General features: G+C 53.1%; 58 protein-coding genes and 4 pseudogenes (2 of these 62 cut by a window edge). 49 read left to right on the top strand and 13 right to left on the bottom strand.

The genetic code is table 11. From position 1 onward, the window contains the following. Positions 1–31, bottom strand: the 5' end (the start) of a protein-coding gene (locus AC3G3F_RS20390; protein ID WP_000120460.1) for a toxin-activating lysine-acyltransferase. Its footprint begins 443 nt before the window's first position; the window shows 31 of its 474 coding nt (coding positions 1–31); the start codon lies at positions 29–31; its stop codon lies off the left edge, out of view. A gap of 22 nt (positions 32–53) precedes the next feature. Then, a complete protein-coding gene (locus AC3G3F_RS20385) occupies positions 54–1,604 on the bottom strand; it encodes a hypothetical protein (protein ID WP_001068091.1) in 1,551 nt (516 codons plus the stop codon). 672 nt (positions 1,605–2,276) lie between these two features. Here AC3G3F_RS20385 and AC3G3F_RS20380 point away from each other — a divergent pair. Continuing rightward, positions 2,277–2,659, top strand: a pseudogene (locus tag AC3G3F_RS20380) (tyrosine-type recombinase/integrase); the annotation flags it as partial. Between the two features lie 233 nt (positions 2,660–2,892). Here the strand turns inward: AC3G3F_RS20380 and AC3G3F_RS20375 are convergent. After that, complete coding sequence (locus AC3G3F_RS20375) at positions 2,893–3,756, bottom strand: RepB family plasmid replication initiator protein (RefSeq protein ID WP_000074442.1); 864 nt, start codon at positions 3,754–3,756, stop codon at positions 2,893–2,895. Between the two features lie 537 nt (positions 3,757–4,293). Between AC3G3F_RS20375 and AC3G3F_RS20370 the strand changes: the two genes are divergently transcribed. Both AC3G3F_RS20370 and AC3G3F_RS20365 read left to right on the top strand, forming a co-directional pair. Then, positions 4,294–4,935 carry a ParA family protein gene (locus AC3G3F_RS20370; RefSeq protein WP_000511282.1) on the top strand — a complete coding sequence of 214 codons (642 nt, stop codon included), beginning with the start codon at positions 4,294–4,296 and terminating at the stop codon, positions 4,933–4,935. A 91-nt stretch (positions 4,936–5,026) separates the two neighbouring features. Further along, complete coding sequence (locus tag AC3G3F_RS20365) at positions 5,027–5,365, top strand: hypothetical protein (protein ID WP_001838487.1); 339 nt, start codon at positions 5,027–5,029, stop codon at positions 5,363–5,365. Between the two features lie 226 nt (positions 5,366–5,591). Here the strand turns inward: AC3G3F_RS20365 and AC3G3F_RS20360 are convergent, their stop codons facing one another. Both AC3G3F_RS20360 and umuD read right to left on the bottom strand, forming a co-directional pair. Then, positions 5,592–6,863 (bottom strand): Y-family DNA polymerase, encoded by a 1,272-nt coding sequence (locus AC3G3F_RS20360; protein ID WP_000271043.1) that lies wholly within the window; start codon positions 6,861–6,863, stop codon positions 5,592–5,594. Continuing rightward, positions 6,863–7,291 (bottom strand): translesion error-prone DNA polymerase V autoproteolytic subunit, encoded by a 429-nt coding sequence (umuD, locus tag AC3G3F_RS20355; RefSeq protein WP_000945337.1) that lies wholly within the window; start codon positions 7,289–7,291, stop codon positions 6,863–6,865. The genes AC3G3F_RS20360 and umuD overlap by 1 nt, the downstream gene beginning before the upstream one ends. A 302-nt stretch (positions 7,292–7,593) precedes the next feature. Between umuD and parM the strand changes: the two genes are divergently transcribed. The 17 genes and pseudogenes from parM to AC3G3F_RS20270 all read left to right on the top strand — a co-directional run. Further along, positions 7,594–8,562, top strand: a complete 969-nt coding sequence (parM, locus tag AC3G3F_RS20350; protein ID WP_024134920.1) for a plasmid segregation protein ParM domain-containing protein — start codon at positions 7,594–7,596, stop codon at positions 8,560–8,562. Between the two features lie 2 nt (positions 8,563–8,564). Further along, complete coding sequence (locus tag AC3G3F_RS20345) at positions 8,565–9,209, top strand: plasmid partitioning/stability family protein (RefSeq protein WP_001272524.1); 645 nt, start codon at positions 8,565–8,567, stop codon at positions 9,207–9,209. Between the two features lie 86 nt (positions 9,210–9,295). Next, positions 9,296–9,637, top strand: a complete 342-nt coding sequence (locus AC3G3F_RS20340) for a hypothetical protein (RefSeq protein ID WP_000131023.1) — start codon at positions 9,296–9,298, stop codon at positions 9,635–9,637. Positions 9,638–10,048: 411 nt separating this feature from the next. Next, positions 10,049–10,981: a DUF1281 domain-containing protein gene (locus AC3G3F_RS20335; RefSeq protein WP_001838486.1), complete on the top strand. Its 933-nt coding sequence runs from the start codon at positions 10,049–10,051 to the stop codon at positions 10,979–10,981. After that, on the top strand, positions 10,978–11,286 hold the full coding sequence (locus tag AC3G3F_RS20330; protein WP_372911877.1) for a hypothetical protein: 309 nt from the start codon (positions 10,978–10,980) through the stop codon (positions 11,284–11,286). The genes AC3G3F_RS20335 and AC3G3F_RS20330 overlap by 4 nt, the downstream gene beginning before the upstream one ends. A 38-nt stretch (positions 11,287–11,324) precedes the next feature. Next, positions 11,325–11,591, top strand: a pseudogene (locus tag AC3G3F_RS20325) (hypothetical protein). 75 nt (positions 11,592–11,666) lie between these two features. Beyond that, a complete protein-coding gene (locus AC3G3F_RS20320; protein WP_000088647.1) occupies positions 11,667–12,350 on the top strand; it encodes a DNA methylase in 684 nt (227 codons plus the stop codon). Further along, positions 12,350–12,571 (top strand): hypothetical protein, encoded by a 222-nt coding sequence (locus AC3G3F_RS20315; RefSeq protein WP_001110185.1) that lies wholly within the window; start codon positions 12,350–12,352, stop codon positions 12,569–12,571. Before AC3G3F_RS20320 ends, AC3G3F_RS20315 begins: the two co-directional genes overlap by 1 nt. Before the next feature lie 58 nt (positions 12,572–12,629). Then, complete coding sequence (locus AC3G3F_RS20310; RefSeq protein WP_000990113.1) at positions 12,630–13,040, top strand: DUF1380 family protein; 411 nt, start codon at positions 12,630–12,632, stop codon at positions 13,038–13,040. A gap of 74 nt (positions 13,041–13,114) precedes the next feature. After that, positions 13,115–13,888 (top strand): hypothetical protein, encoded by a 774-nt coding sequence (locus tag AC3G3F_RS20305; RefSeq protein ID WP_001245637.1) that lies wholly within the window; start codon positions 13,115–13,117, stop codon positions 13,886–13,888. A 420-nt stretch (positions 13,889–14,308) separates the two neighbouring features. Next, complete coding sequence (locus AC3G3F_RS20300) at positions 14,309–14,734, top strand: antirestriction protein (protein WP_001198816.1); 426 nt, start codon at positions 14,309–14,311, stop codon at positions 14,732–14,734. A 46-nt stretch (positions 14,735–14,780) separates the two neighbouring features. Beyond that, positions 14,781–15,191: a DUF1380 domain-containing protein gene (locus tag AC3G3F_RS20295; RefSeq protein ID WP_058112050.1), complete on the top strand. Its 411-nt coding sequence runs from the start codon at positions 14,781–14,783 to the stop codon at positions 15,189–15,191. Positions 15,192–15,204: 13 nt separating this feature from the next. Beyond that, positions 15,205–15,396 (top strand): hypothetical protein, encoded by a 192-nt coding sequence (locus AC3G3F_RS20290; RefSeq protein ID WP_058112051.1) that lies wholly within the window; start codon positions 15,205–15,207, stop codon positions 15,394–15,396. Between the two features lie 730 nt (positions 15,397–16,126). Beyond that, positions 16,127–16,561, top strand: coding sequence for a hypothetical protein (locus AC3G3F_RS20285; protein WP_000218869.1), 435 nt, complete (start codon positions 16,127–16,129; stop codon positions 16,559–16,561). A gap of 91 nt (positions 16,562–16,652) precedes the next feature. Further along, positions 16,653–16,919 carry a hypothetical protein gene (locus AC3G3F_RS20280; protein ID WP_023180568.1) on the top strand — a complete coding sequence of 89 codons (267 nt, stop codon included), beginning with the start codon at positions 16,653–16,655 and terminating at the stop codon, positions 16,917–16,919. A 64-nt stretch (positions 16,920–16,983) separates the two neighbouring features. Further along, complete coding sequence (locus tag AC3G3F_RS20275) at positions 16,984–17,940, top strand: Rpn family recombination-promoting nuclease/putative transposase (protein ID WP_058112054.1); 957 nt, start codon at positions 16,984–16,986, stop codon at positions 17,938–17,940. Positions 17,941–17,986: 46 nt separating this feature from the next. Then, a pseudogene (locus AC3G3F_RS20270) lies at positions 17,987–18,199 on the top strand (RpnC/YadD family protein); the annotation flags it as partial. Positions 18,200–18,240: 41 nt separating this feature from the next. Here the strand turns inward: AC3G3F_RS20270 and AC3G3F_RS20265 are convergent. Then, complete coding sequence (locus tag AC3G3F_RS20265; protein ID WP_023180571.1) at positions 18,241–18,492, bottom strand: helix-turn-helix domain-containing protein; 252 nt, start codon at positions 18,490–18,492, stop codon at positions 18,241–18,243. A gap of 623 nt (positions 18,493–19,115) precedes the next feature. Here AC3G3F_RS20265 and AC3G3F_RS20260 point away from each other — a divergent pair. The 13 genes from AC3G3F_RS20260 to AC3G3F_RS20200 all read left to right on the top strand — a co-directional run bounded on the left by AC3G3F_RS20260 (position 19,116) and on the right by AC3G3F_RS20200 (position 27,974). Next, positions 19,116–19,664 (top strand): single-stranded DNA-binding protein, encoded by a 549-nt coding sequence (locus tag AC3G3F_RS20260; RefSeq protein WP_001276133.1) that lies wholly within the window; start codon positions 19,116–19,118, stop codon positions 19,662–19,664. A 54-nt stretch (positions 19,665–19,718) separates the two neighbouring features. Next, positions 19,719–19,961: a DUF905 domain-containing protein gene (locus AC3G3F_RS20255; protein WP_000131765.1), complete on the top strand. Its 243-nt coding sequence runs from the start codon at positions 19,719–19,721 to the stop codon at positions 19,959–19,961. 76 nt (positions 19,962–20,037) lie between these two features. Beyond that, positions 20,038–22,083, top strand: coding sequence for a ParB/RepB/Spo0J family partition protein (locus AC3G3F_RS20250; RefSeq protein WP_058112052.1), 2,046 nt, complete (start codon positions 20,038–20,040; stop codon positions 22,081–22,083). Between the two features lie 40 nt (positions 22,084–22,123). Beyond that, positions 22,124–22,558, top strand: a complete 435-nt coding sequence (gene psiB / locus AC3G3F_RS20245) for a conjugation system SOS inhibitor PsiB (protein WP_077910314.1) — start codon at positions 22,124–22,126, stop codon at positions 22,556–22,558. After that, on the top strand, positions 22,555–23,295 hold the full coding sequence (locus tag AC3G3F_RS20240) for a plasmid SOS inhibition protein A (protein ID WP_058112053.1): 741 nt from the start codon (positions 22,555–22,557) through the stop codon (positions 23,293–23,295). The genes psiB and AC3G3F_RS20240 overlap by 4 nt, the downstream gene beginning before the upstream one ends. Further along, positions 23,292–23,609: a hypothetical protein gene (locus AC3G3F_RS20235; RefSeq protein ID WP_023180230.1), complete on the top strand. Its 318-nt coding sequence runs from the start codon at positions 23,292–23,294 to the stop codon at positions 23,607–23,609. The genes AC3G3F_RS20240 and AC3G3F_RS20235 overlap by 4 nt, the downstream gene beginning before the upstream one ends. 474 nt (positions 23,610–24,083) lie before the next feature. Beyond that, the gene (locus AC3G3F_RS20230; RefSeq protein WP_001198816.1) at positions 24,084–24,509 is read left to right on the top strand and encodes an antirestriction protein; all 426 of its coding nucleotides are present in this window, start codon (positions 24,084–24,086) and stop codon (positions 24,507–24,509) included. Positions 24,510–24,555: 46 nt separating this feature from the next. After that, entirely contained in the window at positions 24,556–24,966 is a 411-nt protein-coding gene (locus AC3G3F_RS20225; protein WP_058112050.1) for a DUF1380 domain-containing protein, read from the top strand. A 13-nt stretch (positions 24,967–24,979) separates the two neighbouring features. After that, positions 24,980–25,171 (top strand): hypothetical protein, encoded by a 192-nt coding sequence (locus AC3G3F_RS20220; RefSeq protein ID WP_058112051.1) that lies wholly within the window; start codon positions 24,980–24,982, stop codon positions 25,169–25,171. Positions 25,172–25,901: 730 nt separating this feature from the next. Beyond that, on the top strand, positions 25,902–26,336 hold the full coding sequence (locus AC3G3F_RS20215; protein WP_000218869.1) for a hypothetical protein: 435 nt from the start codon (positions 25,902–25,904) through the stop codon (positions 26,334–26,336). A gap of 91 nt (positions 26,337–26,427) precedes the next feature. Further along, positions 26,428–26,694: a hypothetical protein gene (locus AC3G3F_RS20210; RefSeq protein ID WP_023180568.1), complete on the top strand. Its 267-nt coding sequence runs from the start codon at positions 26,428–26,430 to the stop codon at positions 26,692–26,694. 64 nt (positions 26,695–26,758) lie between these two features. Then, a complete protein-coding gene (locus AC3G3F_RS20205) occupies positions 26,759–27,715 on the top strand; it encodes an Rpn family recombination-promoting nuclease/putative transposase (RefSeq protein ID WP_058112054.1) in 957 nt (318 codons plus the stop codon). Positions 27,716–27,773: 58 nt separating this feature from the next. Continuing rightward, the gene (locus AC3G3F_RS20200) at positions 27,774–27,974 is read left to right on the top strand and encodes an RpnC/YadD family protein (RefSeq protein WP_060629108.1); all 201 of its coding nucleotides are present in this window, start codon (positions 27,774–27,776) and stop codon (positions 27,972–27,974) included. Positions 27,975–28,015: 41 nt separating this feature from the next. On the opposite strand, the gene AC3G3F_RS20195 is transcribed toward AC3G3F_RS20200, so the two are convergent. Beyond that, on the bottom strand, positions 28,016–28,267 hold the full coding sequence (locus AC3G3F_RS20195; RefSeq protein ID WP_023180571.1) for a helix-turn-helix domain-containing protein: 252 nt from the start codon (positions 28,265–28,267) through the stop codon (positions 28,016–28,018). A 611-nt stretch (positions 28,268–28,878) separates the two neighbouring features. Here AC3G3F_RS20195 and AC3G3F_RS20190 point away from each other — a divergent pair. Further along, positions 28,879–29,727, top strand: a complete 849-nt coding sequence (locus AC3G3F_RS20190; protein ID WP_079811604.1) for a DUF4942 domain-containing protein — start codon at positions 28,879–28,881, stop codon at positions 29,725–29,727. A gap of 86 nt (positions 29,728–29,813) precedes the next feature. Here the strand turns inward: AC3G3F_RS20190 and AC3G3F_RS20185 are convergent, their stop codons facing one another. Further along, positions 29,814–30,149, bottom strand: coding sequence for a hypothetical protein (locus AC3G3F_RS20185; RefSeq protein WP_000729194.1), 336 nt, complete (start codon positions 30,147–30,149; stop codon positions 29,814–29,816). A gap of 231 nt (positions 30,150–30,380) precedes the next feature. On the opposite strand from AC3G3F_RS20185, the gene mobA reads away from it, so the two are divergent. The 3 genes and pseudogenes from mobA to AC3G3F_RS20170 all read left to right on the top strand — a co-directional run. Continuing rightward, positions 30,381–30,713 carry a plasmid mobilization protein MobA gene (mobA, locus tag AC3G3F_RS20180; RefSeq protein ID WP_023180573.1) on the top strand — a complete coding sequence of 111 codons (333 nt, stop codon included), beginning with the start codon at positions 30,381–30,383 and terminating at the stop codon, positions 30,711–30,713. A 9-nt stretch (positions 30,714–30,722) separates the two neighbouring features. Continuing rightward, positions 30,723–33,422, top strand: coding sequence for an IncI1-type relaxase NikB (nikB, locus tag AC3G3F_RS20175; RefSeq protein ID WP_058112057.1), 2,700 nt, complete (start codon positions 30,723–30,725; stop codon positions 33,420–33,422). A gap of 50 nt (positions 33,423–33,472) precedes the next feature. Continuing rightward, a pseudogene (locus AC3G3F_RS20170) lies at positions 33,473–33,732 on the top strand (SdiA-regulated domain-containing protein); the annotation flags it as partial. A 120-nt stretch (positions 33,733–33,852) separates the two neighbouring features. Here the strand turns inward: AC3G3F_RS20170 and AC3G3F_RS20165 are convergent. Continuing rightward, entirely contained in the window at positions 33,853–34,611 is a 759-nt protein-coding gene (locus AC3G3F_RS20165; RefSeq protein ID WP_058112058.1) for a non-specific acid phosphatase, read from the bottom strand. 714 nt (positions 34,612–35,325) lie between these two features. Between AC3G3F_RS20165 and AC3G3F_RS20160 the strand changes: the two genes are divergently transcribed. Then, a complete protein-coding gene (locus AC3G3F_RS20160) occupies positions 35,326–35,652 on the top strand; it encodes a GrlR family regulatory protein (RefSeq protein WP_058112059.1) in 327 nt (108 codons plus the stop codon). A 1,278-nt stretch (positions 35,653–36,930) separates the two neighbouring features. On the opposite strand, the gene AC3G3F_RS20155 is transcribed toward AC3G3F_RS20160, so the two are convergent. From AC3G3F_RS20155 to AC3G3F_RS20145, 3 genes are read right to left on the bottom strand one after another with little or no spacing between them, the layout of a single operon-like run. After that, on the bottom strand, positions 36,931–38,160 hold the full coding sequence (locus AC3G3F_RS20155) for an MFS transporter (RefSeq protein ID WP_058112061.1): 1,230 nt from the start codon (positions 38,158–38,160) through the stop codon (positions 36,931–36,933). Between the two features lie 13 nt (positions 38,161–38,173). After that, a complete protein-coding gene (locus AC3G3F_RS20150; protein ID WP_079898447.1) occupies positions 38,174–38,551 on the bottom strand; it encodes a RidA family protein in 378 nt (125 codons plus the stop codon). Between the two features lie 21 nt (positions 38,552–38,572). Beyond that, positions 38,573–39,526, bottom strand: coding sequence for a sugar phosphate isomerase/epimerase family protein (locus AC3G3F_RS20145; RefSeq protein WP_058112062.1), 954 nt, complete (start codon positions 39,524–39,526; stop codon positions 38,573–38,575). A gap of 186 nt (positions 39,527–39,712) precedes the next feature. On the opposite strand from AC3G3F_RS20145, the gene AC3G3F_RS20140 reads away from it, so the two are divergent. The 11 genes from AC3G3F_RS20140 (at position 39,713) to AC3G3F_RS20090 (ending at position 55,003) form a co-directional block, all read left to right on the top strand. Next, the gene (locus tag AC3G3F_RS20140) at positions 39,713–40,375 is read left to right on the top strand and encodes a helix-turn-helix transcriptional regulator (RefSeq protein ID WP_058112063.1); all 663 of its coding nucleotides are present in this window, start codon (positions 39,713–39,715) and stop codon (positions 40,373–40,375) included. 900 nt (positions 40,376–41,275) lie between these two features. After that, entirely contained in the window at positions 41,276–43,114 is a 1,839-nt protein-coding gene (locus AC3G3F_RS20135) for a ShlB/FhaC/HecB family hemolysin secretion/activation protein (protein ID WP_223164967.1), read from the top strand. 50 nt (positions 43,115–43,164) lie between these two features. Beyond that, a complete protein-coding gene (locus AC3G3F_RS20130; RefSeq protein WP_488395634.1) occupies positions 43,165–49,539 on the top strand; it encodes a two-partner secretion domain-containing protein in 6,375 nt (2,124 codons plus the stop codon). 110 nt (positions 49,540–49,649) lie between these two features. Then, positions 49,650–51,629, top strand: coding sequence for a cobalt ABC transporter permease (locus AC3G3F_RS20125; RefSeq protein WP_249263367.1), 1,980 nt, complete (start codon positions 49,650–49,652; stop codon positions 51,627–51,629). After that, positions 51,626–52,114, top strand: coding sequence for a DUF2919 family protein (locus tag AC3G3F_RS20120; protein ID WP_079898370.1), 489 nt, complete (start codon positions 51,626–51,628; stop codon positions 52,112–52,114). Before AC3G3F_RS20125 ends, AC3G3F_RS20120 begins: the two co-directional genes overlap by 4 nt. A 10-nt stretch (positions 52,115–52,124) precedes the next feature. Further along, complete coding sequence (locus tag AC3G3F_RS20115; RefSeq protein ID WP_079898369.1) at positions 52,125–52,547, top strand: hypothetical protein; 423 nt, start codon at positions 52,125–52,127, stop codon at positions 52,545–52,547. After that, positions 52,544–53,014 carry a CaiF/GrlA family transcriptional regulator gene (locus AC3G3F_RS20110; RefSeq protein ID WP_023180523.1) on the top strand — a complete coding sequence of 157 codons (471 nt, stop codon included), beginning with the start codon at positions 52,544–52,546 and terminating at the stop codon, positions 53,012–53,014. Before AC3G3F_RS20115 ends, AC3G3F_RS20110 begins: the two co-directional genes overlap by 4 nt. Further along, positions 53,011–53,829, top strand: coding sequence for a transcriptional activator SprB (locus tag AC3G3F_RS20105; RefSeq protein ID WP_023180524.1), 819 nt, complete (start codon positions 53,011–53,013; stop codon positions 53,827–53,829). Before AC3G3F_RS20110 ends, AC3G3F_RS20105 begins: the two co-directional genes overlap by 4 nt. Further along, complete coding sequence (locus AC3G3F_RS20100; protein WP_488395630.1) at positions 53,826–54,299, top strand: FkbM family methyltransferase; 474 nt, start codon at positions 53,826–53,828, stop codon at positions 54,297–54,299. Before AC3G3F_RS20105 ends, AC3G3F_RS20100 begins: the two co-directional genes overlap by 4 nt. Further along, positions 54,292–54,552, top strand: a complete 261-nt coding sequence (locus tag AC3G3F_RS20095; protein ID WP_058112069.1) for a class I SAM-dependent methyltransferase — start codon at positions 54,292–54,294, stop codon at positions 54,550–54,552. The genes AC3G3F_RS20100 and AC3G3F_RS20095 overlap by 8 nt, the downstream gene beginning before the upstream one ends. Positions 54,553–54,727: 175 nt before the next feature. Next, positions 54,728–55,003, top strand: a complete 276-nt coding sequence (locus AC3G3F_RS20090; protein ID WP_139761969.1) for a hypothetical protein — start codon at positions 54,728–54,730, stop codon at positions 55,001–55,003. Between the two features lie 274 nt (positions 55,004–55,277). On the opposite strand, the gene trbC is transcribed toward AC3G3F_RS20090, so the two are convergent. Further along, positions 55,278–56,927: the 3' portion of an F-type conjugative transfer protein TrbC gene (gene trbC, locus AC3G3F_RS20085; RefSeq protein ID WP_077945904.1), read on the bottom strand. It continues 642 nt past the right edge of the window; the window shows 1,650 of its 2,292 coding nt (coding positions 643–2,292); its start codon lies beyond the right edge, outside the window; the stop codon is at positions 55,278–55,280.

The raw sequence follows: 56,927 nt of genomic DNA, 5'->3' as shown, positions 1-56,927 counted from the left end.
TTCCACTGATGGTTTCTCGTATATACGACATCATTGTTCATTACCCTCGTATATTACACCGCAATTCTGACAGGACTAAAATGGCCGATTGCTTCTCTGCAAAACTCCAGCATTTGGACACCCATATCAGAAAATGCCTCCTGCAAAAAATGGTGATCATCACCGTGTTTATCCAGAAGGGAAGCAATTTTCTCGGACATAGTGACTTTCCCCAGGTCTTTTCTGGGTTGCAGTCGCTTCCTGGCATGGTTTTCCATTTCCTTAAGAAGAGATGAAACATTAGTCGGGTATCTGATACCGACCTGTATCAGCCATTGTATCGCGCAGGTAAAACACTGTTGCGCTTCTGTGAAATGAACATCATGCTGAGCGTCATTATCCACAGGTCTGATTGGGCCATGGCTCTGCCGAATCAGTTCCACCACGAGTCTTTGCAATGGTGAATCCTCTTTGCATCCGACATCTGGACAGTACAACCGATCGCTGCGTTTATTGACTAATACAACGAAACTGTTGACCTGTTTTTTCAACGTATCCGGGATACCCTCCTTTGGCATAAACTCTGTGGGGATACCCAGTTGTTCCAGATAACAGTAATAACATGCTTCATGGAAAGTTTTCTGAAAGGTCTCCTCAACCTTCTGGCGTGCCACCATTGTGAAATCGGGATCAAACAGGTATTTCCCGAGATAAAGACAGAGATCTGACAGTCCCTGAATCAGTACCACCGGTTCTTTCTGCAGTTCGGCAAGCCTGAGCCGATATCCAAAATCATCGGGATAATCTCCAGGGAACAGACAACTGAGTCCGTTAAAATCCATTAACCTGCCATCTATCGCAATATTGGAAGGAGAAGTTGTCAACCTCAGGAAGCGTGTACGACAAAACGCCATCTGCCATGCTTCACGGCGGGCCAGTTCACATAACCCCTCAATACAATAAACCCGGTGATCACGTTGAGCCTCTTCGCTGACTCCCTCTGGCGGTACAGGTAAATTTCCGGGCAACATGTGGATCACAGACCGAACCCGCCGGGCATCATGTACTAACTGAGTGACATATTCCGGCTGAGGTCTGAAATAGGGGGCTCGTTCAAAATGCGCCGGGCGAATCACTGGTTCGCGTACCAACAGGGCTCGTCGGGATTTCCCGTGAGGGCGGTCAAATGCCTTGTCGGTATATATATCCGTAAGTAAAACTGCCCTGGCACGCACAGCACCATAGGGTAATATTTGTGCCAGCACCTCTCCCCATAAAGCCTCATAGATTGCATGGATGGCACCGAGGGCACCATTAGAGTGACGCCCATCAGTCCCTTTACCGACTAAGGGATTGGTTCCCATACCTTTAATCTGATAACTACCATCAAAACCACAACGAGCGCCCCCGCCGTTACGCTGAATACCACTTCCACCATAACGCTCTGCATGGAATATTTTGTGTGAAGATGAACTGGCCGAATCTATTATATAGCTGCAGGCTTTTTGTAATACTTCGATATTCAGGCTATCCTCAGCACGCCAGATCAACTTTGAGGTTACCTGTCGGGCAGTAAAGGGCACCAGGTTTTCATTGAGTTCAGCAAGCGAACATATTGGGTTCATATGACACTATTCTCCATTGCAATAGCCCAAAGATTCGTTGACTCCTGAATAAGTTTCATCCTTTTTTGAATACAAAAATCAGTGACGTACCCCGGTCTCAATAAAAAGGGGGAATATATAGATGCGGAATAAGCCCGCATAAGTTTTTTCGCTGGGTTACAAAAAATTAGAACATCGACAAAGAGTACTCGAACAATGTGGCAGCCAAGATCAAAGCCAGTAATGTTTTTCTGCCCCTGTCATCCGTCGTCACCAAGTTTGTAACAAACTCCATTTTCACTTGCCTTACATTAATGATAATGATTATTATTTATATTTAAAAATCACATAGTAGTCACACAAAGTCAAGTGCTAATCTTGTTTGATGTCGATATGTCACTGATGCGCGCTCAATGTTAGGCCTTAAATGGGTCCGCCTGGAAAAGACTACGGAGTCTATTAGGCGTTAACCTGTTTTGCCGACGTATTGCCTCACCTGTTAATGTTACTTTCTTGCTTCAGCTAAAATGTTACTCTCAGCACGCGTTCCGTAGACCAGTTATCTGACCACCCTGGCCCGCCCTTCCTGCAACATGCATTGCAGTGTTCAGCGATGGCCTTCAGTGAATTTCCCCGAATGTGCGTCTTCAAGTTTGAGAAGTAATTCTGTACTGCACAATTGCGGTTCATCGCGAGCTGCGGATGATGGTGGCCACGCTGAAAATCCCGCTGGAGCGTCGTAACAGACGTACCGGCAGAACGGAAAAGGCACGCTTCTGGGAGATAACCGACCGGACGGTCCGTACCTGGATTGGGGAGGCGGTTGAGGCCGCAGCGGCTGACGGCGTGACGTTCTCAGTGCCGGTGACACCCCATACGTTCCGCCACAGTTACGCGATGCACATGCTGTACGCCGGCATCCCGCTGAAGGTGCTGCAGGCGCTGATGGGGCACAAGTCTGTCAGCTCGACAGAGGTCTATACGAAGGTGTTTGCGCTCTATGTCCCGCACGGCACCGGGTGCTGTTTCAGATGCCGGGTACTGATGCTGTGCCCATGCTCAAAGGAATTTGTTAGCCCGCCAGGATTAACGTGTTAGGCGGTTACTTTCATAATAGGTTGCGTACTTTCATAATGAATCTGTAAAAAGGAGGTTACTTTCATAAACGCAGCTCAAAAATTGACTGTTTTTACGGCAAATTTCCCCATAAAATCCTTTTGGTCGACTCCGTCATTATGAAAGCGACCGCTTTTGGCCCAAGCATTATGAAAGCACCCTACTACCACCGAACCAATTATGAAAGTAACCGCTAATCTGGGTTCCGTGGGGCTGCAAGCCCTAATTTAGGCGAGCGGTTATGAATGATGAACATGATTTCCCTACCTTTTTTTGTTTCATTGTAATCGAGATACCCAATTCTACGCAGATCACCCATAGCACGTCTTATTATCGCGTTCTGATCCTTGATTTGTGACTCCATAGCCAGACGCTCTCGCAGACGCTTCATTGAAACGTAAAGAGTTCCAGCTGGCATGCTTTCAAAGTAAACATAGAGCGATTGTGCAGCTTCTTTTCGTGAGAGTTCAGATAATGCCTTCAACCCGAGCAGAACCTTATGGTCATATCGATACAATTCCCATAGGCTCTTATCACCAACAATCTCTACAACGTCCGCTTCCATATCCAGAACCGCACGCTGGACCAAGTGGGTAATGAGGCTTCGCTTGCCGTCCTTGCTCCGAAAAGAAAGAGTAACGCTTGAAAGATTAAACAGAGAATCGCTCAGACGTGTGCGGGCCCGCCCGTTGATATCAGTAGGCTTTAATCCACACATTCTCGCGAACTCTGAAAAAGGAAGCGTGATTTTCTCGCTCTCATACCCGTATTTTGAGAAAGCAGATATTATGCCGATCCACGTTTTGAAATCAGTGGACATCCCCAGCTTAGCACCTTGAATTTTGATGTTTGTATAACCTTCCTGACGAGCTACTTCCAGGCTTGAAAGCTCTTCTGACGCATCTATCTGAAAATCGCGTTTACCTTTCTCACGCGGTGATACTGGCGTAAAGACGCTCAGCCTGAGTAGAGCTACTGGTTGTACCGTTTTACTACTGTTGGGAACCAGTTCGTAAGCTGTGCCTGAGTCCTTTTTGATAATGGCAAACGGACTCATAGCCTCATTGATTTTATTCAATTTTTAGGGTTATCCACATGAGTTGGTTTGAAAGCACTCTTTTTATGAAAGTGACCGCCCAAGGATTATGAAAATAACCGCCTTTATTATGAAAGTAAACGCTTTAATTATGAATATAACCGCTTTTCTTATGAAAGTGACCGCCAGAAAGGCATTTTATTGCTTTGTTTTCAGACAGATACAGACGTTGTGATCTTTTCTTTTCCTTTGTTGATCTTATTACTGATCTAAGTAATTGATATATCAGTGTATATGTGGATAAGTTGAACAGAAAGATGACGGCATAACAGGGTTTAAATTCATTGTTCCAACAGAGTGCAATTTTTTGATACTTACCATTTTGTATCCCCAGGGGATATCTATAAGATATACATGGGATGTTTTTAGAGTACCTAAATTTATTGACTATGTGTAAGTTTTTAGTTTAAAAAGGTATCTACTAAACATCCATTGGATACCCCATGTATGTCTAAGGGGTGCTTGATGGGTATCAAATGAGGATAGAAGGGATATATTATGGGTATAATTGCTAATGCTCACCCGAAAGGCGGTGTAGGTAAAACTACATCTTCAGTTAACCTGGTTGGTGAAATGAAAACAGATGCTGTGGATCTTGACACACACACTGGGCTTTCAATCATCCTGGGGTTACGTCCAGATAGTAAACAGGTTTCTGTAAGGGTACCGAATACTGTCGAAGAGCTGATTGAAATAATGACGCCTTATAAAAATAGCGATAAAGACCTGTTTATAGATTGTGGGGGGTTCGACTCTGATCTAACTCGTACCGCAGTAGCGTTCGCTGATTGTGTCATCGTTCCATCTAAGGACTCTCTAACAGAACGGATTGGGCTTATGCACTTTGATGCTGTTCTCGCTGAAATCAGTTCAATCATGGAAACAAATATCACAGCACATCTTTACCTGTGCAAAGTTAACCCAAACAAGAAAAACTTCCCGAAACTTGAGGCATTACTCCCTACCTTCAAGCACCTGAAATTAATGGACAGCCGGATATCTGCTCGTGCTGAGTTTGAAGACGTTATTGAAAGTGGAATGGGGATAACTGAAACCTTGCATGGACGCACCACACAGGGTGGCAAAGAAGTCATAGCTTTAGTTAATGAGATTAAGCAATTGATGGCGAATAAACGTTAACATTAGGATACTCTTAAGATATCCTTCGGATATCACTTGAATATTTAAAGGGCATTCTTGGTGTGCCTTCAGAACATCTGAGATGTATATCATGAGCAAAAATAAGATTAACGAACAGACTGAGAAACTCAAAAATTTAGTGGGCTCAGCTCGGCTGCAAACGTCCACACAAATGGCTGCGAAAAATGATGCAGCTCACGGTGGTGACGAAATTAGCAACGAAGCTAAGGGTTCTGAAAAGCCGATCCAGGTTACAGAACGTCCTGAACCGGTGAGAACTAAGGCTAAAAATCTCAAGGCCATTCCTGTTACATATTTTGAGGCTCATGACGAGCTAAAAGCCACCTGTAAGACGTCTCTCGATTTTAGCTCATATATTATTGAAGCTATCCGAGAAAAGCTTGAGAGAGATGGTGCTATTGGGAGTTGAGATATCTTTTGGGTATCTTTTGGATATATGCAGTGTATGCTCAGGATATCAAAGGGAGGGTCATTGTATCCCCTCAGGATATCCTGGGTATATCCGGATAATCAGCAAAAGTTAGTGCAAGTGTAAAAAAATATCTATTATATATCTGTTAGATATCTGATGGATGTTTAAGGGATGCTTTACAGATATCCAAAGGATTGCTGATGGGTTCCTTTGGGATACTATCTCACAATAGTGCAACAGGGATATCACTCCATCTTGTAGTGTACGCAGGCGAGAGCATATCTCGCTTCATCTGCCATTCAGGGGCTATTCCCCGCCCTGCAAACCAGATTTTTCCCTTCCCGGAATGATTGATCCTATCCAGAACCTTCATCAGTTCGTCGCTTTGGGCACGGGGCTGTTCTTCATCAAACAGATTCAACTGAGACACGCCGCTGGGCGTGAAATCATTCAACATTACGCCAGCCTTTGCATATCGATGACCATCGAGCCAGATACTGTCCAGGGCCTTTACTGCGGCGCTGATAATGTCCCGGGTGTCTCGGGTAGGCAGGAGTAGTTTTTCGCTGGCCACATTGGCGTAATACGCCTCGTTGACGGCAAAAGGTGATGTTTTAACGAAGACAGCAATATGCCGGCAGAACTGGCGTTCACCACGTAGTTTCTCGGCCGCTCGCTCTGCATGCTGGCAGATGGCCTGACGTAGCGCTTCGTAAGTTGTGACACGTTCACCAAAACTCCGGCTGCAGATTATCTGCTGTTTTGGTGAGGGGGCTTCTTCCAGTGATATACAGCTTACACCATTGAGTTCGCGGACCGTTCTCTCCAGCACAACATTAAAATTTTTCCGGATGAAGGCCGGATTCGCGCGGGCCAGCTGCAGTGCAGTGGTTATACCCATTGTGCTCAGTTTCCTGGATATCCTGCGACCAACTCCCCAGATTTCCTCGACCGGCTGGAGCGAGAGCAGTTTTGTCGTGCGTCGGGGGTTACCCGTTGTTAATGCCAGTACGCCACCAAATTGTGGCCATTCCTTCGATGCCCACTGCGCGCTTTTTGCCAGCGTTTTGGTTGGCCCCATGCCCACGCCGATAGTCAGGCCGGTCCCGTTCCGGACGTGTTCACGCAACTGTCGGCCAAAGTCTTCAAAGTCAATGCAACTGTCAATACCACTCACGTCAAGAAACATTTCATCAATAGAATACTGCTCCACGCGCGGCGCCAGTTCCTCGAGATGAGACATTACCCTGTTCGACATAGACGCATAGAGCTCGTAATTGCTTGAGAACGCGATGACCGGCTCCGGGAATTGTGTCATCTTCAGCTGGAACCACGGTACCCCCATTTTTATGCCCAGCCGTTTTGCTTCGGGGCTGCGGGCGATTACACAACCATCATTATTGGACAGAACGACAACCGGTTTGTTTCGCAAATCGGGACGAAATACTTTCTCGCAGCTCGCGTAGAAGCTGTTGACGTCAGCCAGGGCGTACATCAGTCCCGTCCCCGTGTCTTATGTACGAATGCCGTAACGACCCCAAATATCTGCAGGTTATCGGGATCTGGCCAAAGGGTAGGGTAGTCCGGGTTCATCGCCTGTAACCCCGGTCGTGGCGTCAACAGCAGCTTTTTGACCGTGAACTCTCCGTCAATTTCCGCGATCACGATGTCGCCGTGCTGAGGACGTTCTGCCTTGTCCACAATCAGCAGATCGCCGCTGTGCAGACCCATATCCCGCATAGAGTTGCCGATGGCTCTGACAAAGTAAGTTGAACTGCGACGCTGAATACAATACTCGTTCAGATCCAGTTCAGATTCTGTGTAGTCCGCTGCCGGCGAAGGAAAACCTGCCTGGCACCGCTCCAGAAACAGTGGGGCGGAAAAAGGCTCAGCGGTTGATGCCGCCGAATAAAGACGAAGCATATGCACTCCTTATTTTTACTGTTTTTATATACAGTATTATTGAGTATTTTCCCCGGGTTTCAACATGAATCTTTCAGATTGCATATAACCTTCTGTCTTGACTCAGGAAAAATTCACACTGGCTGTAGCACACAGTTAATTGAACTACGAAAAGTGTCATTTTGATGATTTTAAAAGTAAATAATCATCTAAATATCTTTTTTGGCTTCTTATAAATACCCAAAATGATGTTTTTATGTTGCCTTTTGTGGTTCACTACTTTATTATATGACCAACGTGGTGATTTTAAGGAAATCAAAATGATTAACATTTTCTGTGACGATGGTTCCACTAACGTTAAGCTTGCCTGGTTTGAAAACGATATTCTGAAGACGTCCGTTTCACCTAACTCGTTTCGCCACGGCTGGAAAGTGGATTTCGGCGGTCCGGTATTCAATTACATGGTCTCCGGCCTGAAATACACCTGGGATGCGGTCAGCCGGGAAGCGGTATCAACCACAAACGTGGAATACCAGTACGGCGATCTCAATTTACTGGCGGTACATCACGCGTTACTGAACTGTGGCCTGAGCCCGCAGGATGTATCGCTGACAGTAACGCTGCCACTGAGTGAGTATTACGACCAGGACTGCCAGAAAAATGAGGAAAATATCAGCCGCAAAAAAGCTAACCTGATGCGCGATATTTCTCTCAACAAGGGAGTAACGTTTACAATCAAAGACGTCAGTGTTATGCCTGAGTCATTGCCGGCGGCGTTCTCCCGCCTGGCTGAAATTAAGCCCGGCCCAGGAGAGTCAACGTTGATCATTGACCTCGGAGGAACAACGCTGGATGCGGGGGTGATCGTGGGACAATTTGAAGATATCAGCGCCATCCATGGGAACCCGACCATTGGGGTATCTGTTGTCACTCAGGCTGCGCAGGGAGCCCTGCGTGCTGCGGAAAGTGAAACCAGTCCGCTGATTGCTGACAGGGTCATTCGGGAACGAAAAGATCGTGCATTTCTTCACAGCATCATTAATGATTCGACCAGAATTGGATATGTCACTGACAAAATAGAAGAGGCTATCGGAGCGCTGGGAGCCAGAGTGGTGAGTGAACTTACACGCTTCCGTAACGTGAACCGTGTTCTGCTTACAGGTGGTGGTGCTCCGCTCATCGAAGAAAGCGTTCGTCGCGCCTGGCCGCTTGCCGCCGACCGGATCGAGGTTATCAAAGATCCTCAGCTGGCACTGGCGCGGGAGATAGCGCTCTTCAAACACGAGGACTGATTGTGTCTGCCGGAAATTTCTTTCTCTACCTGAATCATGATGATCATACGGATATGCGTGCCCTGGCCACTATTGAGTCAGTGTCCCGCCCATTACGCGGAGAGTTTATTCGCGTCGCGTCCGTGGCTGGATCGGTTCTTTACCGGATTGATGTCCGTCTGCCGCCAATGTTGGGCGCTATGTTTGCAGGCACAATTACGCCATCGCAGTTTGCCGGTATACTGGCATTACTGCGGGGAACCGGAGAGACTGATGTTTCAGGAGAGGGAAAGGTGTATCCATGGATTCCGGGCAGATATACCGGCACGTCTCAGCGCCGTCGGTTGATACTGCAACTGGAGGATGATGTGTGCGCCAGCCTGGTACTCCCTCTGCTGGATGATGCTTCTGACCGGCAACGTATGACACTTCTGCGCAGTCTGATGATCGCAGGTTGTGTACTTCATGAGCTCGATCAACGATTTCCCCGGTTGCTCGCCAGCATGCCGGAGCCTCCTGCCACCCTGGATGCCCTGCAGCACCTGGCTACGGGATTATTTAAGGAGAGGGGGCTGAGTATGCCCCTGCCCGGAGAGGTAAAAAGTACCGGGCCGGAGTCCTCTCCTGAAATCAGCGTCGCGCGGGCGAATATGAAAAAATTATTTTAATGGCGTATGCCTGTGAAAATCACCAGGACGGTGATGTGGAAAAATAGTGAACTTCCCGATATGCAGGGATTAACGGAGGCATTCTGATGACCGATCTCAGGGAGTATGGTAAGCAAATCCGACAATTCCTCAAGCTGGCTCGGGAGCTGCAGACACTGAATATTGTTGAGGATTTCGAAAATAAGACGCTGACTGAAATCCGGGAAGTGTTAACCCGGCGTTCTTCTCCGGGGACAGGCTATAAAGATGCGTATCCACGCCACGGAGCCCGGTGGGAGGAAGAGGAAAAGCAGCATCTCATCGCGCTGGCAGAGGCTGGCATGCTCGACGTGGATCAGTTTGCTGAGGATTACCAGCGCAGGCCTGCGTCAGTATTTAAATACATGAAAAAAATTGGGTTACTGAATAAAAACTTTAACGATTTCTGACGGGGACCGGTCTTCAGTATGAACACTGCACTTTCCCCTTATCCCGAAAATTCCGGTTTCATCCCCGCCTGATCGCAGTGATTTTCTGATGCTGACCGCCGCTTTTCCTGCTGCACTCTCGTCCCGCTCTCTCCCGATACCATCCTCTTATACGTCGTGACAGGTGATTGCTCCCCCGGAATTGTGGGCTGAATGCCTGAGTACCCAGGCCGTGCCGGCACGTTAACCGGGCTGCATCCGATGCAAGTGTGAAGCTGACGCCGGTTTCCTCACCCGGTCACGTTTCGTCATTCTTCCTGAACGTCGAAACGTGCTGCGGCTTCCGGAACCGCACCTGCATCGTGATGCCCGAATGCCCGGTTACAGATGCGGCACGGCCTGATGGAGGCCGCATCTGAGAGGAAAGTGACTATGCCAAACTGGTGTTGTAACCGGATGCGTTTTTCTGCTGTACCTGAGCAAACAGCAGCGATTAAGGCACTGGCTGAGGGTGCTGTGACACCGTTTTATCGTCGGGCGACTGAAGAGGGGATTCAGTTATTCGTGGCCGGATGTGTCGGGCTTCTGCAAGTGACAGAGGAAATTCAGTTCATACCTTATCCTGCACTGACTGCAGCAGGAATTGGTGTGTTATCGCCGGAAAACCTGGCGTTTACTCGCTGGCTGACCCAGTTGCAGGATGGGGTGCTTCTGGATGAGAAAAACAGTCAGGTACTTCATGAAATCTGGCTGCAAAGCGGTATCGGCGGTCGTCGGTGGGAAACGTTGTCCGACAGTACCAGAAATGAGATTTCGCGTCTTTATGCATACAAATGCCATGACTGGTGCGGAATATGGGACAGGAAAGACGTGGCTGTATGGTGGACGCAACTGTGTGATAACCCGTTACCCGCGCGAACGAATCCGTTTGACCTGCTTCTGGTTCTGCCGTCCCGACTTGATGTGGAAATTAACGGCTTCAACGGAAAACTGCTGGATGGCATTCCTTCAGCGTATAACTGGTACCTGTCGCAATACGGAACAAAGTGGCCGGTGGGGTATGAGCTGAATATTTGTTCTCAGGGCAGTGACTTTATCGTGATTGATTTTGATACCCCCTGGAGCCCGGTCAGCGAAGAAGTTGTGGCTGAACTCAGCAAGCGTTATGGCTGTGAGGTAGAGCACTGGTTTGTGGAGCAGGGATGTAATTACTGCGGTTATGCCAGGTACGTCAAGGGCGAAACGGAGGTGTACATCACGGACGAGCTGGAGTGGGGTAATGCTGACCCGGATGATGAGGACAGCTTCCAGGATATAACCGGCCCTGAGTGGATTATCAACAATGTGGCGCACTTTGGCGGCTGACCGGAGGCGGGCGGCCTGGCCGCCCGGATATCACGATGAAACGCATGACTGTTAAGGCTTTTCAGGAACGTCTTTCCCGGTATCCTGATTATGCGCTTTGTTGTGGCACGTTCTGGCTGTCCAGTGACTTTCTGGCACTGGACAGTTCGCTCACGGAGGACGATATCGATGCGGCGATTGAGCTGGCGCAGTACAGCCATGATGCGGATGAGGAGTTCCTCGATGCGTGGACAGTGACCGGCTCAACGGATGCGCCGGTACTGCGCGACGAGTGGGGGAATGACTGGCGGGATATCACCCGCTGACAACCTGCCGGGCAGAATGTCTGCCCGGTACTTCCTGAATGAATAATGATGTCGCTCTGCTCCTCTTTTTTCGGCGCCGGCTGCGCGGCGCGGGAGCAACGCTGCCTGTGGTCAGTATCCCGCGTCCGGCCGGGCACGGGACGGGCGATTTTTCTGCTCCTGCCTGGCGCTGTCGCCATTATGCGCCCGGCACTCGCCTTTTAAGGCACGCCCTTCAAGCCGCTTTCGCGGCATATTCTCGCCGTCAAAAAGACAACGGCTGCGATATTCCACGGTCGGCATTGACCCGTTACCGGACGCGGTGAACAGCCCACAGGCAGCGGGGAACGGGCGTCACAGGGACGCCCTCCCGATGCCTCCTGTAACCGCGAGGAATCTCTATGTCCCGTTTAATCCAGGGGAACTGCGTCGATATTATGTCCACCTTTCCGGACCACGCCGTCGATTTCATCCTTACTGATCCACCCTACCTTGTCGGATTCCGTGACCGTTCCGGCCGCAGTATTGCCGGTGACAAAACCGACGAATGGCTGCAACCCGCCTGTAACCAGATGTACCGCGTACTCAAAAAAGACTCGCTGCTTATCAGTTTCTATGGCTGGAACCGCGTTGACCGTTTCATGGCGGCCTGGAAAAGTGCCGGTTTCAGCGTGGTCGGACACCTGGTATTCACCAAAAACTACTCGTCAAAATCCACGTATGTCGGCTACCGCCACGAATGTGCCTATATCCTGGCGAAAGGCCGTCCGGATCTGCCGCAGAATCCGCTGCCGGACGTGCTCGGCTGGAAATATTCCGGCAACCGCCATCATCCGACTGAAAAGCCTGTAACCAGCCTGCAACCGCTGATTGAGTCTTTCACACATCCCGGCGCGATTGTGCTGGACCCGTTTGCCGGCTCCGCCTCCACCTGCGTTGCCGCGTTACAGGCGGGGCGCCGATATATCGGTATCGAGCTGATGGAGCAGTACCACAGGGCAGGTCAGCAACGCCTGGCCGCCGTTCAGCAGGCCATGCAGCGCCCGGTAGCCAACGATGACTGGTTTATCCCGGAGGCTGCCTGATGAATTACGTCGGAAACGAGAAGTTGCGGGCGGAGGTGGCGTTGCTGACCAACAGCATGTGCGACCTGCGCACCACCCTGAAAGTACTGGAAGATCGTTATCACTGGCAGCGTCACGGGCTTACTGAACGACTGGCCGGGCAGAGTCTGCGGCGCATCAACATCCTGCTGGATGAAGCGTTCAACGAAAGCCTGATGCTCGATGAGTGTTTTAAAGACTGACAACTGACGTTTGACCACGGGCGGCGGTGCCGCCCCACAGAACCAACGGAGAAAAATCATGATGTATGGCACTCGTAAGGAACTTAACAAAAAACTGAAACGCGTTTTTGGCAACGACGAGCGTTTTGCCCTGCTGGTCTGGACGAAGCAGGACGTTATGTCACTGGCTCAGGGGATGACCGAAGTGGAGGCCGATGCGATTTTACGTGAGATTGGCAAAACCGGTTTCGGCGACCATGCCGAAGCGGGCATTTCATACCGTACAGTACAGGAGCTGTACGCCGGATTACGGGAAATGCCGAGCGTCAGTGTTCCCGCCGACCTGCTGGCAAGGATAACGGACATCGCAGGACGGGCGCTGGATACGGAGGATGCTCAGGCCTGGCCTCTTGTATGCCGACAGTACCCCAGCGTTGCCGATGCTCAGGCCGATATTGCCCGGCTCAGGCAACAGGCGCTGGCAGCATAACGCACGACCCCGCGCCGGGTGAGGGGCGGGTGTTCCACAGTACGCACATCTGAATACGAAAAAGGAACCATATCATGAGAAATAACACGCTCAGTGCACTGATAGTGCACCACGGAGACAGTCTGTTACACCGGTCCGGCTGGCCCGAAACCGTCGGAGTGACACAGGTAGCCCCCGGTGTGGTTCCCGGCTGGCTGGCCGTCTGCGGTGTGCTCAGTGCAGATGAAATCCTGACGCTGGTGACGCATCTTTGCCGGTCCCTTAATTATGGACGGGCGCAACTACTGACGGCCAGTGCGCAACGGCTGGCGGGGACGCCAGTCCGGTTACATCTTTACCCGGTACAGGTATATCCGCACCCTGCCACGGTACGTGAATGTACCGAAATCCGCCTTCCGTATGCTCAGGAGTGGCTGACTATGGACGAATGTGCAGACCTGCTGGCGCTCCTGAAAGATTCCACTGACCGGGTATGCGAAATCGTCCGCCAGGATGCGCGACGTATTGCGGCGGCGCTGGCGCCGTCTGGCGAGCCCCGTTTGATGGAAAAACAAATCGGGAGCTGGCGGCTTCTGGCTGATGAATACGACCATGAGAACTGGCTTGATGCAGACGACGGGGACGAACTGGATAAGGTGCTGGATGCGGTACTGGTCCGTAACGCACGTTTCTGCCCGGTTCTGCTGACGCTGGTTAATGAGCAGGAGGAAGGTATTGAAAGTTGCGGCGTGATAACGGACTGTCTGCGGTTTCCCGGCGCCCCCTCCCGACGCTGGCTTGACCGCCGTGTCCTCCGGGAAGTGGTGAACGAGGCCAGACTTATCAGCCATTCTGACAGTGAATGTTGACAGGTGAGGGAAGGGGAAGCCCTTCCTTTTTTAGCCAGTACCGGAGGTTACAAAAGCAAAAAGGATGTCGCCGTCGGCTCCGCATCACCCGGACATGGCCTGAAGGCCATGTCCTTATGGTTTTCCACTCTGCGGCTTCCGCGTTGTGACGGGCTGTGCCGTGCATCCATCGTAGCCGGGCTGGCGTTGATGCAAGGGTGCGCTTCGCCGCTGCGGTCACCCGGTCCTTCCTTCCCGTCAGCCGCGCTCTTCCGGTCGTTCGTCCGCTCAGGTTTCGCGTCCTCACCCTCCAGTTCCCGTCTGCCGTGTCGTCAGGCTGCGGCTTCCCTTGCGCCCCTGCATCCCCGCCTGGGCGCCCGTCTGTTATGGATGCACGGCACCGCCCGGTGTCGTGGATATGTGAACTACGGAGGAAATACCATGCAATACGCAGCAACTGCCCCCCTGAACGTTGAAGAATCTGATCGTCTGTCATTTCTGCCGTATCTGTTCGGCGATGATTTCATGATTGCAGAAATGCAGGTGTACGCGCTGGCCAGAAAAATGATTACCGGATACGAAGGCGGCTTCTGGCACTTCATCCGTCTGCCGGACGGTGGCGGCTATATGATGCCGGACTGTGGGCCAGTGCATCTGACTAACAGTGAAAACTGGTTTGACTCTACTGTCAGCGCGGATGCAGCAGGGATTATCCTCACATCCCTCGCTATTAACCGCCGTTTATGGGCGCATCACGCGTGTGGTCATGCTGCGCTGACGCACCTTTTCCGGACAAGGGATGCGCAGTTATGGAGCCATATTGAGTTCCATCCTGAATGTAACGCCATTTACGCCGCACTTGACTGAATAAACGACGGGGCGGCGATACCGCCCCTTTTAAAGGGATAAAACAATGTACGCACCCATTAAAGAAATCATGACCGATCTCCTGAAATATGACATGGCGCCTGAAGAGGCTTTGCTGGTTCTGTGTATTACGCGTGAGGATATCCGTATGCTGACCACTGAATGGAATATGTCCGATGAGGATATTACATGTGTCATGCAGCGACTGAATGCAATGTATGAGCAGGGGGCTGATGTGAGCATGATCCGCTGTATCGCTGAAGAACTGATGGATGAGCGCCGCGCAATAGGTGATGTCAGCGTTCCGGCCAGTGCGCTGCAAAAAATAATGTTACTGGCAGGTTCTGAAATGCAGCGACTGTATGCCGTGGCAGAGGAAGGGGGCGGGGATGCAGACGCCTTCCTGGCGGAAGAAATAGACGCCATGCGCCAGTTACAGACTGCGATCGACGGATAAGAAGGATAACCCCGTGAACATTAAACCAGAAACCCGTGAAATTCTTCGCCAGTACAAAGAGCTGATTAATGCCCGCCGCCGTGATGCCGACCAGAGTGAACTGACGATCGCGCAGGTCATGGATGAAATCTGCGAGTACATGGCCTGTCAGTGTGCCGTTTACATCGGCGGTCACTTCATCTTACAGGGAGGAAAAAGCAGGTAAACATGATGGCAGGCGGGGAAGCCGCCTGTCAGCCCGCGCGAAAAAAACTGGCAGGCTGTCGCCTGCCGGAAAAGCGGGAAGCAGCGCCTGCGGCGCTGCAACCCCGCCTTTCCGGTTACGGGATGATGAGAGGTTGTATCATATGTCCTGGCCGGATTATGCAGTGATACTGTCATCACGTCTCTTGTTTCTTTCTTTGGTCGCCCCTTCGGCTCCCGGCTGCCTGACGGCATCCGGTCGTCAAGCCCGACTCCGCCGGGCAGCTGCTGGCGCACCTGCCAGGCTCCGCCGAACCCGCTGGCGCGGTTTCGGGCTTCGCTACGGTCTGATGTCTGAAACCCCGGCTTGCAGCGACCGGAGCGGTCGCGCCGCCATTGTCGCGCCGGTGACGGCGCTCCCCGCACCCCTTGCGGGGCGTAAGGCTTTTTCCCTCCTGCCGCCACCTCTGCGGCCTGTTTCCCGCTGCGGACTTTCCGGGGGCTGAAGTAACCACATCCCGTTTCAGCCGTCCAGGGGGAGGTGTACCGGCCACAAAACTTTTTGCCGCGGGCGTCAAAAACTTTTGCGTCCGCCCCCGGACAGCCGCCCCGTGACGTGGTGACGGGCGCCCCATCGGAAAGGTCCACTGCGGGGTGAAACCCCGAAGAAGTGGACGGCAGAAGGGGCTTTCGCCCCTCCGGGGAATAACCGGTCGGCCCGGCGACATGATTCATCAGAGGGAGACGTATTCATGACAGTCAGCAGCACGATTTCCGTTTATTGTCGCGATGGTATGTTCCGTTCCGTTTACTGCCATCTGCACGGTGAGCCGTCCTGGAACGGCAGAATCCTGCATACCCACTATGCCACCGGTCAGCAGGCGGAAGCCCTGATTACACATGGTGATATCCGTTGTCTCGGTCCCCGCTGTGACAAGCCTGCCGGGCATACTCTACAGCATCCGGCGAAAGGGGTGACGTCATATTACGGACGTGACAGCAATCTGCTGATGGACAGTGAGGCACGTGAATACCGTTCCCTGACGGAGGCTATAGCCACAGAAAGTACGCCAGAGGTGCGTTTTCATTATTTGTTCATCGATGGCTACTGGAAGGTGATGTACCGCTCGCCGGAAGGCTGGAAGATGAAACCGCTCGCGCTTGCACTGCGTCGCTGTCAGGAATGAAAAAAGGCAGGGGATAAACCCTGCCTCTCTCCGCCGGAACTTCCCTGCATGGAAGTCCGGCATCTCAATAACTATCTATGGAGATTATGCTATGAGGCCTTCAATTATCATGGCAATGGCTGATTATGTAAAGCAGCAGAGCGAAGAGTGTCTGCAGAAGGATAAAAAAGTACGTCGTCAGACCCGCGTCACACGGCGGCAGATGACACCGGATGAAATTGACCCCAAAATCCTGGCGCTGGGTTGTCATATTGTCAGACGCTGCAGCAAGCAGCAGCGGGTACATGTTCCCGCCATGCGTTCAGGCGAGTGGGGGCATTTACTCCGCGCACTTGAAATGAAACGTGCCTGGAACTGATTAACCCTTGCCGTCCGCGAAAGCAGGCGGCAAGATTGGCACTGATATCTCACCAGGAGGCACAGTGAGTAAAAAGAAAAACACCACAACGCCCACGCCGCATGATGCTGCGTTCCGGTCGTTCCTGGCGAATCCCGATGTCGCCAGAGATTTTCTGGAACTGCACCTTCCGGCTGAACTACGGGCTGTCTGTAACCTGGACACGCTGAAGCTGGAATCCGGTACGTTCGTTGAGGAAGATCTGCGCCAGTATGCCAGCGATATCCTGTGGAGCATGAAAACCACTGACGGTGATGACGGATACATCCATGTTTTAATCGAACATCAGTCCAGCGATGACAAAATGATGGCGTTTCGCCAGATGCGTTATGCCATTGCAGCGATGCAACGGCACCTGGAAGCCGGGCATGGCAGGCTGCCGCTGGTCATACCGCTGCAGTTCTATCACGGAGAGCGCAGCCCCTACCCATATTCAACAAACTGGCTGGATTGCTTCAGTAATCCGGAAGTTGCGGGTAAAATATATACAAACCCGTTTCCGCTGGTTGATGTCACCGTCATTGATGACGATGACATCATGTGCCATCGCCGCATGGCCGCGCTGACACTGCTGATGAAGCATATCCGCCAGCGTGACCTGATGGAGCTACTGGATAAGCTCCCTCTGTTAATGGTGGAGATGGTATCTGATGAGCAGGTACGTGTACTGATTCATTACATGGTGAATGCGGGAGATTCACCTTCCCCGGAATTTATGCGGGCGCTGGCTGCGCGTCTGCCGCAACATGAGGATAAACTTATGACTATTGCTGAACGTCTTGAGCAGAAAGGTCGCGAGGAAGGACGCAAGGAAGGTCTCCAGGAAGGTCTCCAGGAAGGGCGTCAGGAGGGGCGTCAGGAGGGCGCTGCTGAAAAAGCACAGGCTATTGCACGACAGCTCCGGAATATGGGAATGACGCCGGAGCAGATTAAACAGGCGACCGGGCTTTCCGACGCTGAACTGAAAAAGGTTATTCACTAACTGAACTGAAAATCCCGGCAAAAGCCGGGATTTTTGTAAAATCATGCAGGGGGAATTGATGACTATTGCTGAACGTCTTGAGCAGAAAGGTCGCGAGGAAGGACGCAAGGAAGGTCTCCAGGAAGGGCGTCAGGAGGGCGCTGCTGAAAAAGCACAGACTATTGCACGACAGCTCCGGAATATGGGAATGACACCAGAGCAGATTGAACAGGCAACAGGGCTTTCCGGTGCTGAACTGAAAAAATTATTTGCTGACTGAAGTGCACCGCCCACTTTTGCCGGGCTTTGTTTTCTTAGGGCTCATACTCCCACTGCTGTTTTCCCCAGTTCATTTTCCAGACGAGTGATGATGTCAGTTTTACGCATCCGATGCATGAGCGGTAACAGGTCGAGGACAGAAAGTGCCTGGGTGGTTCGCCAGACTGTGACATCCACCTGTTCCGCATTTTCCCATGCGTGCCATGTCCGCAAAGTTACGCCGAACTCCCGCGCGGCTTTTTCGCGTGACCAGCACATCCCCTTTCTCCAGAGGCGCAGCTCCCAACCTGTCATAAAATACCTTTGAAAAAGTGAAATAATTACACTTTATTCTATCATATTATTCCTGCAATAAAGCGTATTTATTGCTTTTAAAAAGTGTAAAAATTTCACTTTTTATCAGTGGTTTATTTTCTTTTGTCCCCTTAACCCCGGGTTTATCTGGTGTCGTCAGACATCCGTTCGAACACAATCAGGTGTTTCCGGTTCAGGAAAACTATCTGGCACCGTAGTGCTGTTCATCCGCCCCTGTCGCGCCGGAAACGGCGCTCCCCGCACCCCTTACGGGGTGTAAGGTCACAGCGCCGGATGGCGCTGCTGTTTATCCTCCCGCTGCCACTTCTGCGGCCTGTTCCCCGCAGCCGGACTTTCCGGGGGCTGAAATAACCACATCCCGTTTCAGCCGTCCAGGGGGAGATGTACCGGCCACAAAACTTTTTGCCGCAGGCGTCAAAAACTTTTGCGTCCGCCCCCGGACAGCCGCCCCGTGACGTGGTGACTGGCGCCCCACCGGAAAGGTCCACTTCGGGGAGTAACTCCTGAAGAAGTGGACGGCAGGAGGAGCTTTCGCTCCTCTGAAAGGGAATATTTATGTCCCGTATCCGGTGTATTTCATCCCTGTATGTGAGGAGGTTTTTATGTCAGCACGTGGTGTTAACAAGGTCATTCTGGTCGGGAATCTGGGGCAGGCCCCGGAAGTTCGTTACATGCCTAACGGTGGCGCAGTGGCAAATCTGCAACTCGCAACGTCAGATAACTGGCGTGATAAACAGACGGGCGAGATGAAAGAGCAGACGGAATGGCATCGGGTGGTGCTGTACGGAAAACTCGCGGAAGTGGCTGGCGAGTACCTGCGCAAGGGGTCTCAGGTGTATATCGAGGGACAACTGCGAACCCGTAGCTGGGACGATAACAACGGCGTCACCCGCTATATCACAGAAGTTATTGTTAACACCACGGGCACCATGCAGATGCTGGGTGCCCGCCGTGAAAGTTATCCTCAGCAGGGCAGTCAGCAGTTCAGCGGTCAGCCGCAACCTCAGACCCCACCTCCGGCGGCAAAGGGAGAGGGCAAAGCGGCAAAAGGGGCAGGGAAAGCAGCCAAAGGAAAAAACGCCGCAGCACCGCAGCAGCCGCCAGCGCAGCCCGAACCGGCGTATGACTTCGACGATGACATTCCCTTTTGACGCAGCAAATTTTCACTGTTGCCCCGTCTGACGGGGCTTACCCAGGAGAACAGTATGACAGACAACACCATGCCCCCACTGAAATCCCTGCCTGACGGGACTTTCACCCGCGAACAGGCCGAAGCGGTGGCGGCTCAGTATCAGAATGTGGCCATCGAGGACGATCAGGGGACGCACTTTCGCCTGGTCATTCGCAAGGATGGCGAAATGGTCTGGCGGGTCTGGAATTTTGAACCGGGCGGCGAGTACTGGATGAACCGAAATATCCAGAGCTACGGCATCCGTAAAACGCAGTAAGCAGCAGGAAAGATGCCCTGCCGGAGAAGCCACTCCGCAGGGCCGGACAATCATCAATATCAGCGAGGTATTAACTATGTCAGCCACCGAGTCTAAAGCAAAAAAGGCAAAAAAAGCCAGCCCCAAAGCGGCAGCGCATAAAGCGAATACCCAGTCAGACGTTCTGGTTACCGCACTGGACAGCGCCCCCATCCGTTACACCGCCTGGTCCCGCCTGTTTATCGGGGAACTGAACTGCCGCATTGTGCCGCACACCCCGGAAGAAATCAGGGAATATGCCGACAGTATCCACGCAGTCGGGCAGATCCATAACATCGTGGTGGTGGAATGTGACGATGGTCGGCTGGAAGTGGTTTGCGGCGGGGGACGGACAAAAGCGATCGGTCTGCTGGTTGAAGAAGGGAAGGTAAACCCGGATCACGAATGGATTTCTTATAAAGCGGTACCGCGTGAACTGGCACGGGCTGTCTCCCTTACCGAAAACGGCAGACACCGCGCCATGCACCCTGCCGAGCAGATTGCCGGATTCCGCGCCCTGGCTGAAGAAGGGAAAACGCCCGCGCAAATCGGGGACCTGCTGGGCTACGGCGTGAAACACGTCCAGCGCATGCTCAGACTCGCAGGACTGGCTCCGGTTATTCTTCAGGCACTGGCAGAGGACAGGATCACCACCGAGCACTGTCAGGCGCTGGCGCTGGAAGATAATCCTGACCGTCAGGTGCAGGTGTACGAGGCGGCGTGTCGGGAGGGCTGGAACAATAAACCGGAAGTGCGCGTGATCCGTAACCTGATCACCGAAAGTCAGGTGCCCACCCTCAACAACAGCAAATATGCGTTTGTCGGTGAAAAAGCCTTCTCCGGCGATGAAATCCGTGCAGACCTGTTCAGCGACGAGCAGGGCGGTTTTGTGGACAAACTGGCGCTGGATACGGCCCTGCTGGAAAAACTTCAGTGGGTGTCGGAGTGCCTGAAAGAGGCCGAGGGCTGGGCATGGGCCACCGGACGTCTGGACGCGATCAGTTCTCACGGCGAGGACAGCGAGGTGTACCGTATTCAGGATGAGCCTGACGCGGTTTACACAGAGCAGGAGCAGCAGCGCATGGATGACTTGCAGGAGCAGTATGACGAGAACCAGACCGCCAGCGATGAAACCGACGCGATGGAGTCAGAGATGGAGGCCATCGAATGCGCGGCACAACTCCGGGCATGGACGCCGGAAATGCGCGCACAGTCCGGCGTTGTGGTGTCATGGCGTCAGGGTGACGTTTATGTCCAGCGCGGAGTGATCCTGCGCGAACCGTCTGAAACGGAAGACGAACCTGCCCAGGTTAAAACATATGAGCGCCAGCCAGAGCCTGTGGACGATATCAGTGTTCCCCTGCTGACCCGAATGTGTGCGGAGCGGACGCTGGCAGTCCAGGCGGCACTGATGCAGCAGCCGGAAAAATCCGTCGCCCTGCTGGCATGGACGCTGTGCCTGAATGTGTTCGGCAGCGGCGCGTATAACCGACCCGCGCAAATCTCCCTGGACTGTAAGCATTACTCCCTGACGAATACCGCCCCGTCCGGTAAAGAGGGCATGGCATTTCTGACCCTGATGCAGGAGGGGAAACGCCTTGAAACGCTGCTGCCGGAAGGGTGGAAACAGGATTTCACCACGTTCTTTACCTTCAGCACTGCCGATCTTCTGGCCCTGCTCAGTTTCTGCACGGCATGCAGTCTCGATGGCATGCAGACGCGTGGCACCGGAGGCACCACCCGCAGCCCGCTCGATAAGCTGGAAACCGCTCTCGCTTTCCATCTGCGCGACTGGTGGCAACCGACGAAGGCCGATTTCTTCACTGGTCTCAGAAAGCCACAAATCATCGCCGCACTGAACGAGGCCGGACTGACAGGCGCGGCGCGGGATGCGGAGAAGATGAAGAAAGGCGATGCGGCTGAACTGGCAGAGGACAAAATGCGGGACAACCGCTGGGTGCCTGTCTGGATGCGCGCCCCTGACGCAGAAAAATCCCCGTCTGATGCAGAAAACGACGTATCTGATACCGAAAACGGCAGCGCTGATACACCCGATGCGGCTTCTGATGCAGACAGCCACCATACCCTGCCTGATGCAGCCTGATAACGGAGGCCGCCCCTTCGGGGGCGGCAGTAAGGAGAAAATGATGCGTAACATTATTACCCCCGCTGTACTGAATACCATGATCCCCCAGGAGTTTGAAGACTGGCGCGACGGCGGCGAAGACCTGCGCCGCGAACTGACCCACGCCGTGATGCGTGACCTGACATGTCCCGCAGGCTGGGACATGAACGGCGAGTACCGCAGCGAGTTTGGTGGTTTCTTCCCGGTGCAGATCCGTTTCACGCCAGCCCACGGCAATTTCAGCCTGGCGGTATGCAGCCCCGGCGATATCAGCCCGTCCTGGATGGTGGTCTTTATTCCGGTCAGCGGTCGCCCGTTCTCTGTTATCCGCACGCTGCCAGCCTGGTCGCCGGAGGTTATCACGCATACACTCAGCCTGGTGGCTCACCTCGATGCCGATGGTTACAGTCAGGCAAGCATCATCAGCGTTCTGGCGATGGAGGGCGCAGTATGATCCCCCGTTCGCACGCCCTGGTACCACAACTGCCGGAACAGGAAGCTGCTGCTAAGGCGATTATTTATGTCGAGGAGAAAAGGGCGAAAGATCCGACATGGAAATGTTATTCCAGTCCTTATGCGCAGGCGTTTCTCCGGTTTTTGTGCGGGAAAGGAAAAATTTCCGGCAAATCACTTAACCAGATAAGAGGCATTATCTGGGATAAGGAGGATAAAATACCGCTGTCGTCTTATGAGCGGGCGCTTGATGATTTCATATCAAGCCGGGGACGGTATTGTCCGACCCCGCTGCCGTCAGATCTTGCCCGGTATGTGTTCCCTGAAAACTTGTTCCGACGAAGTGACCGTCAGGAAAAACGCCGTACAAGAGAGTTCCATCAGTATTCCCGCCGTGAACAGCGCAAAAGACAGGAGAGGGAGAACAAATATGCCTGTCTGGTCGGGCAGGCTGAAATTGACCTCGCTTTTCAGACACCGGAGTCGTTGCGGGCCTGGTATTTAAGATGGTCGCAGTCTGACATTAAGCAATATGATCTGGAGCGGATGCTCTGGATATGGCTGGAGCGATGCCCCTCGTTGTCTCATCTGGAACGATGGCAGTATTCAGATTGTCCTGTCTGGGTTCTGGAAGCTGACATCCGCGATGCAGCCGCATCACTGACGACGGAGCAGAAAGCCCTTGAACGCTGGCTTGTGCCTGACAAACTGACAGTGTCAGTAAGGAGCCAGATATGAAGTGGCGTTATTCGCTTCGCTGGAAACTGCCCTCTCCTTGTCCCGGCGAACAGGAACTTGTGTCTGAAGTGGTGGAAGCAGGGCAACAGGCTCCCGAATCCGTTATGTCACGCTGGGTGGCGGGGGCCGGGTATGCCGTGTGTGTCGATTTTCTGGGGGAGAGGCAGGTTCGTCGCTGGAGTAATGAGCGTAAAGCCGCCACCCGTCGCCGGAATCTCGAACGGCGTATTAACCGGATTGCTCCACTGTTTGCGGATGAACTGATCACAAGGGAGCTTGAGGCACGGCCTGAATATTTCCGTGGAAAATCATAGTGCCGGTGAAGTTTAGCTTAAAATACGACTGACAGGACGGGGTATCGGTATGATCGTTTCGTTCCCGGGGTGGTTTGGTGGTCATGCCGTTACTCGTCCTGTTCCCGCCTGAATAAGGATGTCGCCGTCGGCTCCGCATCACCCGGACATGGCCTGAAGGCCATGTCCTTATGGTTTTCCACTCTGCGGCTTCCGCGTTGTGACGGGCTGTGCCGTGCATCCATCGTAGCCGGGCTGGCGTTGATGCAAGGGTGCGCTTCGCCGCTGCGGTCACCCGGTCCTTCCTTCCCGTCAGCCGCGCTCTTCCGGTCGTTCGTCCGCTCAGGTTTCGCGTCCTCACCCTCCAGTTCCCGTCTGCCGTGTCGTCAGGCTGCGGCTTCCCTTGCGCCCCTGCATCCCCGCCTGGGCGCCCGTCTGTTATGGATGCACGGCACCGCCCGGTGTCGTGGATATGTGAACTACGGAGGAAATACCATGCAATACGCAGCAACTGCCCCCCTGAACGTTGAAGAATCTGATCGTCTGTCATTTCTGCCGTATCTGTTCGGCGATGATTTCATGATTGCAGAAATGCAGGTGTACGCGCTGGCCAGAAAAATGATTACCGGATACGAAGGCGGCTTCTGGCACTTCATCCGTCTGCCGGACGGTGGCGGCTATATGATGCCGGACTGTGGGCCAGTGCATCTGACTAACAGTGAAAACTGGTTTGACTCTACTGTCAGCGCGGATGCAGCAGGGATTATCCTCACATCCCTCGCTATTAACCGCCGTTTATGGGCGCATCACGCGTGTGGTCATGCTGCGCTGACGCACCTTTTCCGGACAAGGGATGCGCAGTTATGGAGCCATATTGAGTTCCATCCTGAATGTAACGCCATTTACGCCGCACTTGACTGAATAAACGACGGGGCGGCGATACCGCCCCTTTTAAAGGGATAAAACAATGTACGCACCCATTAAAGAAATCATGACCGATCTCCTGAAATATGACATGGCGCCTGAAGAGGCTTTGCTGGTTCTGTGTATTACGCGTGAGGATATCCGTATGCTGACCACTGAATGGAATATGTCCGATGAGGATATTACATGTGTCATGCAGCGACTGAATGCAATGTATGAGCAGGGGGCTGATGTGAGCATGATCCGCTGTATCGCTGAAGAACTGATGGATGAGCGCCGCGCAATAGGTGATGTCAGCGTTCCGGCCAGTGCGCTGCAAAAAATAATGTTACTGGCAGGTTCTGAAATGCAGCGACTGTATGCCGTGGCAGAGGAAGGGGGCGGGGATGCAGACGCCTTCCTGGCGGAAGAAATAGACGCCATGCGCCAGTTACAGACTGCGATCGACGGATAAGAAGGATAACCCCGTGAACATTAAACCAGAAACCCGTGAAATTCTTCGCCAGTACAAAGAGCTGATTAATGCCCGCCGCCGTGATGCCGACCAGAGTGAACTGACGATCGCGCAGGTCATGGATGAAATCTGCGAGTACATGGCCTGTCAGTGTGCCGTTTACATCGGCGGTCACTTCATCTTACAGGGAGGAAAAAGCAGGTAAACATGATGGCAGGCGGGGAAGCCGCCTGTCAGCCCGCGCGAAAAAAACTGGCAGGCTGTCGCCTGCCGGAAAAGCGGGAAGCAGCGCCTGCGGCGCTGCAACCCCGCCTTTCCGGTTACGGGATGATGAGAGGTTGTATCATATGTCCTGGCCGGATTATGCAGTGATACTGTCATCACGTCTCTTGTTTCTTTCTTTGGTCGCCCCTTCGGCTCCCGGCTGCCTGACGGCATCCGGTCGTCAAGCCCGACTCCGCCGGGCAGCTGCTGGCGCACCTGCCAGGCTCCGCCGAACCCGCTGGCGCGGTTTCGGGCTTCGCTACGGTCTGATGTCTGAAACCCCGGCTTGCAGCGACCGGAGCGGTCGCGCCGCCATTGTCGCGCCGGTGACGGCGCTCCCCGCACCCCTTGCGGGGCGTAAGGCTTTTTCCCTCCTGCCGCCACCTCTGCGGCCTGTTTCCCGCTGCGGACTTTCCGGGGGCTGAAGTAACCACATCCCGTTTCAGCCGTCCAGGGGGAGGTGTACCGGCCACAAAACTTTTTGCCGCGGGCGTCAAAAACTTTTGCGTCCGCCCCCGGACAGCCGCCCCGTGACGTGGTGACGGGCGCCCCATCGGAAAGGTCCACTGCGGGGTGAAACCCCGAAGAAGTGGACGGCAGAAGGGGCTTTCGCCCCTCCGGGGAATAACCGGTCGGCCCGGCGACATGATTCATCAGAGGGAGACGTATTCATGACAGTCAGCAGCACGATTTCCGTTTATTGTCGCGATGGTATGTTCCGTTCCGTTTACTGCCATCTGCACGGTGAGCCGTCCTGGAACGGCAGAATCCTGCATACCCACTATGCCACCGGTCAGCAGGCGGAAGCCCTGATTACACATGGTGATATCCGTTGTCTCGGTCCCCGCTGTGACAAGCCTGCCGGGCATACTCTACAGCATCCGGCGAAAGGGGTGACGTCATATTACGGACGTGACAGCAATCTGCTGATGGACAGTGAGGCACGTGAATACCGTTCCCTGACGGAGGCTATAGCCACAGAAAGTACGCCAGAGGTGCGTTTTCATTATTTGTTCATCGATGGCTACTGGAAGGTGATGTACCGCTCGCCGGAAGGCTGGAAGATGAAACCGCTCGCGCTTGCACTGCGTCGCTGTCAGGAATGAAAAAAGGCAGGGGATAAACCCTGCCTCTCTCCGCCGGAACTTCCCTGCATGGAAGTCCGGCATCTCAATAACTATCTATGGAGATTATGCTATGAGGCCTTCAATTATCATGGCAATGGCTGATTATGTAAAGCAGCAGAGCGAAGAGTGTCTGCAGAAGGATAAAAAAGTACGTCGTCAGACCCGCGTCACACGGCGGCAGATGACACCGGATGAAATTGACCCCAAAATCCTGGCGCTGGGTTGTCATATTGTCAGACGCTGCAGCAAGCAGCAGCGGGTACATGTTCCCGCCATGCGTTCAGGCGAGTGGGGGCATTTACTCCGCGCACTTGAAATGAAACGTGCCTGGAACTGATTAACCCTTGCCGTCCGCGAAAGCAGGCGGCAAGATTGGCACTGATATCTCACCAGGAGGCACAGTGAGTAAAAAGAAAAACACCACAACGCCCACGCCGCATGATGCTGCGTTCCGGTCGTTCCTGGCGAATCCCGATGTCGCCAGAGATTTTCTGGAACTGCACCTTCCGGCTGAACTACGGGCTGTCTGTAACCTGGACACGCTGAAGCTGGAATCCGGTACGTTCGTTGAGGAAGATCTGCGCCAGTATGCCAGCGATATCCTGTGGAGCATGAAAACCACTGACGGTGATGACGGATACATCCATGTTTTAATCGAACATCAGTCCAGCGATGACAAAATGATGGCGTTTCGCCAGATGCGTTATGCCATTGCAGCGATGCAACGGCACCTGGAAGCCGGGCATGGCAGGCTGCCGCTGGTCATACCGCTGCAGTTCTATCACGGAGAGCGCAGCCCCTACCCATATTCAACAAACTGGCTGGATTGCTTCAGTAATCCGGAAGTTGCGGGTAAAATATATACAAACCCGTTTCCGCTGGTTGATGTCACCGTCATTGATGACGATGACATCATGTGCCATCGCCGCATGGCCGCGCTGACACTGCTGATGAAGCATATCCGCCAGCGTGACCTGATGGAGCTACTGGATAAGCTCCCTCTGTTAATGGTGGAGATGGTATCTGATGAGCAGGTACGTGTACTGATTCATTACATGGTGAATGCGGGAGATTCACCTTCCCCGGAATTTATGCGGGCGCTGGCTGCGCGTCTGCCGCAACATGAGGATAAACTTATGACTATTGCTGAACGTCTTGAGCAGAAAGGTCGCGAGGAAGGACGCAAGGAAGGTCTCCAGGAAGGTCTCCAGGAAGGGCGTCAGGAGGGGCGTCAGGAGGGCGCTGCTGAAAAAGCACAGGCTATTGCACGACAGCTCCGGAATATGGGAATGACGCCGGAGCAGATTAAACAGGCGACCGGGCTTTCCGACGCTGAACTGAAAAAGGTTATTCACTAACTGAACTGAAAATCCCGGCAAAAGCCGGGATTTTTGTAAAATCATGCAGGGGGAATTGATGACTATTGCTGAACGTCTTGAGCAGAAAGGTCGCGAGGAAGGACGCAAGGAAGGTCTCCAGGAAGGGCGTCAGGAGGGCGCTGCTGAAAAAGCACAGACTATTGCACGACAGCTCCGGAATATGGGAATGACACCAGAGCAGATTGAACAGGCAACAGGGCTTTCCGGTGCTGAACTGAAAAAATTATTTGCTGACTGAAGTGCACCGCCCACTTTTGCCGGGCTTTGTTTTCTTAGGGCTCATACTCCCACTGCTGTTTTCCCCAGTTCATTTTCCAGACGAGTGATGATGTCAGTTTTACGCATCCGATGCATGAGCGGTAACAGGTCGAGGACAGAAAGTGCCTGGGTGGTTCGCCAGACTGTGACATCCACCTGTTCCGCATTTTCCCATGCGTGCCATGTCCGCAAAGTTACGCCGAACTCCCGCGCGGCTTTTTCGCGTGACCAGCACATCCCCTTTCTCCAGAGGCGCAGCTCCCAACCTGTCATAAAATACCTTTGAAAAAGTGAAATAATTACACTTTATTCTATCATATTATTCCTGCAATAAAGCGTATTTATTGCTTTTAAAAAGTGTAAAAATTTCACTTTTTATCAGTGGTTTATTTTCTTTTGTCCCCTTAACCCCGGGTTTATCTGGTGTCGTCAGACATCCGTTCGAACACAATCAGGTGTTTCCGGTTCAGGAAAACTATCTGGCACCGTAGTGCTGTTCATCCGCCCCTGTCGCGCCGGAAACGGCGCTCCCCGCACCCCTTACGGGGTGTAAGGTCACAGCGCCGGATGGCGCTGCTGTTTATCCTCCCGCTGCCACTTCTGCGGCCTGTTCCCCGCAGCCGGACTTTCCGGGGGCTGAAATAACCACATCCCGTTTCAGCCGTCCAGGGGGAGATGTACCGGCCACAAAACTTTTTGCCGCAGGCGTCAAAAACTTTTGCGTCCGCCCCCGGACAGCCGCCCCGTGACGTGGTGACTGGCGCCCCACCGGAAAGGTCCACTTCGGGGAGTAACTCCTGAAGAAGTGGACGGCAGGAGGAGCTTCGCTCCTCCGGGGAGTAACCAGGCTGACCCGGCAGCCGGAAACAACAGGAGACAATGCCATGAAACAGACTATGCCAGCTACAGTGCTGAATACTGCCAGTACAACAGAAGTTATCCCGTCCGTGGCGATTGACCGTATCATCGCGCAACGTAACGAAGGTATAGCGCTTTTTATGCAGGCAATAGAGTGCCTGGAGTCTTCGCGTAAAATTCTGCGGGAGGCATCCGGCCATGACTTTCTTTACGGATTTGAAGACGCCGTAACTGACGCTGTTCGTCGTGCTGACAAGCCGGAGGAGAACAGAAAGAATATTTCTCGTTTTGCCGACCGTAAAATCTGGCACCGCCTGATGACGGACACTGGTATGTATACGTTCATGAGCTCATGCCAGTGTGATGAGTGGAACAAACAGCTGAAGAGTGAAACCTGTCCTGAAATCACTCTGGACAATGTGCTGGCAACATTTCGCCACATGAATGCCAGAAAAATGCAGACATTCGAGCAGGGGCTGATTGATGTATACCGTAATCTCTCCTGGGATTATAAAACGAATAATCCCTGTCGTCTTGGCAAGAGAATCATTGTCAGTAATCTGCTGTATCGCTGGAGTGACGGTCATGTATCGCTTGACCACAGTGGTCGTGAAAAAATTGATGACCTTGCACGGCCGTTTTATCTTCTGGCAGGGCGAAACATACCTGACTTTCGCCACTCCACAGGTAAGCTATATAGTGATTTTTTAGGCGCCGGTATTAATGTCGGTGAACTGTTCGACGGAGAATATTTCACGGTACGGGGCTTCCTCAAAGGAACGGTACATATCACCTTTAAGTACCCTGACCTTGTCGAAAAACTGAATGACATCATTGCCAGACATTATCCAGGTGCATTGCCGCCACGTGTCTGATACAACAGGTAAGCCCTGACATTATTATCGGGGCTTTTATTTGCAGTCATCAAAACAATATCCGGAAATACTGCGACAATGTCTCGTTAAAGTCCTGTCGTATCAGTGCCATCTTTTCTGTCCTGTGATGATTTTTTCTTATCTGACTTACCGGAGGAGCGGCGGACTGATTTCTTCGCTTCGGCTTCCCGAATAATGTCACGCAGTGCTTTTTCACCTACCTCATAACCTGCTTCTTTCAGTGTGTTACGAATGTCAGCCAGCGTATAGCCCTTTGTTTTTATCAGGGCGATAATATCGTCACGGATAGCATCAAGAAAATCACGAAGTGTTTTACGCTGTGCTGTCAGATCGGGAAGTTCTGATAAAGCTGTTCGCGCCAACTGAATGTCATCATCTGAATAAAACTTTTTTGCTGCCATTGGCAATATATCTCCGGTTGATGTTGAATCCTTATTTTATCATAAAAACTGATATCTGGCAGGGCTACGCCCTACTACTGCCGTCATCATAATACTATCCTACTCCGATATTGCAGGCTATAATGCTCTTTCAGACGGGACAGGATGTGTAAATGTATAACCGCGCACGCGCGGCCATACATTTACCACCTGGTCAGGGCTTCGCCCCGACACCCCGATAAGGAGCACACCGTGAGTGATAAGCGAGAAAGAAGTGGTAGTGAAAAACGGCAGAAGACCCTCCTAAGAGCGGTCCGGTTTTCTCCCGATGAAGATGAGGTCATAAGAAAAAAAGCTGAAGATGCCGGGCTTACTGTTTCTGCCTACATACGAAGTGCGGCCTTGAACAAACGCGTAAATTCCCGAATTGATGATAAGTTCCTGAAGGAACTCATGAGGCTGGGAAGGATGCAAAAGCATCTGTTTGTTGAAGGGAAAAGAACGGGTGACAAAGAGTATGCCAGTGTGCTTGTTGCCATCACTGAACTGTCTAATACAGTGCGTAAACAGTTAATGGAAAACTAAGGTTTTATTGTGAACGCCATCATTCCGAAAAAGAGAAGGGACGGCAAGTCTTCATTTGAAGACCTGGTATCCTATGTCTCCGTCCGGGATGATTTGGAGGATGAGGAGCTGCAGGCGCTTTCGTCAGTGCAGTCTGAACTGTCCCACAGAAGCCGCTTCAGTCGTCTTGTTGACTACGCAACCCGTCTTCGTGATGAGTCATTTGTTTCACTGGTTGATGTTATGAAGGATGGCTGTGAATGGGTCAATTTTTACGGCGTAACCTGTTTCCATAACTGTACTTCACTGGAAACGGCAGCTGAAGAAATGGAATACACAGCACGTCAGGCCCGTTATGCCAAAGATGATACAGATCCGGTATTCCACTACATTCTTTCCTGGCAGGCGCATGAAAGCCCACGTCCTGAACAGATTTATGACAGTGTTCGTCATACGCTGAAAGCGCTTGGTCTTTCGGAACATCAGTATGTTTCTGCCGTTCATACCGATACGGATAACCTGCATGTTCATGTGGCCGTAAATCGGGTCCATCCGGATACCGGCTATCTCAACTGCCTTTCCTGGAGTCAGGAAAAACTCAGCCGTGCGTGTCGTGAGCTTGAGCTTAAACATGGTTTTGCGCCGGATAATGGTTGCTGGATACACGCACCGGGAAGCCGTATCGTTCGTAAAACGGCAGCTGAACGTGATCGCCAGAATGCCTGGACGCGTGGGAAAAAACAGACTTTTCGTGAGTACGTTTCGCAGACGGCTGTTGCCGGTTTGCGCAGTGAACCCGTGCATGACTGGTTATCCCTGCATCGTCGTCTGGCTGAAGACGGACTGTATCTGACACTGCAGAATGGCAGTTTTATGGTGATGGATGGCTGGGATCGTAACCGTGAAGGTGTGCAGCTTGATTCCTTCGGCCCTTCCTGGAATGGCGATAAGCTCAGGAAAAAGATGGGGGAATATACGCCAGTTCCGAAAGATATCTTCAGTCAGGTGGGGGTACCCGGACGCTACAAACCGGAGGTCATTGCCGCTGATACTCGTCCGGAAAAAATGGCTGAAACCGTGAATCTGATGCAGTATGCCTGCCGTCATCTTGGGGATCTTTTACCTGAAATGGCACGGGAAGGGAAGCTGGAAAGTTGTCTGGATATTCACCGGACACTGGCTGAAGCCGGATTATGGATGCGTATTCAACACGGGCACCTGGTGATTTGTGACGGGTATGATCATAACCAGACGCCGGTCCGGGCTGATAGTGTGTGGCCGTTGTTGACACCCGAAAATGTTAATCAACTTGACGGTGGCTGGCAGCCTGTGCCGGACGATATTTTCCGTCAGGTCACGCCTGCAGAACGTTTCAGTGGACGTCGTCTTGAAAGTTGCCCTGCAAGTGACAGAGAGTGGCACCGTATGCGTACAGGCCCGGGACCACAGGGTGCCATCAGGCGGGAGCTGTTTTCTGATAAAGAAAGTCTGTGGGGGTACAGCATCAGTCATTGCAGTCCGCAGATTGAAGAGATGATCACTCGAGGGGAATTTACCTGGCAACATTGCCATGAATTATTTGCACGACAGGGGCTGATGCTCCAGAGACAACATCACGGACTTATTGTCGTTGACGCTTTTAACCATGAGCAAACGCCGGTTAAAGCCAGCAGCATTCATCCGGATTTGACACTGGATCGTGCCGAACCGCAGGCAGGCCCGTTTGTGAATGCACCGGCTGATTTGTTCGACAGGGTAAAACCCGAAAGCCGCTATAACCCGGAACTGGCTGTCAGCGATCAGTCACGGGAGGACTGCAGGCGTGATCCTGTTCTGCGTCGTCAGCGTCGCGAGGCGAGAGCAGAAGCACGGGCAGACCTTCGTGCCCGCTATCTTGCCTGGCGGGCACAGTGGCGTAAACCTGAGCTGCGTTATGGTGAACGCAGCCGGGAAATTCACCAGGTGTGTCGTCTGCGTAAGTCTCATATTCGTGTTCAGTATGACGATCCTGTTTTACGTAAGCTGCATTATCACATTGCCGAGGTACAGCGTATGCAGGCCCTGATCAGGCTTAAAGAAGAGGTCAGGGATGAGCGACAGAAACTTATTGCTGAAGGGAAATGGTATCCTCCGTCATATCGCCAGTGGGTGGAAGCTCAGGCTGTACAGGGAGACAGGGCTGCTGTTTCGCAACTCCGGGGATGGGATTATCGCGATCGTCGTAAGGACAAGTCACGAACCACGACAGCCGATCGCTGCGTGATACTTTGCGAACCTGGCGGAACGCCGGTATATGAAAACAGGGGGGAGCTGGAGGCGCGCCTGCAGAAAAACGGCAGTGTCCGGTTCCGCGATCGCCGGACTGATCAATTTGTCTGCACGGATTATGGTGACAGGGTGGTATTCCATAATCATCATGACCGTAACGAACTGGCAGATAAACTGGATCTGATTGCTCCGGTATTGTTTGAGCGGGACCCCAGAATGGGCTTTGAACCCGAAGGTAACGACCGTCAGTTTAATCAGGTTTTTGCTGAAATGGTGGCCTGGCATAACGTGACAGAACGTACCGGTCACGGTGATTACACTATTTCCCGGCCGGATGTGGATCATCATCGAGAAAGTAGTGAGATGTATTATCGCGACTATGTCAATGTGCATGAATGTAGCGATAGATCTCAACGGTCTCATGAGGATGAAAAAGGCTGGGAGCCTCCGACCCCTGTGTAGGTTGGTAGCAAGCTGTCGCTGTTTCAGCGTCAGCTTGAGTACAGGCAACTCTGTATGTGTTTTCCCATGAATCAGCCCTGGTACTGGTGCCAGACCCGGAGGGCGGCAGGAGGGTGATGCCGCTGCGCCGGGGGACAGTGGTCTGGACCGGGATATTTCACAGGCAGAGGGGATAGCTTCTGATGGCCGGAATTCACTGTGGATAGTCAGTGAGCCAGACCGGTTTTACCGTTTCAGACGGGCAACGACGTCAGGAGTGCGGACCTTTATTTGGCTGAGAAGGAGCCCCTCCAGGAAGTATTCGTCATGAGGGTAGTTTGTGACGTTGAATTCATGCGAATCGGGGAAACCGAAGGCATTCTCCACGCCCGGTCGCCCCTACGCAGTTGCACTTCCTTTCATTTGCTGTGGCCAGTTTGCGGGAGGAATTTCACCTTGAGTAATTAAGTTCGGGGTGTTCTTCTTTACTCAATAAATTATTTTTGTCGTTCAGCTCCTGACGAACTTTTGCCAGTGACTTCTGAAAAGCCGGGATTGTTTGCAGCCTTGCAAACTCTACTGCTCCCACATAACGGCCAGCATCAACATCGCTTTGCCAGTGAGCACCACATATCACTCTGCTTTGCCCGAACTCCCATCCACGTCTGGCGAGCTCCTGCGCGCGTTCCGGTCTGGCCTGGGATAATACTAATGCCAGAAGTGTACCATAAGCAGTATGCCCGGAAGGGTAAGAGCCATCTTTTCTCAAAGTATTCTCATCTTCAGGACGGCAGGTGGAATGATTAAATAAGACAAAGGGACGAGTACGCATATAATATTTTTTCGCCGAAGCAGTAGCGTAGTAGCCGCCCATTGTCAGAAGATTCTGTAACATATTCCAGGTTTCTGGCGTATCTTTGGGGTTAATTTTAGCACCCACTACTGGCGAGAATATTCTGGCTATATTTTCCACGCTTACATCTGCATCCTCAGCAGCTTGTTTCCATCGTGGGGAACCCTTTATCGCATAGCCCTTGAAATAAGCCTCCTTATCATAGCGGAAAGCCGGATCATCATTACCTGGCGGTGGTGGTAAGTAGAACTGACTGTTCACTGATTCTTCAGGAGAATGAAAGGGTTGCACTGTTGCTGCTGATGTATATTTAGCTACGATCAGGGGTAGAAAAAATAGTAAATAACGACTTTTCATAAAGACTCACTTCGGAACAGAAAATAATAAACAGATGTGATTCTATAATGATTTATTGAAATAGTTATTCAACATACAGGTAAAAAGAGCAGGACGCTGTACTGGCGTAGGAGATTGTTAACATTGACTTAAGGGTAGCGGAAACAGAATACTGTATTTTCACTGCAGGATAGTCTGCCAGAACAAAGCTTTCTTATTTAATTAAATGAAAGTAATAAAAGGTTACGAGCAGGCATTCAGTATATCACAATACAGAGACAGGTTGTGTATCCATTGCTTTCCGGCATATATATTGCCAGAAAATGGTTCCGGGAGCACAGAGATCTTACGGCGAAAAAAAAGGGGGGAACGGACTCCCCCCATAATGAATAGTCAGAATACCGCTATTTATTTAACTGTTCCGAAATTTATCTGGCATCTGAAGTTATCTGGTTGGCTGATTACGCGAGTCAACAGAAATAAACTTTTCTGTTTAATTATGTGATTAACCTCGCAATTTTAGCAGCGAGCACAAGAGGCTATGCGGAATAGAATCTGCTACCGGAACAGCGTTTTCTGGTGTGTTTACCAGGAGACGGTAGCCTTTGGTGGCCTGGTATGGTATTCCGGAAGCCTGTCACTCCGGCTAATATACCTGTTCCTGTTTAACTAATTTGTACCAGCATGACAGAGTATGTTAAACAAGGGATCTGCAGGATAATGGGATGAAATACAATGAAAAATGGCATTTATCATGTGAGTTTTGAAAGCAATCTCTCCTCCTTTGGTGAAGGGATTGTTGTTGTCAGTGATGGAAAAGTTCATGGCGGAGATATCGGATTCACGTGCCGGGGTTATCTGCACCGGCATGTTATGGAGGTGAGTGTTTGTCAGTATAACCGTGAGATCCCTTCTGCCCTTGGAGCGGAAGGTGATTACCAGTTGAGTCTGCAATATGAAAAAGACAGTGAAGGAAAATATTGCTTTACCGGACATGTTAAAGGAGACAAGAAAAAACAAATTACAGCATACGCCGTCTTTCTTGATGAGCTGCTAAAATAATGATAAGGCTCGCGTCCTGCCGATACAGGGCAGGGAGGTGGCGCGGCGGCTTTAATCAGGTATATCTGTTAAATCACATCTTTCGACTGGAGCAGCCTTTGTTTTAACCTTCCTTTCATCGGGCCGGAAATGCAGGTTTCCTGTAACCGGCTTTTCAGCAGCACATCAACATTGTTCGAGGAGATACTGGCCTGGAAAGAGATACCGACGATACCCGCTTCTTCCGGGCTCTTTTCTTCTTTGTAACAGGCTCCTGACAGAAGTAACTGCCCCAGCTACTGAGAAACGGACTTAATTTTACCTCCCTTTGCTTATGCCCGTGCATTGCCTGTTTGAGCCGTTTAACCGATTGATATTTCCGGAAATCATTATCTTTTTCTGTGCTGTTCCATGGCGTGTGTTTCGTGCAGTGGTAGACGCTGATGCTGCCAGAATTACAACGGCAGAACCATTAATTCCGCATTGGTAAAGTAATTATTGAATTTTGTTATCTGCAGTCCGTATAACCAATCCACATTACTGTTCAGGGATGAATATATAAGACTTATGAAACTGTTAACAATAATTCTTTTAATGGTTCCGTGTCTCTGGAATGCACAATCCAGGGCACAGCAAAACACGTCTGTCGTTATTACAGCCTCACTCAAAGATATCTCGGGTTGTCTCAGTGACTATCTCGGAAAAGCAGGATATTCTCTGGGGAATATAACTCACTTTGCCGGCATCGGTGATGAATTGCCTGTTTTCAGTCATCAGAATAACAGAATTACGGGGGTTTACTGGATAACAAGCTCCCTGTATGGAAATCGGGAAAAGGTTGTGGGTATATACCGTGCGAATGAAGAGTCACTTCCCTGTTTACTACAAATAGTGCACGACTGTAAAAAGACGCTGGCCTTCCGGGAGGAGGTGCAGTAAACCTGAGGTTTTGTTGAACCCCATAGTCAGCAGGGAAAATAAATTATTACAAAATACGCCAGTCTGAATTGTATTTTCCTTTTTATATTGTTGCTTTTAACTTTCCGCAGACTATACATTCAATAATGTTGTGGTGGATCTCTCAGTTGCAGGGATTGAAAATGGCCGGAAAATAGTCATGTTCGCAAGCACCGTGGGTGATGGTTGGCCAGCCAGATACTCACCGGGAAGCTCCCGGACCACAACAACTGAAATTAGGCTCATACCCAAAGGCTCACTTCCTGTAGTGGGCCTTTTTTTTGCTGCAGGAAAGGCGGGAACCACCCGACAGCATGATGCTGCCGGGATCGGGTAAAACCACTATTTTTTGATCCGCATTCTTCTGGTCAGCAGTGTTGCACAGACGAAGCCCAACAGACTGAATGCCACCATGACAGAAAATACATAGTTATAGCCCTGTATACCGGAGAAATTATCCAGAAGTGAGCCGTAAAGTGTGTAGGCAAACATGGAAGGCATATAACCAATGATACAGCCGAAGGCCATAGCTGATCCGGCAAATTCACGGGGGGTGCCGATTTCATCCATTGGAGCAAAGAAGATGGCCCGTTGTGAAAAAATGATTGCGCCAAATCCCAGTGTCGCTGCCATGCCAAGATAAACATTCATTGAGTCATGGGGAAGCTGAATGAAAAGCAGCATAGCGATTGCCGAAATAAGGAAGGTCCATTTCAGATAAATAACCGGCGAGTGTGCAATTTTATCTGCAAGAAAGCCCCCAACCGGCCCCCCCACCATTTTCAGCCCGTACTGATTAATGATTCCATAGGCTCCAACAAGAGCCACAGGCAGCGCGTAGATATCTTTCAGGAAAGGAATGAAGTATGTCAGCCCACAATATGCAGAATATACAAAGAATATACAGAAAGAGGCCAGCCACAGATTGGGTGATTTTATGACATTCTTAATCCCCGTAAACACCTGTTTATTGACATCTTCAACATCACGGGAACTGGATCTGTCATCTGAATCCACAATAAAGTAGGTAATGATCCCGACAAGAATAGTGACCAGCGTGTAATAGACAAGGCCGGCCTGCATGCCTGTTTTTCCCTCACCGAAATGAACAAACACAAATAAAGCTCCGGACGCTATCAGTACGTCAACAACTCCCCGCCCGGCTTCCAGAAAACCAAACATCCTCCCCTGTTCATCACGGGTACCCAGTAAACGGACAGCTTTAAGCAGAACGGGCCAGTAGACAACTTCACCAAAAAACGCCATAGCCCCAAAGGCTATCAGATAACCGGAAAAGGAAGGAAGTGTGGTCAGATAAGCACCACATAGCCCCACACCTATCAAACCGACCGGGAGAAGTATTTTCTTGGAAAAACGATCGGCAATATATAATGAACTGAATAACCCGACAGTCTGGACAATGGCATAAACCGTAAAGCCAAACCCAATCTGAGTATTAGTCAGTCCCCAGTCAGCCTGCATGGGAACGTAAAATACGTCCTTCATACTGGACAGTTTAAAAATAGTACCCCCTCCAAGTATGAGGAAGCATAGCTTTATCCATTTATTCATATTGTGAGCCCTGTTATTTGACAACAGCAACAGCTTCAACTTCTATCAGTACATCCTTCGGTAATCGGGCGACTTCAACACAGGAACGGGCAGGATAAGTTCCGGAAGCGAAATACCCACTGTATACCTGGTTAAACAATGAGAAGTTATTCATATCGCTGATGAAGCAAGTTGTTTTGACGATGTCATCCATTTCCAGACCGGCAGCTTCAACAACAGACCTTAAATTATTCATGGCCTGTTTCGTCTGAGCTTCGATGTCACCCCCATTAACTGAACCATCTTCCGGGCTGAAAGGGCAGCATCCTGATATAAACAATAAATTACCAGTTGAAACAGCCTGGGAGTATGGGCCAATGGCTTCCGGTGCATTTTTAGTTTTAATGATCACGGGTTCTTCCTTATTAATCAGTTAACAATATTTTTTTCGTAAATTTTTAAGAGCCTGAACGGAAACCTGAACACAGCGTTCCTGAGCCTCCATTAACTCCTGCAATACTGCTTCAGATATTTTTGCGGGATAGTAATACTCCAGAGGTTTTATTTTTAACTCATCAAATGGTGCAGGTTTTACGGTAAACGTTCCTTTCAGTGTATTCGTCGTGCCTTTCGGGCGGGAAAAACGGGAAGCATATGGAAAACATGTTTCAATGTTGATACGGGTTAAAGAGGATTCATCAACCAGCGTTTTGAAACAGGTATCAATATCAATACTGCCTTCCCCGACAGGAACGCCACAGACAACCAGTTCCTCTCCGTTGCGGGTGACAATATGATCTTTGAAATGTGTACTGTAAGCATAAGGGGCCAGCTTACGTACTGTATCCACGGGTTCTTCCCATGCCATCATGCCATTACCAATATCACAGTGTGCGCCAACCCACTCTGAATCCACCGATTTGACTATGTTAATAATCTCATCGGCAGTTTCGTCTTCATGATTTTCTATTGCCAGCCTGATTCGCTTTTTACTGAGCAACGGAACCTGCGCTTTAAGCTGTGCAATGATTTCAGGGTATCTCTGTGGATTATATTCTCCCCTTCGGAACATATAGGTTCTGATAACATCAGCTCCCAGAGCAGATGCAATTTCCACTGCTTTGGTAACAGATTCGTGAGAAGTAAAACGGGTGTCTATCTCACAGTAAAGTCCGTATGCCTCGATAGTTTTCCGGACTTTTGCCAGATATTCAGGTGAATCACTGCTCAGTACCCCAAACACAGGGTGCAACCCAACATCCGGAATAATATTTATTTCGACACCATCCAGCCCCAGTTCACTTGTTTTTGAAATGAAGCTGAAAATATCCATCACACCCTGCTGAAAGAAAAGATGATATGACTCAGTTTCAAGACCAAGTTTCATAGTGTACCTCCGTTGTGTTTGAGCCAGATTGTAGGTTTTTTCAAATCAGTAAGATGTGATCCAGGTGGTAAAAATCACCACTAAGTAAACTTTAATACCACTTAGTAAAGAAATTGTGTTCTCGTGTGGACGAGGAACGGTATCTGGTATAGCATTTACTCTTATTTGAGGTAAGAGATATTTCTTATGGAATCAATTATTAATCATAAACTTACTGATGATGACAGGCAGTTGCTGGCGTCCTGTATTCCATTTATTGACTGCCTTGGTCAGTTTCTGGGTGAGTACTGCGAAATTGTCCTGCACAGCTTTGAGGATTTGCATCATTCCGTCATCCATATAGTGAATGGCCATGTGACAGGCCGGGAAAAGGGCGCTCCTGTTACGAATATCGCCCTGGAGAAACTTGCAGAATTCAGTTCAACAAATGATATGTGGGACGTCTATTTCAGCCATAAAGGGGTACGGCCTTTTAAATCATCATCAACACTCATTGTGAATAAGGACAAAGAGCCTGTAGGCATGATATGTATGAATTTTGCTCTCGATATGCCCCTGAACGCCTTTATTGAAAACTTTACAAAATCCAGTAACTGTAAGAATGAGAATTTCACACAGGATATTAATAACCTCGTTCTCAGTCATCTTGAGCCTGTAAAAAACATGGTTTATGCTAATAAAAATATCTCCAGCAAGAACAGAAATTTCGAAATTATCAAAGAGCTGAACTCAATTGGCTTGTTTAAATTTCCGGTTACAACAAAAATTGTGTCATCGGGTCTCGGGATCAGTTCTAATACTATTTATAAACACCTTCGAACGTTGAATGGCAAGATGACTGAAAAATGATGTCCCCTGTGAGGAGGGACTTTACGGCGCGAGTGTCCTGACTGTGGCATTCAGACAGAAAGGCAGAACCTGCCAGTCATGCTGCAGAACGACCCCGACAGTAACACTGTTATAAAAAGGACCGGTCTGACGGATGGGGAGCTGACGCCGCTCCGCCAGTAATTATTCTGCCGGCATTTCCTGCCGGGCCGGCAGTTGCATGACCAGTATTTGTGACGGGCCTCACGCCGTAATCATATTCCTGTATCATGTTTAATTCTGTTTCTTATTCTCATATGTAATATAATGTCTGCGCTGCCGTTTCCCCGGTGTATAACGCTCCGTTATCCGGACCGGCCTTTCCTTCAGCGTAAAATGACGTTTTATTTCCCCTCCCTGTGAGGCCGCACTTTTTTTTAAACGGCGTTCCTTTCTGTCGTCTTTCCAGCTTTATGTTTTACCTCCCTTTTTTCTCCCCTCCTGTCCGGTTACCAGTGACGATGTTTGTCATGTAATGTGCCTGATTCTCATCCTTATTTTTATTCAGATGTCATCCCCTTCCGTGTCTATTTCCACTCCATTAATTTCACGCCGGTTCTACTCGCCATAATCACATTTATCGATCGACAAGATCGATAAATAAATCTTTAAAATTTTAGCCTGCTAACCATAGGATTTTTCCTATGGGCACATTCATTCGGGTATGTATGTGCACGGTACTCCCTGCCGGGAAAGACTGCATTTCCCGACAGGCAGAAGCTCCGCCTGCTTCTGCCTGCAGTGCCGGCCCTTTTGTCTGTCTTTTCTTTAACCCGTACGGGGAATGTCCCCGACAGTGTTCTGATTCTTTGCCTCAATTCCGGTATCTGACAGGAGGCGTTCCGGCTCCGGCGTCCGTACCGAAAACCATATAAGGACTGAATGATTATGGTGTTCTCCATTACCCACAGGAGAGGGATCTGCTCGTCCCGCATTCCTGCCCGCTGTCGTCTGTCCCCGCTGGCCGTCATGGTCCTGCTCGGGGCTGGCATGTGCAGCTCCGGTGCCAAGGCAGCCTTCCTCACTCCGCCCACCGGTGCCGGTCAGCTCGGTAACCAGCTGCGTCAGCAGGCAGAGTCCGCTCCGGCCGCGCCCGTCGCGCCGTCACTCTCCCTGCCGTCCGGTGACCGCGGGCAGGCCCGCGCTCCGGCCGGGAACGCCCGTGTGACGGTGAAGCAGGTCAGCTTTACCGGGGAGGTGACCGTCCCGGGCGCCCGCAGCGTCACGGAACCCGCCCTGCAGAAAGTGGTTTCCCCCTGGCTGAACCGGCCGCTCTCCTTTGCCGACCTGCAGACCATGACGGAGGCTGTGACGCAGTACTACCGTGACCGCGGTGTCCTGCTGGCCCGCGCGGTTCTGCCTCCCCAGACCATTAAGGACGGCCTGCTGACCGTCAGGGTCATTCCGGGTAAGTACGACCGTGGCGTCCTGCACAACAGCAGCCGGCTGCGCGACAGCCAGGCTGAGCGCATGGTGAACGCCACGGCCCCGGCAGGGAAGGTGGTGAAAAAAGCCGGTCTGGAGCGTCTGGCGCTGCTGATGAGTGAAGTGCCGGGCGTGGAGGCGCAGGTGTCCCTGCAGTCCGGCAGCGTGCCGGGGACCTCGGCGCCGGACATCACCCTGAAACCCGGAAAACGGTTCGGGGGGTACGTGGGCCTGGACAACCAGGGGGACCCGACCACCGGTCGCAGCCGCGTGATGGCCGGGGTGTATGCGAACGGACTGCTGGGCTACGGCGACCAGCTGCGGGTGGATCTGCTGGACGCGTATGAGAAGAGCGATCTGTTCAACGGCAGCCTGGACTACAGCCTGCTGGCCGGCGGGTACGGTACCCGGGTCGGGGTGAACTACAGCCATCTGAACTACCACTACACCTTCCTGGGAGAAGGCTATAACGGCTACTCGGACAACTGGGGACTGTATGTGACGCATCCGTGGATACGGACGGCGCGCGCGCGGGTGGACGTCCGTGCGGACTTCGGCCAGCAGTTCCTGACGGACAAATACCCGGCCTCGGTCTTTATGGGCGTGGGTGAAGAGGGGCGCAAGCGGGCGACGCTGGGCTCGCTGACGCTGTCAGGGAGCGTGGCTGGCGTGCCGGGCGGCATAACCGGGTTCCGCGTACAGGGAACGGCAGGCAGCCTGGACTACCGTAACGAGCTGTCACGCCTGATTAACTTCAGTGACGAGCTGGGGTCAGCCGGGCAGTTCGCGCGGCTGAACTGGGGACTGAGCCACGACCAGCAGGTGTGGGGGCCGTTCTCGGTGTACGCGGGGGTGAACGGCCAGCTGGCAAACCATAACCTGGACTCCTCGCAGAAGTTCCTGCTGGGCGGGCCGGGGGCGGTGCGGGCGTACGACATCGGGACAGGGTCAGTGGACAACGGCACGGTGGCGACGGGTGAGGTGCGCTGGCAGCACGCCATTCCGCAGACACGCTGGACGGCCTGGGCGGGCACGGCCCCGTCGGTGACGGTGGCGGCGTTTTATGACCAGGGATGGGGAGAGCAGTATGCGGAGAACCGTAACCAGAACGGTGGCGGGAAGATAACACCGGATAATCATGTGAACCTGGCCGGGGCGGGGCTGTACACGACAGTGGCGGACGCCGGGAATTACGCCCTGACTCTGACATGGGCGCACCGTACGGGGGATGCAGACCCGGTCTCGGGGCTGGCAGACCGTGACCGCTTCTGGGTATCGGCGGTGAAATCATTCTGACGGCCTGAATGGTCCGTGAACCGGGAATAACAGAAAGGAAAAGCAGGATTATGAACAAGATATACAAACTGAAATATGACCGCCGCCGCCAGCAGCTTGTGGCGGTAAGCGAGCTGACCACGGGGGCCGGTAAGGAAGCCACGGGTCAGGTGTGTGGTCTGTCAGACATCAGCAGCTTCCGTAAACTGCTGGGAACCCTGACGCCGCTGGCGTTCCTGACGGGGCTGATAGTGAGCCTGCTGCCGGGGATGGCGCTGGCGAACCCGTCACTGCCGACCGGCGGACAGATAGTGGCGGGCCAGGGGAGTATCAGCACCAGTGGCAACCAGATGACCGTGAACCAGAACACGCAGGGGATGGTGACCAACTGGAACAGCTTTGATATCGGGAAGAACCACACGGTACAGTTCGTGCAGCCGGGCAGCAGCGCGGTGGCCCTGAACCGTGTGACGGGCGGCCATGAGTCGCAGATCCTGGGGACGCTGAAGGCGAACGGCCAGGTGATGCTGATTAACCCGGCCGGGGTGATGTTCGGTAAGGGCGCGAAGGTGAACACGGCGGGCATGGTGGCCTCGACGAAGAACATCAGTAACGAAGACTTTATGGCGGGCCGCTACACGTTCAGCGGAGGGAGTCAGCCGGGCGCGGAAATCGTGAACCAGGGGAGTCTGACCACGACGAAAGGGGGGTATATCGTTCTGGCGGCGGACCGGGTGAGAAACCAGGGGGAGATACGCACGCCGGGTGGCCGGGTGGTGCTGGCGGCGGCGGACCGGGTGACGCTGCAGCTGGACAACACGGGGCTGACTGCTGTGTCGGTGAACGGGAGCGTGGTGAACGCCCTTGCGGAGAACCGGGGGTTAATCTCGGCGACGAACGGTCAGGTGTACCTGACGGCGCGCGGGAAGGACATGCTGCTGAACACGGTGGTGAATAACAGCGGGACGGTGGAAGCGAAGGGGCTGAGCGAGCGCGGGGGAGAAATCGTACTGGACGGCGGTGACAGCGGTGTGGTGAGCCAGTCGGGGATGCTGCTGGCAGACAGCGACAGCGGCCGCGGGGGTAAAATCACGCTGGAGGGACAGAATATCCACCTGGCGGGCGGGAGCCTGATATCGGCGACGGGTGAGACCGGCGGCGGTGAAGTGTATGTGGGTGGCGGCTGGCAGGGTAAGGACAGCAGCATCCGGCATGCGTCGAAGGTGGTGATGGACAAAACTGCGGTGATTGACGTGTCGGCGAAGGCGCGGGGCCAGGGCGGCACGGCGGTACTGTGGTCGGATGATTACACGAACTTCCGCGGCACCATTCTGGCGCGGGGCGGTCTGCAGGGGGGAGACGGTGGCCGGGTGGAGACGTCGTCGCACCATAACCTGCAGGCGTTCGGGGATGTGGATGCATCGGCGGTGAAGGGGAATGCCGGTGAATGGCTGCTGGACCCGTTTGATATCACGGTTGTATCCGGCTCCACTGATACTGATGTGAATGAAGGCAGCGGTAATGACGGTATCTTCACGCCGGACACCGGCACCTCGCAGGTGAGTAACGGCACCATTAATAATCGCCTTAACAGTGGCACAAACGTGACCATTAAAACGGCCAAAGAGAACAGTGGCTCAAATCAGTGGGGCAATATCACCGTTAATGCGGATATCAGTCATACAGCCACTAATAACGTCAGCCTGACGCTGGAAGCGGACGGTAACATCAATATCACGAACCACAGCATCACGTCGACGACAGGTAAGCTGGATGTGAACCTGCTGGGCGCGGGGAGCCATGACGGCACCATCACGCTGAACAATGCGACGGTGAGCAGCAACGGCGGGAACATCACGCTGGGGCAGCTGAATGCCGGGAGTGATGGCACCACTTCAGGTCTGGCGGTCAGCATCACAAACAGCACCCTGAATGCGACGTCGGCCGGGAATATCAGTATCACTGCGAACAATGGCACGACGCTGGGTAATGGCACCCTGAGCGGGAATGAGGTCAGCGTTAGCGCCAGCAGTGGTACCGGCGATGCGCTGGTAATTAACCTCAGCAGTAACCTGACTGCGGCCGGTAACCTGACGGTGAGCGGAGACACTTCGGCAACGGGCAATAAATACGGTATTCACACCAGTGATAGTCAGTTCACGGCCGGTGACACGCTGAATATGACGGCAGAGGCTGCCGGCGGTACGGACGGAGCCTTTAAGGCATCGGATATCAATGTCAGTGCACAGAATGCCGTGATGAAGGGGACCTCGGGCGGAGCCGGTGGTACGGGTGTCTGGCTGACCGGCAATGTCACCAACACCCGGGACGGCGGTAACCTGACCATCACCGGGACGACGACCGGTTCAGGAAACAGTATCGGAGTGAATGTGCTGGCGAACCTGACGGCAAACGGCACGGGTAATCTGAACATCACAGGGAAAGGCGCGCAGGGTGTCGGGGTTAAGGTGGACGGGAAAACCCTGACCGGGGGTAATGTGACGGTGACCGGTACGTCCGGCAATAGTAACGGTAAAGGTCTGGAGGTGAAAGGTGGCACCCTCAATGCCACAGGCGGGAATATCGCACTGACCGGGTGTATGACCGGTCGCAATGGCGGGTTTGGGGCGCATATCTATAGCGGCAGCAGCTTTACGGCCAGGGATAATATCACGATAACCGGGTATGCCATGGATGGAACGAATGGTGGCCTGAACCTGAACGGGGGGACATTTAACGCGACCAGTACGGTGCTGAACGGGACCTCACAGAATAATAACCTCGGTGCCAAAGTGGGCGGGGTGATTACGGTCAGCCAGGGTAACCTGAGCCTCAGCGGTACGGCGAACCGCGTAAACTCAGCCCCTAACGTGACCGGCGTGGTGTCAGACGGCACGCTGAGTATCACAGTCAGCAGTGGCACCCTGAACGTTACCGGTAAGGTGAATGACACGGCTAATAATCCGACTAGTGCCAGCACCACCAGGGGCCTGAGTCTGGTTAACACCACCCTGAATGCGACGGAGGTCAGCCTGTCAGGGGAAGTGGCGGGGGGGCGTGATGGCACCGGTGCATCCCTGACGAACACGACGATAAACGCCACCACAGGCAATGCCACCCTGAATGCGACTGTGGCGAACGGTAATGCGCTGGTTGTGTCGGGCGGCAATATTACCGCCGGGAAGGACATCAGCCTGACCGGTACGGCGAAGGCCGGCTCGGGGTATGGCGTCTCCCTGACCAACGGAAACATGACTGCCTCGTCGGGCAATATCAGCGTGAACGGCACAGGTTATGACTCAGGCAGTGGAGCCCTGAACGTGAACGGCGGCAACTTCTCCGCACTGAATACGGTGCTGGAAGGTACCGCAGGCCGTAATAATAAAGGCACGGTGCTGAATGGTAACATCAACGTCACACAGGGTAACCTGGTGGTGACGGGGACGGTCACTCAGACTGCCAACAGCGCTGATAATAATCAGTTTACTGGTTTGCTTGCGTCAGGGAATATCACAGTCAGCCAGGGGAGCCTGAATCTTACGGGACATATTACCGGGAAAAGTGGCTTGAATGCCAAGGCAGTTAACCTGACGAACCTCAATATCAGCGCCAGTAATGCCAGCATTACGGGGGTTAACCAACGCAACGGAACAGGTTTTATTCTGAGCAATGTAAATCTGACCGGGGACATTGAAAAGGGTGCGAACACCACCTTCAGCTCTGCGGGAAGCGACTCGTCAGTGACCAACGTGATTGGCAGCGGGGTACTGAACGCGACCACTACAGATGTACTGATGCGGGCTGGTATTGAGAACGACACGCAGATTAGCGCGTCGGGTATGGCACTGGGAGGAAGCGGTGATAACTGGAATCAGAACTATACCAGCAGCAAGGGAGGGGGCTGGATATTCGATGGTGCCACAGTCAGCAAGGCGGGGAATATCAGTCTGCAGGGGGTGGGTTTTGTCAACAGCAGCGTCACGGCGGGTAAGGACCTGACCATTAACAACGGCGATGACTCGCTGACAGTACAGAACACGACCCTGAATGCGACGACCATCAGTCTGTCTGGGGGAAGTATCAGCCTGACAGGCAACAGCAGTGTGAACGCTGTAAATGATATCACGCTGAACGCCCCAAAAGGGGGAGTAAATATAAACGGGCAGAGTAATGTCAACACGGTGAATATCAGTTCAGAGAGTGGCAATATCAGTATTGAGGGGAACGGGGCAGGATTTAACCGTGATGGCGTTTTAATCAGCAACGCTTTATTAAATGCCAGTCAGGGGGGAATTACTGTCACAGGTGTGGCTGATGGTGCTGATTATAGATTAAGAGGGGGAGTGAAGTTTACTGATAGTGTAAATCTGACCTCACAATCAAACACGATTAATGGCACGCATCGGAAAGGCAACGCAGGTAGAGTGAATTTTGCAGGTGTGGTAATAAACCCCGGAGATTATCACTTTAAGGGTAATACGACTATTAATGCAGAGTCTGACGATTATGCAGGGCTGGCCTTTAGTTCATCTGTTCCCAGAACTAACATAACGTTCTCTGATGGTAACTTTGTTATTGATGCTAAAAATAACAGTACTGCGTTCAATAGTATAGGAGGGATTTCTATTGATAACTGGGAGGGGACCCAGGCAAAAATTATCATAACAACGCTGAACGGGACGCTGAATATTTCCGGACAAGCCCGAAACAGAGAGGGGATTACCAGTGTTTCCTCGAGTTTTTCTATCAACCCCAATGATGGTAGCGGATACCACGGATATGTATTTAAGGGCGATGGTGATGTCAATGTAAAAGGGGTATCAGATTCGTCAAACGGTGTGGATATGCGTTTTTTTGATAATACCGGTGTAACCGGTAACTTCACCATTACCGGGGAAAGTAATACGGGTAACGGGGTGGCTGTTCCTAAGTTTGGTGAGATCAGTCTTGTAAATACCACAATTACCGGCAGCAGTAAGAGTGGAGCCGGGATACTGATGAATGCCAGTGACAAACAGATTAAGAAAATTGACCTCAACGGCAATACGCTGACCGGGACATCTGTGAGCGGTGCTGGTATTAAAATTAACGGTAATAATGTTTCCATCGCCAACGGTTCCCTGAACGGAACCTCCCAGGGTAACGGGGCCGGCGTTGAACTGACCGGGGGAAATAACTACACCGTCAGTCATGTCACCGTCACCGGTCAGTCTGCCGGCGGAAATGCTGTCGGGGTTAACGGTAACCTGACGCTGAATGACAGCACTCTGAGCGGTAATACCGCGAATGGCAGTGGTGTCAGCGTTTCCGGCAACGTGAACTCCACCAACACCACCATCAGCGGAGGGGCAACCGGCAGTGGTAATGGTGTGTCGCTGGGCGGTAATGCCAGCATCACTGACGGGACGGTGACCGGGAATGCTGTGGACGGTAACGGTGTCAGCGTTTCCGGCAACGTGAACACCACCAACACCACCATCAGCGGAGGGGCATCCGGCAGTGGCAATGGTGTGTCGCTGGACGGTAATGCCAGCATCACTGACGGGACGGTGACCGGGAATGCTGTGGACGGTAACGGTGTCAGCGTTTCCGGCAACGTGAATACCACCAACACCACAGTGACAGGTAATGCCACAGGAACGGGTTCCGGGGTTGACCTGGCGGGCAACGTGACCGGGGGCACCGTGAACGGTAATGCGACAGACGGCACCGGGGTGAACGTGAGCGGGGACAGCACGCTGACGGACGTCACGGTGAACGGTAACACCACCAGTGGTACCGGCGTGGATGTTAACGCGAACCTCACTAACCAGGGCAGCACCACCGTGAACGGTAACGCCACAGGAACGGGTTCCGGGGTTGACCTGGCGGGCAACGTAACCGGGGGCACCGTGAACGGTAATGCGACAGACGGCACCGGGGTGAACGTGAGCGGGGACAGCACGCTGACGGACGTCACGGTGAACGGCAACACCACCAGTGGCACCGGCGTGGATATCAGTGGCAACCTCACTAATCAGGGCAGCACCACCATCACCGGTAACTCCGGCAGCGGAGCCGGCGTGGGTCTGAACGGTACCGTGACGGGCGGCAGTCTGGCCGGCAACTCGGTCAGCGGTCCGGGACTTCACGTCACGGGTAACAGCACCCTGAACGGCGTGGACGTCACAGCCTCTTCGCAGAGCGGCCCGGGCACGCAGATGGACGGCATGCTGTCGGTGTCGGGTGGTACGACACTGAACGGCGAGGAGCAGAAGGACTCGGCAGAGTTACGCCGTCAGGTGTATGAGCGTCAGCAACAGCTGTCACGGTCTGATACCGTCCGGGATGCCTATCGCACCTCCGGTTACCGCGTGGAGGAAAAACCGGTAAGTGTGGAAATCTGCACGGACGGTGAATGCCGTGCGCTGGAAACGGGATACGCGGACGCGCCGAAAGCGCGGTAGTGCGGTTTATCCCGGGTCATTAACTCACTTTTAACCCCAGCCTTTCCCGGCCGGTGCGACAGCACCGGTCAGGGAAAGCTGTACCCTGAATTTCGCCTGAGGAGCATGTAATGAATATGGATACCGAACTGTCTGCCACCCCGGCCCCGTCCGGAGAGGCGGCTCCGCTGCCGGCGGTAACCCTGTTTAACCTTGAGCATTTTGAGTGGCGGGTCCACACGGCGCAGACGGAGCTGGCCTGTCGTGAACTGATGTTTCTGCTGGAAGAGCTGGACCGACACTATGGCCAGTGGGGAGAGCGGTTCACGGCTTTTGCGCCCGGCCAGACGGCGTACGGGCTGAACCGTCATCTGTGCACCCGGCTTGCAGGGGCGATAACGACCCTGTTTTCCCGTCCGGGGTTCAGCATCAGCGACACGGGCTATGTGCGGCTGATGAACCTGCACCGCTGGCTGGCGCTGATTTTTGCGGTGAGCAGCTACCGCCATGCCGACCACATCATCCGTAACCTGAATGCAGCCGGCGGCGGAGTGGTTGACCCGCTGACGCTGAACGCCGGGAACCTGCGGCTGTTCTGCCTGTGTTATTTCCCGGACTCGGAAATCGCCCTGCAGCCGGACGTGCTGTGGCAGTACGACCGTGAGACGGTGGTCCGGCTGTTCTGTGCGCTGATTAGCGGGCGCGCCCTGCCGACGCCGGCGGCCCACGGAAAGCGCGAGCAGTTACTGGCCTGGCTGCCGGACAGGCTGACGGAGCTGGATTCGCTGTCCTTTCTGCCGGTGGCTGTGCTCCATGATATGTACATGCACTGCTCGTATGCGGATTTACCGGAAAAGCACGCCATCAAACGCAGCATCAATGCGCTGGTCAGGCGGACGCTGGAGCAGGAAGGGCTGACGGACCGGAGCGCGGAGACGGCGGAGGAAAACGGGAAGCCGGTGATGATGGTGGTGCTGGAGCATTTCACACGCCAGCACAGCGTGTACCGGACGCATTCTGTGGCGTTCAGGGCGCTGCGGTCCCGGTTTACGGTACATGGCGTGGCACTGGAGGGCTCAGTGGATGAGGAGACGGCACAGGTGTTTGATGTGTGCCACCGCGTCCCGGCCGGTGATGCGGTCCCGGCAACCCGCAGACTGGCAGAAACACTGAAGCCGGCGGTGGTTTTTTATGCCGGGGTGGGGATGTTCCCGTACACCATCTTCCTGAGCAATTTGAGGCTGGCGCCGCTTCAGCTGGTCGGCCTGGGGCACGGAGCCTCAACGTTCTGCCCGGCCCTGGACGGTTTTGTGGTGGAGGAGGATTTTGTTGGCGCGGAGGCGTGCTTCAGCGAACGGGTGTATGCGGTACCGGCGGACAGCATGCCGTTTGTTCCGCCGTCACAGACGCAGCGGGTGTTGCCGGTGCGCCGGTCGTTTGAAGAAAGACGCCTGCTGGCAGAGCCGTTTGCGCTGCCGGTTCGTATAGCGGTCTGCGCGTCCATCATGAAAATCAACCCGGGTTTTCTGCAGACGCTGGCGGAGATACAGCGCCGCAGCCGGGTCCCGGTACAGTTCTGCTTTTACATGGGGTTTGCACAGGGGCTGACGCTGGACTACCTGCGTGAGGTCATTCTGTCCGTGTTGCCTGATGCGGAAGTGAATGCCCATATGGCCGTTCAGGATTACCAGCAGGCACTGAACAGCTGTGAGCTGTTTGCGAATCCGTTCCCGTACGGAAACATGAACGGGGTGGTGGATGTGGTACGGCAGGGGCTGCCGGGTGTTTGTCTGTCAGGCCCGGAGGTGCACACGCATATTGATGAAGGGCTGTTCCGCCGCCTGGGGCTGCCGGATGAACTGATTGCTGACGACCGGGAGGCGTATATCCGGGCGGTGTTGAAGCTGGCGGAAAATACCGGCTGGCGGGAGTCACTGCAGGTACAACTGCGGGACAACGACCCGGAGCAGGTGCTGTTCCGCGGGCATCCTGAAAAGTTTGCTGAGGTGGTGTGGCAGGCGTGGATGGCGCGGCAGGTGCCGCCGGAAAAACCGGCAGGCCGGGGTAAAGCCGGTAAGGGGGGGACCCGTAAGGAAAAGGAGGCACCATGAAGGAGCAGAATGTGATGGCGGGGACACGTTCACCGGGGCGGCGTTACCGGGCGGAGGACTATGACGACGAGGGGAACCTGAAGGCCTCATTATGGATGTGGCCCGGGGTGGCATGGCTGCTGCTGCCGTGGTGGCTGACGGCGGCCGGGGTGATGTCAGGCAGCACGCCGCTGATGGCGGAGGTGCTGTACCCGACGACGGCGGATGCGGTGTTAAGCCTGGTCACGGCGCTGCCGGTGGTGGCGCTGTGTGCGGTGTACCCGCTTCGGGGGAGGATACCCCGGGCGTCGCTGCTGACATACGGGGCGGTGTTTACGGGGCAGGTGATTGAGCTGTTGCGGACCGGGAGCGTCCTGCTGCGTGAGACGGGATGGGGGCATGACGGGACTGACCTGCTGCTGAGCTGTCTGTGCGTGGATTTTGCGGTCCTGCTGGGCATGTTGCTGTCGCCGCGGTTATGGACAGTGTTTGGCTGGCGGCGGTGAGGAGGGCGTTATGGAGAAGTCGGTGTTTTACCGGGAAGTGGCGCACCGTACAGAGTGTCTGCAGATGAGTGTGTCCCGGATGGCCGTGGCGCGGTGGTGTGACAGCCCGGAGCACCGGGAGGCGCTGTGGCAGATATGCCGTGACACGGCGGCGTTTATGGTACCGCCGGCAGAAGACGGGGAACCGGCCTGGAGAAAGGCGCTTTGGGCGCGGTTGCAGGAGACGTCTCCGGATGCACTCCGTCAGTTGCTGGCGCTTTCAGGTGGGGCGGTGCTGCGTAACCAGCTGGCCCGGGGAGAGGTGTATGCCGGCGCCGTGCTGCACAGCCTGCTGAAATCGTGGCTGTCGCAGTACGGCCGGGGAAAGGAGAGGATGCGCCAGGCAGCTCAGGGCGTGACGTCAGTACGGGGATACGGGGGAGGGACGGGATGACGGGCAGGGAGAACAGAAGGGGGCGGAGCCGGCGCCGCGAACCGCAGCAGAGCAATCACGACGTGTGCGTGGTGCCGGAGGAAGTGTCGGCGCATGAGGGGAAGCCGCTGTATGTTCTGGTGGCGCTGTGGTGCCTGAAGCGGGGGGGATGGGTGAACCGGGGGCAGATAGCAGATGCCTTCGGTATCAGTGAGCGGAGCGCGACGTTCCAGCTGACCTACCTGTCGAGAAAAAAAGAGCAGATATGCTGCGAGCTGAGAAAAGTGAAGCGCGCGGGGGTACCGGTGGAGAGTTATGAGGTCAGGGTGACGGAGGTGAGTCCGGAAGCGGGCGTACGGAAAGTGTCGGAGAAGCAGCGGGAGGCGGTGAAAACCATTCAGCGCGGTCGGGTGGGGAATGCTGACGGGGACGTCAGGGAGCTGACGAGGAATATCTGGAACAGTCTGCAACGGGGGAGAAAGGCATGAGCCGGGAGACAGTGCCGTCGGTGGTGATTCTGGGGGAGGACTGGACGCTGACGGCGGCGGTCCGGGGACTGATATCAGAGCGGTGGCCCGGGGTGGTCACGGCGGAGGCCGGTTCGCCGGCCGGGCTGTCAGCCTGGCTGGAGCGGTATCCGGCGGCGGGGGTGCTGTTGTGCCTGCGTCCGCATGAGAGCCTGCCGTGGCTGGACAGCCTGAGCCCGCTGCTGTGGGACCGGGCTGTCAGGGTTGTCTCGCCGACGGTCTGGTACAGCGACAGGATGGTACTGGGCTATCTGGGATACCGTCGCGCGGTGAGTACGGATACGCTGACCGGGTGGCTGCCGGGAAGGCAGGGCGCCGGGAGGTGCAAAGGGGGGCATCCGCTGTCGGGTTTTATGGATGAGGTGGTGCGTGGCGCGGAGAAGCGCCGGGGGGGACAGGAACTGCCGGTGCCAGGGCGGATGAGCCGGACACGGACGGCGTGTCTGGTCAGGGAGGTACAGAAGGAGTCGCTGAGGATGCTGCCGGCGCAGGTGACGGCACGGCAGTGGTTTATTTTATGCCGTCTGACAGACGGGATGAAGGGGGGGCAGGTGGCGGCGTTGACGGGGCTGCAGGAAAAGACGGTAAGCCTGTACAGGCGGCATGTGCTGTGTGCGCTGGGTATGGAGGAGGTGAAAAGCGGGATGCCGCTCTACCGTGGCGTGATGGTACGGGAGTCTCTGCAGCGTTATCCGTCAGGAGCCGGATTAACGGAAAACAGATACGGTCAGCCGGGGAGAGAAGAGCGAATGGCAGATAAAGAGGGAGAGGTATGACAGAGTTGATGAAGGGTGATATTACCGTGCAGGGCAGACAGCGGGTATTTTACTGGCGGGATATCCGGTCAGACCGTGCTGTTATCCGGCAGAACTTTATTGACCGGGAGTATGCGACAGGAATGTTTATACGGGATGCGGATATCACGGCACGGTACCGTTCGATTCTGGAGGCCGGACTGACGCCGGTGATAGTGGACTGCGGGGCGAATATCGGAACGTCAGTGCTGCATTTTCTGGAGGCATATCCCCGGGCGCATGTGGTGGCGATTGAGCCGGCACCGGATAACTTTGCCCTGCTGTCCCGCAATACAGAAGGTCTGAATGTAACCCTGATAAATAAGGGGGTCTCCTCCTGCGCAGGAGAAATGACACTGGTTGATACGGGAGAGCCTTTTGCATACCGTCTGACAGACAGACAGACAGACAGACAGACAGACAGACAGGATACCGGTTATTGCAATGAGTGACATTCTCAGCGCCTTTGAGCCGGCATCGTTGTTTATCCTGAAAGTGGATATTGAAGGCGGAGAGAAAGATTTATTTTCGGGAGATGTGTGCTGGTTTGATGATTTTTATCTGTGCATTATTGAGTTACATGACTGGCTGTATCCGGGAGAAGGAACATCAGGACCGTTTCTGAGGTTGTGCGGGCAGAGAGACCGGGATTTCATTTACCGGGGCGAGAACATTTTTTCGGTAAGTAACCGTCGGGAATGGTGAGCGGTGCCGGTCCGGATATGAAATCAGTACTGGCATAAGCGACCGTTCATACAGAGTCGCCGGTCATGTCCGTACTGGATGAGAGTGAAGGGGGGATATGCCTGCGTTACGGAGAGCACGGAAAACGGTCCTGGAGCGTAACACAGCGGTATGGGTATGGCAGCAGGAAAGACCGGTGAGTATCGCTGAAATTGCCGGGCAGTTTTTTATTCCTCTTTATGTGGCAAGGAAGGTGGTACATAACCTGATGCGGAGTGCAGATGGTCTGCGCTGCAGGCTGGAAACAGTCCGGGGAATTAACAGTGCCGGGCACCGGGGACTGGTAAAATATTTTTCGGTGCAGCACGTTCCGGAAGAGTACCTGCCGGGTGGAAGGATGAAAACGGCAGAAAGGGGATTACAGAATGATGCAGGATTTTTTCCTCCGGAACAGCAGATGCCGGAGGAGTGAAAAAATAAGTCAGAACTGACGTCGGGCGTGATCACAATGTTTATCTGCAGTCTGACATTAGCATGCACTCGGGGACTGAAAAGACAGCCTCCTGTTCTGTCCTTAAAACCAGTTACACTGTAATACGCTGCAATATAACCGGTTATATTATTTTTCTGTAAAACAGGAGCTTCCCCCGGAGCATTTACCACAACAGTGGTGTTTAGTTTTCCGGTAAAAAATACTGGTTGAGTATTGATTTAAATATTTTCATTTTTGATATCACGGCCTTTTTTCAGTACAGTCCTTTCCATTCGTGACGACTGTTATTTTTATGGCGGGAGCCGTTCGCAGAAGGTTCTGCAGGACGGTAATTTTGTTTTGGCATAGATAACAGGTTAATTTCTGCTCTCTCTGCCCTGACTGATACCTGATGCCCCTCATCTGCTGCCGACGTCTCCGGACGATTCAGAGTGATGAAGCGGATTCGCCGTTGTTCCCGTGTGGTCGTTTTAAGGGTATTCAGTGCAGTTTCCCACAGTGCCATTTCCCGGGCGTTGATATCCGTATCGTACTCGTCCAGTAGTGCCATGGCTGCCTGCCGGCCTGCGATCCGTTGCTGAAAAGTATCCACGATAATATGTGGTTCCGTGCGGCTTTTTCTCCTTTTACGGGAAGGTTTTGCTGTCAGTACGCCAATGATAGCGCTGACATTTTCCGGTGAAGGAATACGGCGTTGTACCGTGCGGGGAACCAGACGGCGAAGCTGCTCGAGACGTGGCGCATCCACGCTGATATAGCGGTTAATAACGACAGGATCACTGCTACAGCTTTTCTCCTCATCAGGAATATAGAATGATGCAGAGGGGACCGATTCTCCCTGAAAAATGGAAAAGAACTCGCCGGGATGCAGCTTTATCAGTTCCTGGACGTTTACCTTACTTTCCATCAGGATACTTATCTGTGAGCTGTCAATCCAGGCCTCTCCAAACACGCCGTCCTGACGTTGCAGGCTGTTCATTCTGGCCCGCGCTTCTTCTCCTGCCGCATTTTTCAGCGTCCTTGCCGTTTTGTCGTCGCTGACGACCCTGCCGGCAAATTTCGTCCCTGTGTTCTGCATCAGTGTTGCCGTACTGGTGGCTGATGTTTGTCCCTCGATACGCTCCTGATCCTGTGCCATCAGAATGAGTGCGAAGTCCAGGGAGCGGACTTGGGTAGCTTCAACTGCAATACGGTCAGTGTAATAAGCGCCAACTTCGTCCAGGAAGCACAGGTACGGGAAACGTCCTTTGTATTTTTTCACCTCCAGTGCCTGAGAGTCAGAACCTTCGAGACGGTATCCCAGGTCACGGGCCAGGATCATACTTTGCTGGGTAACGAACATGCGTCCAAGGGCTGATGTGGTATGTGCAGACGTATCCAGGGCAGGGATCATCACCATCAGAATCCGGTCACTGTGTATGCTGTCACGAATGTCAATATCACCGGAGTCCTCTGCAAAGATATCGCCAAAAGCCTCGGTGAATGTGCTGAAAGTTTCAGAAAACTGGCCAGAAAGATAAGCATGCTGCTTCCTGGGTTCTTCCGTCCAGGCAGATGGTGTCCGGACCAGTGACATATCAAAGCCGGGGACGTCCTGCAGGTAGTTACGTAACGGCGCGATTGCCTCTTCCGGCCACTGGTCGTCGATACCCCGGCAATAGAGTTTTGCCATCCCTTCAAGAGACATATGTTCCCGCAGCATCTGCAGGGACATCGTTCTGCCTTCACGTACACACCAGAACTTGGTTCCGAACACAAGTGCCTTATTCATGGCGATTGCCCTGGACTGCCATTCTCCGCCCTGTACGTTCTGCGGCAGCATGGACTGCATTGTTTCAGCAGTGAATGCTTCGGTGCTGTAGCAGAAGGGGTTCCAGGTATTGGACTGGGGGCGGGATTTATC

It is taken from the genome of Salmonella sp. FC25216, assembly GCF_057751355.1.
This window is presented reverse-complemented; position numbering and strand designations above follow the sequence as displayed.

What these genes read in the sequence shown, in the direction of transcription:
- AC3G3F_RS20385 (WP_001068091.1), bottom strand. Translation starts at nt 1,604, where the DNA reads ATGAACCCAATATGTTCGCTTGCTGAACTCAATGAAAACCTGGTGCCC.
- AC3G3F_RS20375 (WP_000074442.1), bottom strand. Translation starts at nt 3,756, where the DNA reads ATGAGTCCGTTTGCCATTATCAAAAAGGACTCAGGCACAGCTTACGAA.
- AC3G3F_RS20370 (WP_000511282.1), top strand. Translation starts at nt 4,294, where the DNA reads ATGGGTATAATTGCTAATGCTCACCCGAAAGGCGGTGTAGGTAAAACT.
- AC3G3F_RS20365 (WP_001838487.1), top strand. Translation starts at nt 5,027, where the DNA reads ATGAGCAAAAATAAGATTAACGAACAGACTGAGAAACTCAAAAATTTA.
- AC3G3F_RS20360 (WP_000271043.1), bottom strand. Translation starts at nt 6,863, where the DNA reads ATGTACGCCCTGGCTGACGTCAACAGCTTCTACGCGAGCTGCGAGAAA.
- umuD (WP_000945337.1), bottom strand. Translation starts at nt 7,291, where the DNA reads ATGCTTCGTCTTTATTCGGCGGCATCAACCGCTGAGCCTTTTTCCGCC.
- AC3G3F_RS20340 (WP_000131023.1), top strand. Translation starts at nt 9,296, where the DNA reads ATGACCGATCTCAGGGAGTATGGTAAGCAAATCCGACAATTCCTCAAG.
- AC3G3F_RS20335 (WP_001838486.1), top strand. Translation starts at nt 10,049, where the DNA reads ATGCCAAACTGGTGTTGTAACCGGATGCGTTTTTCTGCTGTACCTGAG.
- AC3G3F_RS20320 (WP_000088647.1), top strand. Translation starts at nt 11,667, where the DNA reads ATGTCCCGTTTAATCCAGGGGAACTGCGTCGATATTATGTCCACCTTT.
- AC3G3F_RS20315 (WP_001110185.1), top strand. Translation starts at nt 12,350, where the DNA reads ATGAATTACGTCGGAAACGAGAAGTTGCGGGCGGAGGTGGCGTTGCTG.
- AC3G3F_RS20310 (WP_000990113.1), top strand. Translation starts at nt 12,630, where the DNA reads ATGATGTATGGCACTCGTAAGGAACTTAACAAAAAACTGAAACGCGTT.
- AC3G3F_RS20305 (WP_001245637.1), top strand. Translation starts at nt 13,115, where the DNA reads ATGAGAAATAACACGCTCAGTGCACTGATAGTGCACCACGGAGACAGT.
- AC3G3F_RS20300 (WP_001198816.1), top strand. Translation starts at nt 14,309, where the DNA reads ATGCAATACGCAGCAACTGCCCCCCTGAACGTTGAAGAATCTGATCGT.
- AC3G3F_RS20295 (WP_058112050.1), top strand. Translation starts at nt 14,781, where the DNA reads ATGTACGCACCCATTAAAGAAATCATGACCGATCTCCTGAAATATGAC.
- AC3G3F_RS20285 (WP_000218869.1), top strand. Translation starts at nt 16,127, where the DNA reads ATGACAGTCAGCAGCACGATTTCCGTTTATTGTCGCGATGGTATGTTC.
- AC3G3F_RS20280 (WP_023180568.1), top strand. Translation starts at nt 16,653, where the DNA reads ATGAGGCCTTCAATTATCATGGCAATGGCTGATTATGTAAAGCAGCAG.
- AC3G3F_RS20265 (WP_023180571.1), bottom strand. Translation starts at nt 18,492, where the DNA reads ATGACAGGTTGGGAGCTGCGCCTCTGGAGAAAGGGGATGTGCTGGTCA.
- AC3G3F_RS20260 (WP_001276133.1), top strand. Translation starts at nt 19,116, where the DNA reads ATGTCAGCACGTGGTGTTAACAAGGTCATTCTGGTCGGGAATCTGGGG.
- AC3G3F_RS20255 (WP_000131765.1), top strand. Translation starts at nt 19,719, where the DNA reads ATGACAGACAACACCATGCCCCCACTGAAATCCCTGCCTGACGGGACT.
- AC3G3F_RS20250 (WP_058112052.1), top strand. Translation starts at nt 20,038, where the DNA reads ATGTCAGCCACCGAGTCTAAAGCAAAAAAGGCAAAAAAAGCCAGCCCC.
- psiB (WP_077910314.1), top strand. Translation starts at nt 22,124, where the DNA reads ATGATGCGTAACATTATTACCCCCGCTGTACTGAATACCATGATCCCC.
- AC3G3F_RS20240 (WP_058112053.1), top strand. Translation starts at nt 22,555, where the DNA reads ATGATCCCCCGTTCGCACGCCCTGGTACCACAACTGCCGGAACAGGAA.
- AC3G3F_RS20235 (WP_023180230.1), top strand. Translation starts at nt 23,292, where the DNA reads ATGAAGTGGCGTTATTCGCTTCGCTGGAAACTGCCCTCTCCTTGTCCC.
- AC3G3F_RS20230 (WP_001198816.1), top strand. Translation starts at nt 24,084, where the DNA reads ATGCAATACGCAGCAACTGCCCCCCTGAACGTTGAAGAATCTGATCGT.
- AC3G3F_RS20225 (WP_058112050.1), top strand. Translation starts at nt 24,556, where the DNA reads ATGTACGCACCCATTAAAGAAATCATGACCGATCTCCTGAAATATGAC.
- AC3G3F_RS20215 (WP_000218869.1), top strand. Translation starts at nt 25,902, where the DNA reads ATGACAGTCAGCAGCACGATTTCCGTTTATTGTCGCGATGGTATGTTC.
- AC3G3F_RS20210 (WP_023180568.1), top strand. Translation starts at nt 26,428, where the DNA reads ATGAGGCCTTCAATTATCATGGCAATGGCTGATTATGTAAAGCAGCAG.
- AC3G3F_RS20200 (WP_060629108.1), top strand. Translation starts at nt 27,774, where the DNA reads ATGACTATTGCTGAACGTCTTGAGCAGAAAGGTCGCGAGGAAGGACGC.
- AC3G3F_RS20195 (WP_023180571.1), bottom strand. Translation starts at nt 28,267, where the DNA reads ATGACAGGTTGGGAGCTGCGCCTCTGGAGAAAGGGGATGTGCTGGTCA.
- AC3G3F_RS20190 (WP_079811604.1), top strand. Translation starts at nt 28,879, where the DNA reads ATGAAACAGACTATGCCAGCTACAGTGCTGAATACTGCCAGTACAACA.
- AC3G3F_RS20185 (WP_000729194.1), bottom strand. Translation starts at nt 30,149, where the DNA reads ATGGCAGCAAAAAAGTTTTATTCAGATGATGACATTCAGTTGGCGCGA.
- AC3G3F_RS20165 (WP_058112058.1), bottom strand. Translation starts at nt 34,611, where the DNA reads ATGAAAAGTCGTTATTTACTATTTTTTCTACCCCTGATCGTAGCTAAA.
- AC3G3F_RS20160 (WP_058112059.1), top strand. Translation starts at nt 35,326, where the DNA reads ATGAAAAATGGCATTTATCATGTGAGTTTTGAAAGCAATCTCTCCTCC.
- AC3G3F_RS20155 (WP_058112061.1), bottom strand. Translation starts at nt 38,160, where the DNA reads ATGAATAAATGGATAAAGCTATGCTTCCTCATACTTGGAGGGGGTACT.
- AC3G3F_RS20145 (WP_058112062.1), bottom strand. Translation starts at nt 39,526, where the DNA reads ATGAAACTTGGTCTTGAAACTGAGTCATATCATCTTTTCTTTCAGCAG.
- AC3G3F_RS20140 (WP_058112063.1), top strand. Translation starts at nt 39,713, where the DNA reads ATGGAATCAATTATTAATCATAAACTTACTGATGATGACAGGCAGTTG.
- AC3G3F_RS20135 (WP_223164967.1), top strand. Translation starts at nt 41,276, where the DNA reads ATGATTATGGTGTTCTCCATTACCCACAGGAGAGGGATCTGCTCGTCC.
- AC3G3F_RS20130 (WP_488395634.1), top strand. Translation starts at nt 43,165, where the DNA reads ATGAACAAGATATACAAACTGAAATATGACCGCCGCCGCCAGCAGCTT.
- AC3G3F_RS20125 (WP_249263367.1), top strand. Translation starts at nt 49,650, where the DNA reads ATGAATATGGATACCGAACTGTCTGCCACCCCGGCCCCGTCCGGAGAG.
- AC3G3F_RS20120 (WP_079898370.1), top strand. Translation starts at nt 51,626, where the DNA reads ATGAAGGAGCAGAATGTGATGGCGGGGACACGTTCACCGGGGCGGCGT.
- AC3G3F_RS20115 (WP_079898369.1), top strand. Translation starts at nt 52,125, where the DNA reads ATGGAGAAGTCGGTGTTTTACCGGGAAGTGGCGCACCGTACAGAGTGT.
- AC3G3F_RS20110 (WP_023180523.1), top strand. Translation starts at nt 52,544, where the DNA reads ATGACGGGCAGGGAGAACAGAAGGGGGCGGAGCCGGCGCCGCGAACCG.
- AC3G3F_RS20105 (WP_023180524.1), top strand. Translation starts at nt 53,011, where the DNA reads ATGAGCCGGGAGACAGTGCCGTCGGTGGTGATTCTGGGGGAGGACTGG.
- AC3G3F_RS20100 (WP_488395630.1), top strand. Translation starts at nt 53,826, where the DNA reads ATGACAGAGTTGATGAAGGGTGATATTACCGTGCAGGGCAGACAGCGG.
- AC3G3F_RS20095 (WP_058112069.1), top strand. Translation starts at nt 54,292, where the DNA reads ATGAGTGACATTCTCAGCGCCTTTGAGCCGGCATCGTTGTTTATCCTG.